Annotated in this window: 63 protein-coding genes and 1 tRNA gene; 24 read left to right on the top strand and 40 right to left on the bottom strand. The window is 61.1% G+C overall.

Going from position 1 to position 54,979, the window contains the following annotated elements; translation table 11 throughout:
- Nucleotides 1-284: 284 nt before the first annotated feature.
- From Q1A85_RS21210 to Q1A85_RS21225, 4 genes are all read right to left on the bottom strand, one after another.
- Nucleotides 285-361: transfer RNA gene (locus tag Q1A85_RS21210), tRNA-Arg, on the bottom strand.
- Between the two features lie 59 nt (nt 362-420).
- The gene (locus tag Q1A85_RS21215) at nt 421-1,803 is read right to left on the bottom strand and encodes a HAMP domain-containing sensor histidine kinase (RefSeq protein WP_299694514.1); all 1,383 of its coding nucleotides are present in this window, start codon (nt 1,801-1,803) and stop codon (nt 421-423) included.
- A 12-nt stretch (nt 1,804-1,815) separates the two neighbouring features.
- Nucleotides 1,816-3,234 carry an FAD-dependent oxidoreductase gene (locus tag Q1A85_RS21220; RefSeq protein ID WP_299694517.1) on the bottom strand — a complete coding sequence of 473 codons (1,419 nt, stop codon included), beginning with the start codon at nt 3,232-3,234 and terminating at the stop codon, nt 1,816-1,818.
- Nucleotides 3,235-3,238: 4 nt separating this feature from the next.
- Complete coding sequence (locus Q1A85_RS21225) at nt 3,239-3,970, bottom strand: TVP38/TMEM64 family protein (RefSeq protein WP_299694519.1); 732 nt, start codon at nt 3,968-3,970, stop codon at nt 3,239-3,241.
- Between the two features lie 315 nt (nt 3,971-4,285).
- Between Q1A85_RS21225 and rpmH the strand changes: the two genes are divergently transcribed.
- From rpmH to Q1A85_RS21285, 12 genes are all read left to right on the top strand, one after another.
- Nucleotides 4,286-4,420 carry a 50S ribosomal protein L34 gene (gene rpmH / locus Q1A85_RS21230; RefSeq protein ID WP_072775959.1) on the top strand — a complete coding sequence of 45 codons (135 nt, stop codon included), beginning with the start codon at nt 4,286-4,288 and terminating at the stop codon, nt 4,418-4,420.
- A 27-nt stretch (nt 4,421-4,447) separates the two neighbouring features.
- Entirely contained in the window at nt 4,448-4,837 is a 390-nt protein-coding gene (rnpA, locus tag Q1A85_RS21235; RefSeq protein WP_299694524.1) for a ribonuclease P protein component, read from the top strand.
- The gene (gene yidD, locus Q1A85_RS21240) at nt 4,834-5,070 is read left to right on the top strand and encodes a membrane protein insertion efficiency factor YidD (protein WP_299694527.1); all 237 of its coding nucleotides are present in this window, start codon (nt 4,834-4,836) and stop codon (nt 5,068-5,070) included. The genes rnpA and yidD overlap by 4 nt, the downstream gene beginning before the upstream one ends.
- Before the next feature lie 237 nt (nt 5,071-5,307).
- Nucleotides 5,308-6,201 carry a tRNA 2-thiocytidine(32) synthetase TtcA gene (ttcA, locus tag Q1A85_RS21245; protein ID WP_299694744.1) on the top strand — a complete coding sequence of 298 codons (894 nt, stop codon included), beginning with the start codon at nt 5,308-5,310 and terminating at the stop codon, nt 6,199-6,201.
- A gap of 84 nt (nt 6,202-6,285) precedes the next feature.
- Nucleotides 6,286-7,830, top strand: a complete 1,545-nt coding sequence (locus Q1A85_RS21250; RefSeq protein WP_299694530.1) for a bifunctional diguanylate cyclase/phosphodiesterase — start codon at nt 6,286-6,288, stop codon at nt 7,828-7,830.
- A gap of 201 nt (nt 7,831-8,031) precedes the next feature.
- Nucleotides 8,032-9,867, top strand: coding sequence for a membrane protein insertase YidC (yidC, locus tag Q1A85_RS21255; protein WP_299694533.1), 1,836 nt, complete (start codon nt 8,032-8,034; stop codon nt 9,865-9,867).
- The gene (locus tag Q1A85_RS21260; protein WP_299694536.1) at nt 9,864-10,595 is read left to right on the top strand and encodes an MOSC domain-containing protein; all 732 of its coding nucleotides are present in this window, start codon (nt 9,864-9,866) and stop codon (nt 10,593-10,595) included. Before yidC ends, Q1A85_RS21260 begins: the two co-directional genes overlap by 4 nt.
- Entirely contained in the window at nt 10,592-11,245 is a 654-nt protein-coding gene (gene yihA, locus Q1A85_RS21265) for a ribosome biogenesis GTP-binding protein YihA/YsxC (protein ID WP_299694539.1), read from the top strand. The genes Q1A85_RS21260 and yihA overlap by 4 nt, the downstream gene beginning before the upstream one ends.
- 119 nt (nt 11,246-11,364) lie before the next feature.
- Nucleotides 11,365-12,228, top strand: coding sequence for an acetylglutamate kinase (gene argB, locus Q1A85_RS21270; RefSeq protein ID WP_299694542.1), 864 nt, complete (start codon nt 11,365-11,367; stop codon nt 12,226-12,228).
- A 57-nt stretch (nt 12,229-12,285) separates the two neighbouring features.
- Nucleotides 12,286-13,080: a sterol desaturase family protein gene (locus Q1A85_RS21275; RefSeq protein ID WP_299694545.1), complete on the top strand. Its 795-nt coding sequence runs from the start codon at nt 12,286-12,288 to the stop codon at nt 13,078-13,080.
- Complete coding sequence (locus tag Q1A85_RS21280) at nt 13,077-13,691, top strand: ferredoxin (RefSeq protein ID WP_299694548.1); 615 nt, start codon at nt 13,077-13,079, stop codon at nt 13,689-13,691. Before Q1A85_RS21275 ends, Q1A85_RS21280 begins: the two co-directional genes overlap by 4 nt.
- Nucleotides 13,688-14,188 (top strand): histidine phosphatase family protein, encoded by a 501-nt coding sequence (locus Q1A85_RS21285; protein WP_299694551.1) that lies wholly within the window; start codon nt 13,688-13,690, stop codon nt 14,186-14,188. The genes Q1A85_RS21280 and Q1A85_RS21285 overlap by 4 nt, the downstream gene beginning before the upstream one ends.
- 197 nt (nt 14,189-14,385) lie before the next feature.
- Here the strand turns inward: Q1A85_RS21285 and Q1A85_RS21290 are convergent, their stop codons facing one another.
- From Q1A85_RS21290 to rplO, 17 genes are all read right to left on the bottom strand, one after another.
- Nucleotides 14,386-15,153, bottom strand: coding sequence for an amino acid ABC transporter ATP-binding protein (locus Q1A85_RS21290; RefSeq protein ID WP_299694554.1), 768 nt, complete (start codon nt 15,151-15,153; stop codon nt 14,386-14,388).
- A 48-nt stretch (nt 15,154-15,201) separates the two neighbouring features.
- Nucleotides 15,202-16,500 (bottom strand): amino acid ABC transporter permease, encoded by a 1,299-nt coding sequence (locus Q1A85_RS21295; RefSeq protein ID WP_299694557.1) that lies wholly within the window; start codon nt 16,498-16,500, stop codon nt 15,202-15,204.
- Between the two features lies 1 nt (nt 16,501).
- Nucleotides 16,502-17,716 (bottom strand): ABC transporter permease subunit, encoded by a 1,215-nt coding sequence (locus Q1A85_RS21300; RefSeq protein WP_299694560.1) that lies wholly within the window; start codon nt 17,714-17,716, stop codon nt 16,502-16,504.
- A 168-nt stretch (nt 17,717-17,884) separates the two neighbouring features.
- Nucleotides 17,885-18,901: an amino acid ABC transporter substrate-binding protein gene (locus tag Q1A85_RS21305; protein ID WP_299694564.1), complete on the bottom strand. Its 1,017-nt coding sequence runs from the start codon at nt 18,899-18,901 to the stop codon at nt 17,885-17,887.
- Between the two features lie 198 nt (nt 18,902-19,099).
- Entirely contained in the window at nt 19,100-19,819 is a 720-nt protein-coding gene (locus Q1A85_RS21310) for an ATP12 family protein (protein WP_299694567.1), read from the bottom strand.
- Nucleotides 19,816-20,472, bottom strand: coding sequence for an HAD-IA family hydrolase (locus Q1A85_RS21315; protein ID WP_299694570.1), 657 nt, complete (start codon nt 20,470-20,472; stop codon nt 19,816-19,818). The genes Q1A85_RS21310 and Q1A85_RS21315 overlap by 4 nt, the downstream gene beginning before the upstream one ends.
- On the bottom strand, nt 20,469-21,509 hold the full coding sequence (locus Q1A85_RS21320; RefSeq protein ID WP_299694573.1) for an RluA family pseudouridine synthase: 1,041 nt from the start codon (nt 21,507-21,509) through the stop codon (nt 20,469-20,471). The genes Q1A85_RS21315 and Q1A85_RS21320 overlap by 4 nt, the downstream gene beginning before the upstream one ends.
- The gene (gene crcB / locus Q1A85_RS21325) at nt 21,506-21,886 is read right to left on the bottom strand and encodes a fluoride efflux transporter CrcB (RefSeq protein WP_299694576.1); all 381 of its coding nucleotides are present in this window, start codon (nt 21,884-21,886) and stop codon (nt 21,506-21,508) included. Before crcB ends, Q1A85_RS21320 begins: the two co-directional genes overlap by 4 nt.
- A 31-nt stretch (nt 21,887-21,917) precedes the next feature.
- Nucleotides 21,918-23,225, bottom strand: coding sequence for a replication-associated recombination protein A (locus Q1A85_RS21330; protein ID WP_299694579.1), 1,308 nt, complete (start codon nt 23,223-23,225; stop codon nt 21,918-21,920).
- Between the two features lie 2 nt (nt 23,226-23,227).
- Nucleotides 23,228-24,604, bottom strand: coding sequence for a trypsin-like peptidase domain-containing protein (locus Q1A85_RS21335; RefSeq protein ID WP_299694582.1), 1,377 nt, complete (start codon nt 24,602-24,604; stop codon nt 23,228-23,230).
- Between the two features lie 103 nt (nt 24,605-24,707).
- Nucleotides 24,708-25,127: a 50S ribosomal protein L17 gene (gene rplQ / locus Q1A85_RS21340; protein WP_299694585.1), complete on the bottom strand. Its 420-nt coding sequence runs from the start codon at nt 25,125-25,127 to the stop codon at nt 24,708-24,710.
- A gap of 161 nt (nt 25,128-25,288) precedes the next feature.
- Entirely contained in the window at nt 25,289-26,305 is a 1,017-nt protein-coding gene (locus Q1A85_RS21345; RefSeq protein WP_299694588.1) for a DNA-directed RNA polymerase subunit alpha, read from the bottom strand.
- 113 nt (nt 26,306-26,418) lie between these two features.
- The gene (rpsK, locus tag Q1A85_RS21350) at nt 26,419-26,808 is read right to left on the bottom strand and encodes a 30S ribosomal protein S11 (protein ID WP_299694591.1); all 390 of its coding nucleotides are present in this window, start codon (nt 26,806-26,808) and stop codon (nt 26,419-26,421) included.
- Between the two features lie 15 nt (nt 26,809-26,823).
- Nucleotides 26,824-27,192, bottom strand: coding sequence for a 30S ribosomal protein S13 (rpsM, locus tag Q1A85_RS21355; RefSeq protein ID WP_299694594.1), 369 nt, complete (start codon nt 27,190-27,192; stop codon nt 26,824-26,826).
- Between the two features lie 511 nt (nt 27,193-27,703).
- Entirely contained in the window at nt 27,704-28,354 is a 651-nt protein-coding gene (locus Q1A85_RS21360; RefSeq protein ID WP_299694597.1) for an adenylate kinase, read from the bottom strand.
- A gap of 8 nt (nt 28,355-28,362) precedes the next feature.
- Entirely contained in the window at nt 28,363-29,730 is a 1,368-nt protein-coding gene (gene secY / locus Q1A85_RS21365) for a preprotein translocase subunit SecY (RefSeq protein WP_299694600.1), read from the bottom strand.
- A 117-nt stretch (nt 29,731-29,847) separates the two neighbouring features.
- Complete coding sequence (gene rplO / locus Q1A85_RS21370; protein ID WP_299694603.1) at nt 29,848-30,318, bottom strand: 50S ribosomal protein L15; 471 nt, start codon at nt 30,316-30,318, stop codon at nt 29,848-29,850.
- A gap of 319 nt (nt 30,319-30,637) precedes the next feature.
- On the opposite strand from rplO, the gene Q1A85_RS21375 reads away from it, so the two are divergent.
- Nucleotides 30,638-31,276 (top strand): hypothetical protein, encoded by a 639-nt coding sequence (locus tag Q1A85_RS21375; protein WP_299694606.1) that lies wholly within the window; start codon nt 30,638-30,640, stop codon nt 31,274-31,276.
- A gap of 84 nt (nt 31,277-31,360) precedes the next feature.
- Here Q1A85_RS21375 and rpmD read toward each other — a convergent pair whose 3' ends face one another.
- The 11 genes from rpmD to rpmC all read right to left on the bottom strand — a co-directional run bounded on the left by rpmD (nt 31,361) and on the right by rpmC (nt 35,636).
- A complete protein-coding gene (rpmD, locus tag Q1A85_RS21380) occupies nt 31,361-31,549 on the bottom strand; it encodes a 50S ribosomal protein L30 (protein WP_299694609.1) in 189 nt (62 codons plus the stop codon).
- A 5-nt stretch (nt 31,550-31,554) separates the two neighbouring features.
- A complete protein-coding gene (gene rpsE / locus Q1A85_RS21385) occupies nt 31,555-32,133 on the bottom strand; it encodes a 30S ribosomal protein S5 (RefSeq protein ID WP_299694611.1) in 579 nt (192 codons plus the stop codon).
- A 102-nt stretch (nt 32,134-32,235) separates the two neighbouring features.
- Entirely contained in the window at nt 32,236-32,595 is a 360-nt protein-coding gene (gene rplR, locus Q1A85_RS21390; protein WP_299694614.1) for a 50S ribosomal protein L18, read from the bottom strand.
- Nucleotides 32,596-32,606: 11 nt separating this feature from the next.
- Complete coding sequence (gene rplF, locus Q1A85_RS21395) at nt 32,607-33,140, bottom strand: 50S ribosomal protein L6 (RefSeq protein ID WP_299694617.1); 534 nt, start codon at nt 33,138-33,140, stop codon at nt 32,607-32,609.
- 12 nt (nt 33,141-33,152) lie between these two features.
- A complete protein-coding gene (gene rpsH / locus Q1A85_RS21400; protein ID WP_299694620.1) occupies nt 33,153-33,545 on the bottom strand; it encodes a 30S ribosomal protein S8 in 393 nt (130 codons plus the stop codon).
- Between the two features lie 13 nt (nt 33,546-33,558).
- Nucleotides 33,559-33,864 carry a 30S ribosomal protein S14 gene (gene rpsN, locus Q1A85_RS21405; protein ID WP_299694623.1) on the bottom strand — a complete coding sequence of 102 codons (306 nt, stop codon included), beginning with the start codon at nt 33,862-33,864 and terminating at the stop codon, nt 33,559-33,561.
- A gap of 15 nt (nt 33,865-33,879) precedes the next feature.
- Nucleotides 33,880-34,440 (bottom strand): 50S ribosomal protein L5, encoded by a 561-nt coding sequence (gene rplE, locus Q1A85_RS21410; protein ID WP_299694626.1) that lies wholly within the window; start codon nt 34,438-34,440, stop codon nt 33,880-33,882.
- Nucleotides 34,440-34,745: a 50S ribosomal protein L24 gene (rplX, locus tag Q1A85_RS21415; protein WP_299694629.1), complete on the bottom strand. Its 306-nt coding sequence runs from the start codon at nt 34,743-34,745 to the stop codon at nt 34,440-34,442. The genes rplE and rplX overlap by 1 nt, the downstream gene beginning before the upstream one ends.
- A gap of 1 nt (nt 34,746) precedes the next feature.
- Nucleotides 34,747-35,115, bottom strand: a complete 369-nt coding sequence (gene rplN, locus Q1A85_RS21420) for a 50S ribosomal protein L14 (protein WP_106609251.1) — start codon at nt 35,113-35,115, stop codon at nt 34,747-34,749.
- A gap of 77 nt (nt 35,116-35,192) precedes the next feature.
- Nucleotides 35,193-35,423 carry a 30S ribosomal protein S17 gene (gene rpsQ / locus Q1A85_RS21425; protein ID WP_249706690.1) on the bottom strand — a complete coding sequence of 77 codons (231 nt, stop codon included), beginning with the start codon at nt 35,421-35,423 and terminating at the stop codon, nt 35,193-35,195.
- A gap of 12 nt (nt 35,424-35,435) precedes the next feature.
- Complete coding sequence (gene rpmC / locus Q1A85_RS21430; protein WP_299694645.1) at nt 35,436-35,636, bottom strand: 50S ribosomal protein L29; 201 nt, start codon at nt 35,634-35,636, stop codon at nt 35,436-35,438.
- A 327-nt stretch (nt 35,637-35,963) separates the two neighbouring features.
- Here rpmC and Q1A85_RS21435 point away from each other — a divergent pair, with 327 nt between their 5' ends.
- Together Q1A85_RS21435 and Q1A85_RS21440 are read left to right on the top strand one after the other, a co-directional pair.
- The gene (locus Q1A85_RS21435; protein ID WP_299694648.1) at nt 35,964-36,308 is read left to right on the top strand and encodes a hypothetical protein; all 345 of its coding nucleotides are present in this window, start codon (nt 35,964-35,966) and stop codon (nt 36,306-36,308) included.
- A 254-nt stretch (nt 36,309-36,562) separates the two neighbouring features.
- Nucleotides 36,563-37,180 carry a TIGR02466 family protein gene (locus Q1A85_RS21440; RefSeq protein ID WP_299694651.1) on the top strand — a complete coding sequence of 206 codons (618 nt, stop codon included), beginning with the start codon at nt 36,563-36,565 and terminating at the stop codon, nt 37,178-37,180.
- On the opposite strand, the gene Q1A85_RS21445 is transcribed toward Q1A85_RS21440, so the two are convergent.
- The 6 genes from Q1A85_RS21445 to Q1A85_RS21470 form a co-directional block, all read right to left on the bottom strand.
- Complete coding sequence (locus Q1A85_RS21445) at nt 37,177-37,374, bottom strand: hypothetical protein (RefSeq protein ID WP_299694654.1); 198 nt, start codon at nt 37,372-37,374, stop codon at nt 37,177-37,179. The genes Q1A85_RS21440 and Q1A85_RS21445 overlap by 4 nt on opposite strands.
- A 129-nt stretch (nt 37,375-37,503) precedes the next feature.
- Entirely contained in the window at nt 37,504-38,184 is a 681-nt protein-coding gene (locus Q1A85_RS21450) for a DUF1045 domain-containing protein (protein ID WP_299694656.1), read from the bottom strand.
- Nucleotides 38,185-38,382: 198 nt separating this feature from the next.
- Nucleotides 38,383-39,480, bottom strand: a complete 1,098-nt coding sequence (locus Q1A85_RS21455) for a 4-oxalomesaconate tautomerase (protein WP_299694659.1) — start codon at nt 39,478-39,480, stop codon at nt 38,383-38,385.
- A complete protein-coding gene (locus tag Q1A85_RS21460) occupies nt 39,477-40,538 on the bottom strand; it encodes an isocitrate/isopropylmalate dehydrogenase family protein (RefSeq protein ID WP_299694662.1) in 1,062 nt (353 codons plus the stop codon). Before Q1A85_RS21460 ends, Q1A85_RS21455 begins: the two co-directional genes overlap by 4 nt.
- Entirely contained in the window at nt 40,523-42,589 is a 2,067-nt protein-coding gene (locus Q1A85_RS21465) for a tripartite tricarboxylate transporter permease (RefSeq protein WP_299694665.1), read from the bottom strand. Before Q1A85_RS21465 ends, Q1A85_RS21460 begins: the two co-directional genes overlap by 16 nt.
- Before the next feature lie 97 nt (nt 42,590-42,686).
- Nucleotides 42,687-43,799, bottom strand: a complete 1,113-nt coding sequence (locus Q1A85_RS21470) for a tricarboxylate transporter (protein WP_299694668.1) — start codon at nt 43,797-43,799, stop codon at nt 42,687-42,689.
- A 128-nt stretch (nt 43,800-43,927) separates the two neighbouring features.
- Between Q1A85_RS21470 and Q1A85_RS21475 the strand changes: the two genes are divergently transcribed.
- Entirely contained in the window at nt 43,928-44,593 is a 666-nt protein-coding gene (locus Q1A85_RS21475; RefSeq protein ID WP_299694671.1) for a response regulator transcription factor, read from the top strand.
- Nucleotides 44,593-45,972 carry a sensor histidine kinase gene (locus tag Q1A85_RS21480; RefSeq protein WP_299694674.1) on the top strand — a complete coding sequence of 460 codons (1,380 nt, stop codon included), beginning with the start codon at nt 44,593-44,595 and terminating at the stop codon, nt 45,970-45,972. Before Q1A85_RS21475 ends, Q1A85_RS21480 begins: the two co-directional genes overlap by 1 nt.
- A 75-nt stretch (nt 45,973-46,047) precedes the next feature.
- On the opposite strand, the gene Q1A85_RS21485 is transcribed toward Q1A85_RS21480, so the two are convergent.
- Entirely contained in the window at nt 46,048-46,464 is a 417-nt protein-coding gene (locus Q1A85_RS21485) for a fasciclin domain-containing protein (RefSeq protein ID WP_299694748.1), read from the bottom strand.
- Between the two features lie 219 nt (nt 46,465-46,683).
- Between Q1A85_RS21485 and Q1A85_RS21490 the strand changes: the two genes are divergently transcribed.
- Nucleotides 46,684-47,535, top strand: a complete 852-nt coding sequence (locus tag Q1A85_RS21490) for a DUF6502 family protein (protein WP_299694676.1) — start codon at nt 46,684-46,686, stop codon at nt 47,533-47,535.
- Nucleotides 47,532-48,503, top strand: a complete 972-nt coding sequence (locus Q1A85_RS21495) for a hypothetical protein (RefSeq protein ID WP_299694679.1) — start codon at nt 47,532-47,534, stop codon at nt 48,501-48,503. Before Q1A85_RS21490 ends, Q1A85_RS21495 begins: the two co-directional genes overlap by 4 nt.
- Here Q1A85_RS21495 and Q1A85_RS21500 read toward each other — a convergent pair whose 3' ends face one another.
- A complete protein-coding gene (locus Q1A85_RS21500; protein ID WP_299694681.1) occupies nt 48,504-49,106 on the bottom strand; it encodes a TetR/AcrR family transcriptional regulator in 603 nt (200 codons plus the stop codon). It abuts the gene before it with no gap.
- Nucleotides 49,107-49,234: 128 nt separating this feature from the next.
- Here Q1A85_RS21500 and Q1A85_RS21505 point away from each other — a divergent pair, with 128 nt between their 5' ends.
- The 5 genes from Q1A85_RS21505 (at nt 49,235) to Q1A85_RS21525 (ending at nt 54,871) form a co-directional block, all read left to right on the top strand.
- Nucleotides 49,235-49,699: a (2Fe-2S)-binding protein gene (locus tag Q1A85_RS21505; protein ID WP_299694684.1), complete on the top strand. Its 465-nt coding sequence runs from the start codon at nt 49,235-49,237 to the stop codon at nt 49,697-49,699.
- A gap of 3 nt (nt 49,700-49,702) precedes the next feature.
- Nucleotides 49,703-51,865: a molybdopterin cofactor-binding domain-containing protein gene (locus tag Q1A85_RS21510; RefSeq protein ID WP_299694687.1), complete on the top strand. Its 2,163-nt coding sequence runs from the start codon at nt 49,703-49,705 to the stop codon at nt 51,863-51,865.
- A gap of 99 nt (nt 51,866-51,964) precedes the next feature.
- Nucleotides 51,965-53,008: a pyridoxal-phosphate dependent enzyme gene (locus Q1A85_RS21515; RefSeq protein WP_299694690.1), complete on the top strand. Its 1,044-nt coding sequence runs from the start codon at nt 51,965-51,967 to the stop codon at nt 53,006-53,008.
- Entirely contained in the window at nt 53,001-54,161 is a 1,161-nt protein-coding gene (locus tag Q1A85_RS21520; protein ID WP_299694693.1) for a Xaa-Pro peptidase family protein, read from the top strand. Before Q1A85_RS21515 ends, Q1A85_RS21520 begins: the two co-directional genes overlap by 8 nt.
- Nucleotides 54,158-54,871: an aspartate/glutamate racemase family protein gene (locus tag Q1A85_RS21525; protein ID WP_299694696.1), complete on the top strand. Its 714-nt coding sequence runs from the start codon at nt 54,158-54,160 to the stop codon at nt 54,869-54,871. The genes Q1A85_RS21520 and Q1A85_RS21525 overlap by 4 nt, the downstream gene beginning before the upstream one ends.
- Nucleotides 54,872-54,979 lie beyond the last annotated feature (108 nt).

Below are 54,979 nucleotides of genomic sequence, written 5' to 3' on the forward strand. Positions count from 1 at the left end.
GTGCAAACCCGGTTCCATCCTGTCGCGCAACGGCCGGGTGATCAGAAACCGTAAGATTTGTCTCAGACAGGGAAAGAGAATGTTCGATCATGACAGCGCCCTCTCACCGCGACTATGCTGCACACAGGGCTCAGACGCATCAGGTTATCCGTGGCCGAAAGCCCGGACAACTGGAGCTGGACTGGCTAGCGGCTATCAGAAGCGCAAAAAACGACGCTTCGAGAAACAAATCAGACCTATGTGTCACAAAACACAAAACTATCTGTCATCTCACACAGTTGCAGTGGCGGACCGAGGAGGATTCGAACCCCCGACCCCTTGATTCGTAGTCAAGTACTCTATCCAGCTGAGCTATCGGTCCACTGGCGGGCGGTTTAGTCCCGTGCCGGAGGCAATGCAAGGGCCAAATCGTTCCTTTCCCTAAATCCCGTCACCCTTTGGCAGACGGATGGAAAACACTGTCCCCGCTGGCCCTGTTCGATCAAGCTCCAACGCGCCGCCGTGGCCGCGGATCAGTTCGGACGCGATGGCGAGGCCGAGACCGGTGCCGCCCTTGCTGACGCCGCCCTGAAACGGTGTGAACAGGTGCTCTTGGGCTTTGGGGGGCAGGCCCGGCCCGGTATCGGCAACCTCCACCCACCAATTGTCGGCATCTTCGTAGGCCGACACGGTGATTTCTGCGGGCGCGCCACTGGCTACAATGGCCTGTCGCGCATTGCGCACAAGGTTCGAGATGACGCGGAACAGCTGTTCGGGGTCGGCACGCAGGGAAAACAGCGGCGGGATGTTCTCCGACAGCACCAACTGGTCTGGGTCGACGGCCAGTCTCTCGCTGTCCAGCACATCGGCCACAACGTCGTCCAGCGTGACCATCATCAGCGTCGGGCTTGGCTCTTCGGCCTTGCCAAAGGCCAACGTGCTTTCACATAGATGCACGGCGCGGGTGATGGAATTCACCAGTTTGGGCGCCATGCGCCGTACGAGCGGATCTTCGGATGCCTCAATCCGATCTGTGAACAGTTGGGCCGAGGTGAGGATGTTGCGCAAGTCGTGGCTGATCTTGGATACCGCGCTGCCGAGTTGGGCCAGGCGGTCCTTTTGGCGCAAGGCTGCGATTAGTTCGGTTTGCAGGCTGCGCAGCGCCTCTTCGGCCTCGCGCAACTCGGTTACGCCCGCATTGGGCGTGATGATCCGGCGGGCGTCCTCGGGTGCGGCGGCGTAGCGCTGCATGTGACCAACCACGCCGCGGATGGGTTTGACGAGGATCGCGCGCACGGCGAGGAACAGAAGGAACGCGGTAAAGATGGAGATCACAGCGGACAGGACCAGAATGCGCACGCCATAGTCCAGCATCGCGTCGCGCAACGGCGCCGTTTCCATCGTGACTTCGATCAACAGGCCCGCCTCGCGCGTGGGCGCACCGATCACGCGGATGATCTTGTTGTCCGGCTCCACGAGCCGCATCATCGCGTCGCGGATCAGCACCGGCGGAGTGCCGTCGCGCAGATCGAATGTCGCGTCGATCGGATGCGGCATGGGCGTGGCAAGCACCAGCTGGCGCACCTCATCGCGGCGCAGCACGACGTTGAACACCTCTGCATTGGTCAGCAGCTCTTCTTCCAGCTCACCCGTGATCATATCGTCCGCCAGCAGGGCAAGCGATGCGATCTGCGCCCGCTCCAGCCGGTTTTGCAGGTACTCTTCGCGGAACCGGGCAATGGACGGCACGAAAATCAGGATTTCCGCAAGCATCACAAAGATGGTCGTCAGGATAAGAAATCGGCCAGAGAGTGAGTTCAACATGGGCACATCTGGTCAGGGAAGGACGCGCTGCACAAGGCCCACGATCCGCTTAACCATATCACTTTCAAAGAGTTTCGGCCCAAAATAGGCCCCCGCCGCCCGTTTGTTAACCTCACCTATGGTTGGGTAGGGCGACACCATGCCCGCGACCTGGCTCATTTTCATCTTGTTGGCCAGAACCAGCGCCCACAGGTTGATCAATTCGCCCGCCTGATACCCGGCGATAGAGGCCCCCACAGGCCGCCCTTTGACCACCATGACCTTGATCAGACCTTCGGTCTTGCGTTCGGCGATGGCGCGGTCGTTGTGGCTGTAATGGAAGCGCACCACATCAAGTTTGTCCGCGTGTGCCTCGCGGGCCTGCGCCTCGGTGAGACCAACCTGAGCCAATTCGGGATCGGTGAATGTCACCCAAGGAATGTGGTGGGTTTTGGCCTTGGATGGCAGGCCAAACAGCATGGACCGGATGATGACCCCGGCGTGATACCCCGCAACATGGGTGAATTGCAGCCCCCCTGCGGCATCACCAATGGCGTACACCTTGCGATTGGAGGTGCGCATTGATGCATCGACCTTGACGCCTGAACGCGTTGTTTCAATACCTGCTGCTTCGAGGTTCAGCGTGTCATGGTTGCTCTTGCGCCCCACGGCGACCAGCAGGTGCGAGCCGGTGTAGCTTGCTCCATCTTTGGTGTGAACAGTGACGCTGCCATCGTCGCCTTCGATACGGGCGGCCATCGCATCTTCGAGAATGCTGATGCCCTCGGCGCGCAGGTTGTCCAGCACGACGGCGGCCATTTCCGGGTCGTCCTTGCCAAGCGCCTTGGCCCCTTCGATCACTGTGACCTCGCTGCCCAAACGGCGGTGTGCCTGCGCCATTTCCATGCCAATCGGGCCACCGCCGATGATCAACAAATGATCAGGCTGTTCCCGCAACTCCCAAAGCGTCTCGTTCGTCAGGTACGGCACGCTGTCCAATCCGTCGATGGGCGGCACCAACGGGCCAGACCCTGTGGCGATCACGATGCGGCGCGCAGTGATCACGTGGTCGCCCGCCTGCACTTCGGTGGGTGAAATGAAGCGGCCAAAGTCTCGGATCACATGGACGCCGAACCCTTCGAACCGTTCCTGACTGTCAACCGGTGCAATCTGGGCAATGACGTCGTTTACGTGGTCTTTGGCGGTGGCATAATCCACCTGAGGTGCGGCATCCGCCACACCGTAGACCGCGCTGTGACTTTGGGCGTAGGCCAGCTTGCCGCTGGCGATCAGTGCTTTGGACGGGACGCAGCCGTAATTCAGGCAATCGCCGCCCATCTTGTGTCCTTCGAGCAGGACAACCCTTGCCCCCATCTGACTGGCCCCCGCCGCAACGGACAGCCCGCCTGACCCGGCGCCGATCACCAGGATATCGGTCTTGATACGTTCCATGGGTTCAGATGCCTTTCTTGCCCGTCACCGCCTTGACCACCACGGGCAAGAGCGAAAGTGCGGCGAGGCCAAGGATCGGCAGCAGCACATGCGGTTCAAAGATAATGCCAAAGTTGGGGGTTTCACCCCGGGCGAACACTTCGCCCAGCCCTGCGCCCACCGACGTGTAGACGATAGAGCCCGGCATGATGCCGAAAAAGGTCGAAATGACATAGCGGTGCAACGGCACCTGCATAAAGGCGGGGATCAGGTTTGCGACAAAAAACGGAACCGCGGGCACAAGGCGGATGACAAACAGCATCGACCACTGGTTTTCGTCGATCCCGTCCTTGATCTTTTTGATCGTGCCCTTCGATGCTTCCATCTTGGCCCCCAGTGTCTCACCAAATCCGTGGCGGGCAGCAAGAAAGATCACCGTGGCCCCGATGGTCGCCGAAAGGACGCTGAACATGGCGCCAATGACAGGGCCAAACAGAAAGCCGCTGGTCAGGGTCGCAATGCTCGCACCCGGGAGCGAGAAGGCGACGACCATCACGTAGAGGCCGATAAAGACAAGCGCCGTCAGCAGATAATTGTTGTCGCGAAAGGCGATCAACGCATCGCGGTTGTCGGACAGCGTCTGGAAACTGAGGTAATCCCGCAATGTGAAAAAGCCGATAATGGCGACCAGCAAAATGCCGATCAGCGGCAGATTACGCATCAGGGCGGGTTTGCGCGGTTGGCTGATATCGGACATCCTGTTTTCCTCTCGGACCATATGTGCGGCCCTTGGGCCAGTGTCTTGACCTGAAAATGCGCACCACGCACCCCCGAAAACAGCGACATCACGGGCGCTTGAAGCCATGCAGAGCATTTTGTGATATGACGGCGCGTCGGATCGTCCGGTTGAAACATTCGGGCGGTTGCTGTGCCAAAATGTTGCAATCGAGGCGAATTTGCCGGGGCAAAGGGGCTGGACTTGGCCCGCGCACCGCTTTAGAGGACGGGCTTCGAACATTGCCTGTGCCCGAATCCGCGGTGCACTGGCCAAAACAGTCCGGAGCCAACTGCGATGAAACGCACTTTTCAACCGTCCAACCTCGTGCGCAAACGGCGCCACGGTTTCCGCTCGCGCATGGCCACCAAGGCCGGTCGCAAGATCCTGAACGCGCGCCGCGCCCGTGGCCGCAAGTCGCTGAGCGCCTAAGCACAGCCACGCCACAAGGTTTATTCGATGACCTCGCACCCTGTGCCCCCAACACGCGATACCGCGGTTGAGGCGGGCACCGGATCGGGGTCATTGCCGTTGGAGCGTCTGTTGAAACGCGCCGACTTTTTGCGCGCCGCACGCGGCAGACGCGTCGTGACGCCCGGCTTCATTCTTCAGATCCGTCCTCGCCCCGTGGCGGGCGACGTAATGCGCGTGGGCTTCACATGTTCCAAGAAGGTTGGCAATGCCGTGGCGCGCAACCGCGCCAAGCGTCGCTTGCGCGAGGTGGCCCGGCTGGTGCTGCCCCAGCATGGACAATCCGGCACCGATTACGTGTTGGTGGGGCGTGCGCAAGCCACGGCAACGCGCCCCTTTGCGCTGATGCTGTCGGATTTGCAGGCCGCGCTTCGGTGACGCCTCTGGCCCACATTGTTGCCCTGCCCGTACGCGCCTATCGCCTGATCTTTTCGCCGTGGGTCGGCTTCAACTGCCGGTATCAGCCCACGTGTTCCGCCTACGCGCTTGAGGCGCTGGAAAGGTATGGCGCGGTCAAAGGTGCATGGCTGGCGGCAAAACGGATCGGGCGGTGCCACCCTTGGGGCGGCGATGGCTATGATCCTATCCCGCCCAAGGACCCGCCAAAATAGGGAGCGACCGCTCCTGCGGTCCGTGGGGTGAATGGGGGAAAGTGCAGGAGCGGTCGGTGCCCGCAGTCGGGTGAGGCTACGGGGGCGCAGGCTGGGGCCACGAGCTGCTGTGTTACAACATGCGCACGTTCAGCGTATACCACCTATACTAGAAATCAAGCATTAGTTAACCACCCCTTCCTGAATGAGCGGCGGGTGGCTATACCCGTCCAAACTCTAACAATGGCGGACGCCCCGATGCTCGACGACAGCGACGACATTCACCCGCTCTTTTCCGGGGCGCCCCGGACCACCGAATTCAAGAAGCTGCGCAAGCGGATCATCCGCTATGCCCGTGAGGCGATTGAACAATACGGGATGATTGAGGCTGATGCCCATGACCCCGGTGCGCCGCGCCCCCGCTGGCTTGTGTGCCTGTCGGGCGGCAAGGACAGTTACACGTTGCTGGCCGCGCTTTATGAGTTGAAATGGCGTGGATTGCTGCCTGTCGATCTGCTGGCGTGCAATCTGGATCAGGGCCAGCCCGGCTTTCCCGCGACGGTTTTGCCTGCCTTTCTCGAACGGATGGGGGTGCCGCACCGGATCGAATATCAGGACACCTATTCCATCGTGGTGGACAAGGTGCCAGAGGGTCGGACGTTTTGCGCGCTGTGTTCGCGTTTGCGGCGTGGCAACCTGTACCGCATTGCCCGCGAAGAAGGCTGTTCGGCGGTTGTGTTGGGACATCACCGGGACGACATCCTCGAGACGTTCTTTATGAACTTGTTTCATGGCGGACGGCTGGCGACCATGCCACCGAAACTTCTCAACGAAGAGGGCGATTTGTTTGTCTTTCGCCCCCTCGCCCATGTGGCGGAGGCGGATTGCGCCAAATTTGCCGCCGCGATGGATTATCCGATTATTCCATGTGACCTGTGCGGCAGTCAGGACGGGCTGCAACGCCAGCAGGTCAAGCAAATCCTTGACGGCTGGGAGGCCAACAGCCCCGGTCGCAGGCAGGTGATGTTCCGCGCGCTGATGAATGCACGGCCTTCGCATTTGCTGGATCCAAAACTCTTCGATTTTCAGGCGCTGGCCCGCCAAACTGAGCCGGTTGCGGAAAATTCGAATGAAATTTCGAATTTGCGTTAAGGTCCCGGTCACGCTGACAGCCTAAAGCATTTCCCCAAACCGGCACGCATCTGCGGGTCGGTATCGGACCAAAGGGGGTAGAGCATGGCGTGGCGCGCACCGACATGGGTGAACAACAGTCTGGACCGGATCAAGCCGTTCCTGAACGGACCGCATATGCTCGTTTTTGTTCCTGCGATCACGCTGGCGGCGTTTTGGGCAGGGGGCGAAATGGCGTTGCTGGCCACTGCTGTGCTGATCCCCTTGGTGTGGATCGCCGCAGGCGGCACCTTGCCCGGCCTGAATTTCAAGGCGAACCTGCTCAGCAAGGGTCCCGTGACGCCGGACCTGTTCCGCAAAACCACGGACGAGGTGCGACAGGCCGGCGTTGCATCGGGCAAATCCAGCGCGGTGCTGGTTGTGGAACTTGACGAATTCAGCGCGCTGCGTGACCGGTTCGAGCCTGAGGCGACCGACCGGGTTTTGAATGCGGTGAGCGACCGCATTGCCACTGTTTTGCGCGACAGCGATACCGTCAGCCGCATTGGCGATTGCCGCTATGGCGTGTGCCTGCAACCGGTCATCCATATGGATCTTGAAAGCTGCATCCAGTTGTCCAGTCGCATACAGGAAAGCATCGAAGAGCCGCTCGCGATGGACGGCACGGCGATTTACACAACCGCCAGCATCGGCTTCTGCCTTTTGGGGCGTGCTCCGGGCAACACCGGCCAGGATTGGACGAACGCATCCATTGCCGCGCTGAACGAAGCGCAAAAACGCGGGCACGGCTCCGTGCGTGCCTATTCCGCTGAACTACAAACCCGGATGAAAAAACGTGCGGACCTACGTGACGAGGTCACCGGCGCGCTGGAAGGGGGCCATGTCCAACCGTGGTTCCAACCGCAAATTTCCACAGACACAGGCAAAGTGACGGGGTTTGAAGCGCTGGCCCGATGGATTCACCCGCAACGCGGCGCAATCTCTCCCGCCGAATTCCTGCCTGCAATCGAAGAGGCGGGCCTTCTGGAACGCTTGGCGGAAATCATGACCTACCATACTTTGACGGCGATCAAGGCGTGGGATTCCGCTGGCGTGCGCGTGCCGCAGGTCGGCGTGAATTTCAGTGGTCTTGAGCTTGCCAATCCTCGGCTGGTGGACAAGGTCAGCTGGGAACTGGACCGATTTGATCTGACACCCGACCGCCTGACGGTTGAAATCCTTGAAACCGTGGTCACAGACATGGCGGACGACACAGTGGTGCGCAACGTCAAAGCCTTGTCAGATTTGGGCTGTCGCATCGATTTGGATGACTTTGGAACGGGCCACGCTTCGATCGCAGCGCTGCGTCGGTTTGGCGTGAACCGGATCAAGATTGATCGTTCCTTTGTCATGAAGGCGGATCGCGATCCAGAGCAGCAACGGATGATTTCTGCCATTCTGACAATGGCAGAACGGCTCGGCCTTGAGACGCTTGCAGAGGGTGTCGAAACAGTTGGCGAACACGCTTTGCTGGCACAACTGGGCTGCAACCACGTGCAGGGTTACGGCATTGCACGACCTATGCCATTTGAAAAAACGCTCGACTGGGTGCGAACCCACGAGGCCAAGCTGCAAGAAGCCCCGCCCCTGCCCGGTCGCCGCTATTCCTGAATCGGGACGCCGGGGTCGACCGCACGTACAACACCACCGCGTCACAACCCGTCGCTTGGGGAAATCAACCACACCCATACGTGTGGAGACACATCAAATGCCCAACGCACACAGTGCATATATGGGCGGAATCCGCTTGACCTTTGTGCCTGCACTCTGTTGAACCCGACAAACGCAGCAGACAGCAGGTAGTGGTCCAAGATGGACGATCAGAACAAGAACCTTATTCTTGCAACGGCGCTCAGCTTTGTCGTCATTCTCATCTGGTTTGTCCTGTTCCCGCCGCCCGAACCTGAAGCCCCGCTGACCACCGACAGCACCGAAGCGCAAGCGCCGGTCCCGTCGGGCGGTATCGCAACGGAAGGTGGGGTGCCATTGGGCTCTGACCTTGCGACAGCAGACGCCACGGCTCCAACCGAAACGCAATCCACACAAGCCGATGCACCACGCGTGGCAATCGAAACGCCACGTCTCGCGGGATCGCTGTCCATGTTGGGCGGGCGGATCGATGACCTGTCGCTAAAGGACTACAACACCACCAACGACGCGGACGCGGACATCGTGCGGATGCTCGCACCTGTTGGCGAAAGCGATGCCTACTACGCCGTCTACGGTTGGGTGCCGGGCGGCGGCCTCGACGCGGCGGCTGTGCCGGGCCCCGACACGCTCTGGACTGTGACCCAAGGCGACACGCTATCCGCAAACAGCCCGGTCACTCTGCAATGGGACAATGGCGCCGGTCTCCTCTTTGAGCGGCAGATCGCGGTCGACGAGCAGTTCATGTTCACCGTCACGCAATCGGTCACTAACACCGGCGACACCGACGTACGCGCGGCCCCTTACGGCATGATTGCGCACCACGGCATCCCCGATGACATCAAGAATTTCTTCATCCTGCACGAAGGCGCGGTGGCTCAGGCCGGCGACGAATTGCTGGAGATCAATTGGGACGACATCGCCGAAGCGGACGTGAACGCCGCCTGGGGACGTCCGGCGATTGTCCAGGATGATGTGCAAAACGGTTGGGTCGGGTTCACCGAACATTACTGGCAGGCGATCCTGATCCCCGGTCAGGGCACCGGGTTTGATCAGGCCCTGACATACGCCCCGCGCGCAGACGTGTACCGTGCGATCACCCGTTTGCCGACACAAGACATCGCGGCGGGCGCAACGGTTTCCGTCGAAACCCAGTTCTTTGCCGGAGCAAAGGAATGGGAGGTCTTGCGCAGCTACGAATCCGCCGGTGTCGAGAACTTCATCGACAGCATCGACTGGGGCTGGTTCTTCTTCCTGACCAAGCCGATCTTCTGGCTGTTGCACGAACTTAACCTGCTGATCGGTAACATGGGCTGGGCCATCATCGGCCTGACGCTGATCATCAAGGCCGTGCTCGTCCCGCTGGCGTACAAGTCATACGTCTCCATGGCCAAGATGAAAGAGCTTCAACCGCAAATGGAAGCGCTCAAGGAAAAGGCGGGCGAGGATCGGCAAAAGCTGCAACAGGGCATGATGGAGCTTTACAAGAAGGAAAAGGTGAACCCGGCCGCGGGTTGCCTGCCCATCCTTCTGCAAATCCCGATCTTCTTTTCGCTCTACAAGGTGATCTTTGTCACCATCGAGTTGCGACATGCACCGTTCTTTGGGCCGTTTCAGGACCTCAGCGCACCTGACCCGACATCCATCATCAACCTTTGGGGCCTCCTGCCCTTTGCCGGGCCCGAACCGGGGTCGATCATGGCGCTTATCTTTATTGGCATCCTGCCACTGCTTCTGGGTATTTCCATGTGGTTGCAGCAAAAGCTGAACCCGGCGCCCACCGATCCCACGCAACAGATGATCTTTGCCTGGATGCCATGGATCTTTATGTTCATGCTTGGCAGTTTTGCCAGCGGCCTTGTGGTGTACTGGATCGCCAACAACGTGATCACCTTTACCCAGCAATACCTGATTATGCGCAGTCAAGGCTACAAACCTGACCTGTTGGGCAACATCACCTCGGGCTTGAAAAAGAAGGTGGCCGAGGACCCGAAAAAGTGACGGCCACGCTGGCCCATATCTGGCGCCATCCCATCAAGGGGATCGGCAGTGAAGCCTGCGCATCTGTCGACATGACGCCGGACAACGCCGTGGTGGGCGACCGTGCATGGGCCCTATTGAACGCGCAAGCGCCGGACATTGATGACTGGCAACCACGCCGAAACTTTCTGCAAGTGGCCTCGGGGCCCGCGCTGTCTGCCATTGGCGCTGTAAGCACTGGCACCGGCGTTCTGCTCACCCATCCCGACCGGGACCCACTGGCGTTTGACCCTGACACGGCCCCTGATGCCCTTGGCACATGGATCGGTGATCTCTGGCCCGCGAACCGCCCCGGCCCTGCACGACTGGTCAAAGCACCCAAGCAGGGCATGACGGACGTGCCCTTTGCCTCCGTCTCCATTGGCAATCTCGCGTCGCTGCGCGCGCTCAGCCAAAAGGCGGGGTTCGAGATCGACATGCGCCGCTTTCGCATCAACCTGTGGCTTGACGGCCTCGCCCCGTGGGAAGAGATCGACTTGCTGCGCGGCGACATCACGCTGGGCAGCGCCACGTTGGAACCTGTGGATCCCATCGAACGGTGCCGCGCGCCCGACGCAAACCCCGCCAACGGCACCCGCGATATCGGAATGCTTAGCCTGTTGGAACAAGGCTGGAACACACGCGATTTCGGCGTCTATTTCAAAGTGAAAACCGCAGGCACCGTGGCGGTTGGTGATACGTTGACATGACGACCCTGCCCTTCCCCATTGCCGAGGAACCGGATGCGTCAGCCCGTGAGCAAGGCCGCCTTCTCTTTGCCGGCGAAACAGAGTTCGTAAAGGGTGTCGTCGCGATGTCCGGCCTGCCGCCCGCCGACCGCATGGAGGTGTGCTTTGCCGGGCGATCCAATGTCGGAAAGTCTTCTCTGATCAATGCGCTGACCGGGCGCAAAGGCCTCGCCCGCGCCTCCAACACGCCGGGCCGCACGCAGGAAATCAACTATTTCACCGCCGGTGAAAACCACTACCTCGTCGATCTGCCCGGTTATGGCTACGCAAATGCGCCTCTGCCCGTCGTCGAAAAATGGCAGCGTCTGCTCAAGCAATACCTGTCCGGCCGCCAGACCCTGCGCCGCGCCTTTGTGCTGATTGATTGCCGCCACGGCATCAAAAAGGTCGACGAAGAAATCCTCAGCCTGCTCGACAGCGCTGCGGTGACCTTCCAATGCGTGTTGACCAAATCGGACAAGGTCAAAGCCAAGGATCGTGACACCGTATTGGCACAAACCCGGACCGCACTGTCCAAACACCCCGCCGCGTTCCCTGAAATCGTCCTGACATCCAGCGAAAAGGGCGACGGCATCGAAACTCTCCGCGCCATCATCGCCACGCTCGTCTAAAGAACAACCGTGCCACTTTGGTCCCCTCCCCCAAGGGGAGGGCCAGGGTGGGGGTCATGACATGTCTTGCGCGTCAGCGCACAATTCTGGATAAGCGCTCGACACGACGAGCAGATCAGATGAAGACCCAAGACATGAACCGCGATTGGATCGCCACCGCCCGCACCCTCAGTCAGGCCCTGCCCTACATGCAGCGCTACACTGGTGCCACAGTCGTGATCAAACTTGGCGGCCACGCCATGGGATCGGACGACGCAATGGAGAGCTTCGCCCGCGACATTGTTCTGATGCGGCAGGTTGGTGTGAACCCGGTGATCGTCCACGGCGGTGGCCCGATGATTAACGACATGCTCAAACGGCTCGACATCAAATCCGATTTTGTCGGTGGCAAGCGGGTCACGGACGCCGCGACCATGGATGTGGTCGAAATGGTGCTGTCCGGCATCGTCAACAAGCGTATCGTACAGGCGATCAACCGCGCGGGCGGCAAGGCAGTGGGACTGTCGGGCAAGGATGCAAACCTGATCACATGTGATCAGACCGACCCGGCCCTTGGCCTTGTCGGCACACCGGCACAGATCGACCCCAGCATCATGCACACGCTTTTTGACACCGCAATGATCCCAGTCATTGCCCCGCTGGGTGCAGGTCAAGAGGGTGAGACGTTCAACATCAACGGCGACACAGCCGCCGGTGCCATTGCGGGCGCGCTCAAGGCGGATCGCCTTCTCTTGCTCACGGATGTCGAGGGCGTGAAGAACGGCGCAGGCGAGGTCCTCACCGAGATCACCGCCGACCAGATCCGCAGCCTGACCGAAGACGGCACAATTGCGGGTGGCATGATCCCCAAGACGGAGACCGCGCTTGACGCCATTGCCAGCGGAGTGCGCGCGGTTGTGATCCTTGACGGGCGGGCCCCGAATGCATGTCTGCTGGAATTGTTCACCGATCACGGTGCCGGTTCGATCATCCGCCCGCGCTAACGCAAACGTGTCCCTGCGCCGCATTGCTCTGGTGGGTGGCGGCGATAAGTTCGCCACATGGAAAATGAAACCCTGATCCGCTTTGGCGTCTTTATCGGCCTGTTTGTGCTGTTTGCGATGACAGAAGCAATGCTGCCGCGCCGCCAGCGCACGCAGCCGCGCAGCACGCGGTGGGTCACCAATTGGGGTATCACCATCGCCAACACGGTGCTGCTGCGGCTGATGTCCTTTGGTCTGCCGCTGCTGGCGGTGGGTGCAGCGGCACATGCGACGGCGCAAGGTTGGGGGCTGTTCAATGCGCTCACCCTGCCCTTTTGGATCGAGGTGATCGCCGCCATTCTGATCCTGGACTTCATCATCTGGGCGCAACATCTGATCACGCACAAGGTGCCGCTGCTCTGGCGTTTGCACCGGGTGCATCATGCCGATATGGACATGGATGTGACAACCGCCATCCGGTTTCACCCGGTCGAGATTGCGTTGTCCATGCTGATCAAGATCGGGGCGGTGTACCTTTTGGGGCCAGCCGCGTTGGCCGTTATCCTGTTCGAGATCATTCTGAATGGCACCGCCATGTTCAACCACGCAAATATCCGATTGCCCCTCGGGCTGGATGCTGTTGTCAGGCGCGTGATGGTTACACCGGACATGCACCGTGTGCACCACTCGGTGCATCGGCACGAGCATGACAGCAACTACGGGTTTGCCCTGTCGATCTGGGACCGCATGTTCGGCACCTATATTCCGCAACCCGCGGCCGGGCACGACGATATGGAGGTCGGGCTGGAATGGCAGGATGACCGTCCATCCAAGCTGGGCTGGTCACTGGCCCTGCCTTTTGCCCGAAAATGACCCTCGCCGCGCTGGAGGCGGCTGTTGCGCCGCACGGGCTGTTCGTGATGGGGGTCGATGGACGGCGCGCGCTGCTTGGCACCGATGCGGTATGGTGGTCCGTATTTTGCCACACGGCTGAGGCACGGGACGGTGCGCCCGATCCTGTCGATCGCTGGTCCAAGCGGGTGATTGGCAAGGTGGCGGAGGTTTTTGGCGCGCAGGAAAGCTATCCATCTGACGGGCCACCCTACGCGCCGTTCATTGCATGGGCATTGGCCACGGGGCGGTTCTGGCAAAGCCCAACGGGCATGATGGTCCATGACACCGCAGGGCTGATGATTTCCATCCGGGGCGCGCTGGAGTTCGCGGCACCCTTTGAGGTGCACCGACCCAGGGCGTCACCGTGCGACACCTGTGCGGACCGTCCCTGCATCAACGCCTGCCCCGTTGGTGCGCTTGGTGCCGCACAGCCCTACGACGTGCCGATCTGCAAGGCATATCTGAAACAGGACGAAGGGCAGGACTGCATGGACCGCGGTTGCGCTGTGCGCCGTGCCTGTCCGGTGTCACAGACCTTTGACAGGAACATCGCCCAGTCAGCCTTTCACATGAAGGCGTTTTTAGGGTGAGCCGGACGCTGATCCTGATGCGGCACGCAAAGTCCAGTTGGGACGCGCCTGACCTCGTGGATCACGACAGACCGCTGAACAATCGCGGCCGCGCCTCGGCGCGGGCTATGGGGGACTGGATGCGGGCACATACATACCGACCGGACGTTGCCGTCAGTTCAACTGCCACGCGAACCGGGCAAACCTTTGTAGGCCTCGGACTGACCTGTCCAGTGTCCTACACACGCGCGTTGTATCACGCGGGACCCGAGGCGATGGCTTCAGTCCTGAACGCGCAGACCGCATCCGCAGTTCTAATGCTGGGACATAATCCGGGCATCGCAGAATTTGCCGCACGGCTTGTCAAACAGGCACCGCGCCACGCCCGCTTTGCCGACTACCCGACAGGTGCGACAACGGTGATCCGCTGGGATGTGGAAGACTGGAAATCTGTCAGATGGGGTGCGGGCGTTGTCATGGACTTTGCGATCCCGCGTGAGATCTTGGGGCAGACCTGACCCTTTTGCATCCGGCCCGTGACCAAAAGGACGCCTGACGGCGACGCGATTCATCTGCTGAATGGGGGCTCTGCCCCCAAACCCCCGTGGTATTTTTGGTCAGAAGAAACGCGGCAGATGGCAAAAGGGACGCAACGGTGTTTCGGCGCGTCCCCCATGTGGTGCCGTAGGGTGGGCAATGATTGCCCCCCCCTGGATCAATGTCCGAGGATTTGGCTGAGGAACAGCTGGGTCCGGGGGGATTGCGGATTGTTGAAGAACTCTTCGGGTTCGTTCTGTTCGACGATCTGGCCTTCATCCATGAAAATCACGCGGTTGGCCACCTGACGGGCAAAGCCCATCTCATGTGTGACGCAGAGCATGGTCATGCCCTCTTCGGCCAGTTCGACCATGGTGTCGAGCACCTCTTTGATCATTTCGGGATCGAGCGCGGATGTGGGTTCGTCAAAGAGCATGATGCGCGGGCGCATACACAGCGAGCGGGCGATCGCCACACGCTGTTGTTGCCCACCGGAAAGCTGCCCGGGGTATTTGTCGGCCTGATCCGGAATCTTCACCTTTTCCAAAAAGTGCATCGCGATCTCTTCGGCTTCTTTCTTGGGCGTCTTGCGCACCCAGATCGGGGCCAGCGTGCAGTTTTCGAGGATCGACAGGTGGGGAAAGAGGTTGAAGTGCTGAAAGCACATGCCAACCTCGGACCGGATCTTGTCGATGTTTTTGACGTCCGACGACAGCAAGGTGCCATCCACGGTGATCTTGCCCTGCTGGTGTTCTTCCAGCGCGTTGATGCAGCGGATCAGCGTGGATTTTCCGGACCCGGACGGGCCCGCAATCACGATCCGCTCGCCCTGATAGACCGTCAGATCGATATCCCGCAGCACATGGAATGTGCCGTACCACTTGTTCATGTTCTCTATCGAGATTGCGACCTCGTTCGAGACTTGCATTTGAGCTTGTTCAGTCATTGTACTTTTCCTTTACCCTACCGCTGTGCGACCTGTCGGTCGTCGTCCTTAGCGGTGATCGGTCGCAAGCTGGCGTTCGAGCCACTGCGAGTATTGCGAGATGCCGTAGCAGACGACGAAGAAGAGCAGTGCGGCGAAGCCCAAAAGCTCCCAGTACACGCCGTTCCATTCCGTCGAAGCAAGGATAGGTCCGCGGATCATGCCAAGAAGGTCAAACATCGAGATGACCGAGACAAGCGTGGTGTCCTTGAAGAGACCCACAGCGACGTTCACGATGCCGGGGATCGAGATCTTGAGCGCTTGCGGCAAGATGATCAGGCGCATGGCCTGAGCGTAGTCCAGCCCAAGGCTGTCTGCCGCCTCATATTGCCCGCGTGGCAGGGCGGCGAGGCCGCCCCGGATCACTTCGGCGATATAGGCCGACGAGAACATGGTGATCATGATCACGACCCGCAGAAACAAGTCAGTCGTTGTGTTGGGCGGGAAGAAATACGCCAGCATCACCGATGCCACGAACAGCAGGGTGATCAGCGGCACGCCGCGAATGAATTCGATGAAGATCACGCAGATCCACTTGATCAGCGGCATGTCCGACTGGCGCCCAAGCGCCAGCGCAATACCCAATGGCACGGACAGCGACACACACGCCACGCCAAGCATCATGTTGAGCATGAAGCCCCCCAAATCGCGCGAAGGCACAGCGCTCAGGAGCGCGTTTTCGTTTGCGCTGTCGGGGATCAGCATCCCGCCGATGATCCAGACCACAAAGGCCGCGGCGATCCCGCCAAAGAACCCTGCTGCAAAGCTGCCGGCGACGAAGCGCTGGTAGACCATGTAACCTGCGGCAAAGCCCACCATGGCGAGGATCGGCGTCAGGATCGTGCCGCCCCAGATCAGATAATAGGCGAGAAACGGGAACACCGCCGTAAAGAGCAGCAGCTGTCGCGGCAAGCGGAAGAACAACACCGGGGCTGCCGCTGCAAAGAACAGCACGAATGTCAGTCCGGGCCGCCAATACTGATCCGGCGGGTATTTGAACCCAAAGAGCAGTTGATTCCAGCGTTCCGTCAGCACGGAGAAGCAGCCACCCGACACACCATCGAGCACTTCGCGGCATTCGGCGAGGCTGGATGTGCCCCACACTCCGTTGAATATCCATGGCAGGGTGTTTCCAAGGATCAGGTAGATCACATAGACCGCTGCGATGGTCAGCACCGTGTAGAACGGGGTTGAAAACAGGTTGTCGCGCGACCATTTGATCGGGCCGGACGTGGTGAAGGGCGGTGGCGAGGGTGGCACCTGTTCGGTGCGGACAAACGCGACTGAGTGGGCGTGTGTATCAGACATCTCAGCGCTCCTTCAGCTTAACGGAATTGTTGTAGACGTTCATGATGGCCGAAATGGACAGCGAGATCGTCAGATAGAACAACATCAGCAGCAAAACGCATTCGATGGCGCGGCCCGTCTGGTTCAGCGTAATGCCCCCCAGCGTGGCCGTGACATCGGCATAACCAACCGCAATGGCGAGTGACGAGTTCTTGGTGATGTTGAGATACTGCGAAATCAGCGGTGGGATAATGACCCGCAGCGCCTGTGGCAGAACCACGAGGTTCATGATCCGGCCCGAACGCAGACCCAGAGCACCAGCCGCTTCGGTCTGGCCTTTAGAAATGGCCTGAATGCCAGCGCGGACGTTTTCAGCGATGAAGGCGCCGGTGTAGATCGACAGCGCAAACCACAGCGCGATGAGCGGCCCGCCGACCTTGATCCCGCCGGAAAAGTTAAAGCCCTTGAGTTCGGGGTATTCCAGCCCAATCGGCATCCCGAGGGCGAAATAGACCAACAGCGTCGGCACGAACAGAATGGCGAGGCTGGGCCAGCCCATCGGCAAGAGGCGGCCAGTGTCATAAAGCAGCTTTGTCGCGTAACGGCGGTAGGCGAACACACCCACGATCGACAAAAGAAACGCGCCAACGACCACCAGCGAACCGGGTCCCCAGACGGGTGCGGGGATATAGACGCCGCGATTGGTAAAGGCGATGGCATCGAACACCATGCTCGCCGCCGGGTCATCCCCGCGGAACGCCCGCGGTCCGGGCAGCACCGCGATCATGATCGTGAAGATGATGATGATCCAGATCAGCACAGGGATGTTGCGGAAAATTTCCACATAAAAGGACATCAGCTTGGACACGAGCCAGTTGTTGGACAGGCGCAGCACCCCGGCGATGACACCGAAAACGGTCGCGGTCACGCAGGCCAGAAAGGCCACGAGCAACGTGTTCAGGATGCCCACAAGAGCGGCGCGCGCGTTGGTGGACTGGCTGGTGTATTCCACGAGGGTCTGGTTGATATCATAGCCCGCAGGCGACCGTAAGAATTCGTACGAGATATTGAGCCCGGCCGCCGAAAGGTTGGCGAACAGGTTGCTCATCAGGAACGCGGCCGACGCGATCAAAACGATCAGCGCGATAAACTGGAACGTATAGGACCGGTATCGCGTGTCGTTGATCAGCATCGACAGGCGGAACGCACCCTGCGGCGGGTCGGTTATCGTAGTCATATCAGAGGATCCCCGTGCTGCCGGTTTGTTTTTTGTGGCGCTTTGTGCGCACGGCCCGGCGTTTTCAAATTGGCTGCAGCTTGGGCAATCATGCCGCTGTTTTCAGCGATCCGTGCCCCAGATGCGCAAGGGGCGCAGGTTTGATCCTGCGCCCCTTGGCTTGGTATCTTAGCGGAAGGGCGGTGCGTAGAGCAGGCCGCCGTCTGTCCACTGTGCGTTCAGGCCGCGTGCCAGACCGATGGACGTTGCCTCACCGATATTGGCTTCGAAGACTTCGCCATAGTTGCCGCTGACGGACAGGGCATTCTTGGCCCAGTCGGCGTCCAGACCCAGCATCTCGCCCAGGGTACCTTCGGTGCCCAGCAGACGGTTGATTTCCGGGTTGTTGGTGCCGGCTGCCATCTCAGCCATGTTGACCGATGTGACGCCCAGCTCTTCGGCTGCGATCAGTGCGTTCAGCGTCCAGCGCACGACGTCACCCCATTCGTGGTCGCCATGGCGCACAAGCGGGCCAAGCGGCTCTTTGGAGATGATTTCGGGCAGAACAACGTGGTCACCGGGTGCTTCGAATGTGGCACGTGTGGCGGCCAGACCCGATGCGTCGGTGGTGTACACGTCACAGGCACCGGCAAGGTACTGCTGCTGCGCTTCGGCGTTGGTTTCGATCGGAACCGGCTCGTAGCTGATGTTGTTCGAGCGGAAGAAGTCCGCCAGGTTCAGCTCGGTGGTGGTGCCGGTCTGGATGCAGACGGTTGCGCCGTCCAGTTCCTTGGCCGACGACACGCCCAGCTCTTTGGGCACCATAAAGCCTTGGCCGTCATAGTAGTTGATGCCGACAAATTCGAACTTGAGGTCGACGTCACGGCTGAAGGTCCATGTGGTGTTCCGGGCCAGCATGTCGATTTCGCCGGACGCCAGAGCGGTGAAGCGTGTTTTGCCGGTTGTGGGCACGAATTCTACCGCGCTGCCATCGCCAAGCACTGCCGCTGCAACGGCGCGGCACACGGCCACGTCGAAACCTTCCCATTCGCCATTGGCGTCGGGGGCCGCGAAACCAACCAGACCGGTTGTCACGCCGCAGTTCAGCTTGCCGCGCGCTTTCACGTCATCCAGCGTGCCAGCAGCCGCTACACCGGCAGCCATGCCGGTAAAGGCGAGCGCGCCAAAGAATACGGATTTTTTCATTTTTACCTCTTCCTGATTTCCCACCGCGTTGGGTGGAGGTCCCGGCCATGCCTGTTCATCAAGCGCAGCCGGAGGTGATCCCGGACATCTGTTTCTCCGAGTGTGCGGCAGTCTGTCCAGAATCGCCCTGTAAGGTCAAGGGTAGGTCGGGTGAAATTGATGCATTTCTAAGCACTCGCCCGTTACGTGCACGGCGGTTTACGCTACGTCGCCTTCAGCAGCGTTCCAGAACGATTTTGCATGGAAAAACGCTGTTTCACGGAGTTTTGCGAGCTCCAGCGCCTCCTCATCGTCACCCCACTGCTCGGCCTGCCATATCTCATCCAAGCGGGAAGCAGCCCAAATCTCGGGCAGGGTGGTCATGTCTTTGGCAGCGGCAAAACCCAGAACCCATGATCCTGACAAGCTGACAAGATCGTGAAAGGCCGCAAGCGCGAATGGAGACATGGCGTGGGTTGTCTCGCTCAGGATGGTAAGGGCCGCAGGATCCTGTGATTCGTGCATCAAACCGGTACGCGGCGCCAACCGCGCACCGAGGTTTTCGGCAGCCCAATTCAGATACGCGTCCCAGACCGCCGCTTGCCTGTCGACCAATTCCTTGGGTTGATCGGCCCGGTAACACAACAAGTCCGCGTCGCCATAAGCGGCCAGCATATCCGCCACTTCGGCCTTCTGGATCGCCACCTTGTCGATGGCCGCGTTCGCGCTGCGGGTGAACGGCATCGACAGCGGGTCCACCACGTCCTCTTGCGCGGCCCACTCGGCTGCAATGGCCTGTGCCAGACTTTGCGTCGGCAGGTGCAATGCGGCCTTGGCCGGTGTCTTGACCCGGCGGCCATCCAGTTCGATCGTCCAACCGCTGCCATCCGCGACAGCCTCGGCATTGGTCCAGAACCGTTTTTGCTTCCATTCGCTCATGCCGTCTCTCTCCAAACATGCGCCAACGCGGGGCGGAGCGCCCCGAAATCGTGGATGACCCGATCCCCAAGCGTTGCTGCATCGTGATAGCCCCAAGTCACGCCGACAAAGGACACGCCCGCAGACTGCGCCATGTCGCGGTCATAAGTCGTGTCCCCCACCATCACCGCATCCGCCGCGTCCACCCCGGTGTCCGCCAGCGCAGTCAGGATCATCGACGGGTGCGGTTTGGACGGATGAGTGTCCGCCACCTGTGTGCTCACGAAATAAGAGGTCATGTCATGCTCTGCCAACAGCGCGTCCAATCCCCGGCGTGATTTGCCCGTCGCCACGGCCAGCAGGATGTCCGGTTCGCCGTGCAGGCTCGCAACGGCCTGAAGTGCACCGGGATACAGGACAGACCTGTGCGTTTTGGCCAACCGCTGGGCCGCAAATGCCGCCTTGTAATCCTGCACCAGCCGCGATTGATCCGCTTGCGGCGCGAGCCGGTACATGGCCTGTGGCAAAGACAGCCCGACAATCCCCAGAACCGCCCCGCGCGGCGGCGTGGCGAGACCCTGCGCCGCAAAAGCCTGGGCCATGCAGGACAGGATATCGGCCTGACTGTCGACCAATGTTCCATCCATATCAAAGATCACAAGTCTGAGGGTCACTCGAGCACCTCGAACGGATCCTCCGCCGCGAGGTCTTCGGTCCAGCCCAGTGTGTCCCAGCTTTCGGCCATATGGGGTGGCAACGGCGCGGTGACCGTGATCGGTTTGCGTGTCACCGGATGTTCAAACCGCATCATACGCGCGTGCAGGTGCAGCTTTTTCGAGATGTCACCGCCGATTTGCGCGCCCCAGCCGTCGCCCATATTCTCTTGCCTGGAGCCGCCGTATTTGCCGTCGCCGGCAATCGGATGCCCGATCTCTGCCATGTGCGCGCGCAACTGATGGGTGCGGCCCGTGATCGGCTCCATCGCGACCCAAGCCGCGCGGCTGGCCACACGGTAGAGCGTGGCATAAAGCGTGTGCGCCCGTTTGGCCCCTTCGGTGTCGTCCATGTCGCGCGGGTGCACGGCGATCATCTTTTCCCCTTCGCCACCGCGGCCCCGACCGGGCGCTTTGACGAGGCCATACTTGATCTCACCCAGATAGGGCGTGGGCACGCCAGCCACGAGCGCCCAATAAATCTTGCGCGTCTCGCGGTGCCGCATGGATGCCGTCAGCGCCTTGGCTGCCATGCGCGTGCGCGCCAGCAGCAGGACGCCGGACGTATCCTTGTCGAGACGGTGCACTAGCCGTGGCTTGTCGTCGTAATCGTATTGGAGCGCCTCGGCGAGGCCATCGACGTGGCGTGTCTGGCCCGACCCGCCTTGGGTCGGCAGGCCCGACGGTTTGTTCAGCGCAATCACGTGATCGTCCTGATAGATCACGCAGTCTCGGATCATCTGCGCATCTTTTTCGGACACGGCACTGCGTTCCCGCTTAGGCGCGGGTCGGTCCGGCAACGGGGGCACCCGCACTGCCTGCCCTTCTTCGACGCGGGTCGATGATTTGACCCGGCCACCGTCCACGCGGCATTCGCCCTTGCGACACATCTTTTCCACCATGCCTTGGCTCAGTTGTGGAAAGCGTCGCTTGAGGAATCGGTCAAGTCGTTGGTCGCCTTCATCCGCACCCACGGTGATGGTTTGCACGCCACTCATGTCACGATCCCCCGTGCCAGCATCAGGCCAAGGGCCAGCCCGCCGATGGAAAGCGCCACAGACAGCGCAATGTAAAGCGCCGCCTGACCCGTGGCTCCGCGCTCAATCAATGTCATCGCTTCGAGACTGAAGGCAGAAAACGTCGTGAACCCGCCCAGCAGCCCGGTCATCACAAACGGGCTAAGATGGGTCAGCCCCTTGTGTGCCGCGACAACCACAAACACCCCCATCAGGAACGACCCCAGCACATTGGCCGACAGGATCGCCACGGGAAAGTCTGCCGGACCCGTCGCGCGCAGAATCGCGACGCCCATAAGCCAGCGCAGGGATGCGCCGATTGCCCCACCAAGGGCCACAAGAGACAGCGTTGTAAACATGCGCGGTCTGTCACCGCTTGGCCCGCCAGAGTCAACCGTTCCGCTTGACCCGCAGCTTGGCAAAATACTCAACGCGTTTCAGTAGGTCGCGCTCAAAGCCCCGTTCGACCGGTTGATAAAGGTCCTTGCGGCCCATTCCTTCGGGAAAGTAGTCCTGCCCCGAAAACCCGTCCTCGGCATCATGATCATAGGCATAGCCCGCGCCGTATCCCTGATCCTTCATCATCGAAGTGGGCGCATTGAGGATATGTTTGGGTGGCAGATGCGAGCCGGTTTCCTTGGCCGCCTTGCGTGCACCCTTGTAGGCCACATAGGTGGCGTTTGATTTGGGCGCGAGGGCAAGGTAGATCAGCGCCTGCGCCAGCGCCAGCTCGCCCTCGGGGCTGCCCAGACGTTCGTAGGTTTCCCAGCTTTGCAGACAGATCGCCTGCGCTTGCGGATCGGCAAGGCCAATATCCTCAACCGCCATGCGCGTAATCCGACGGGCCAGAAACCGCGGGTCTTCGCCCCCCTCAAGCATTCGGGCGAACCAGTAAAGAGCCGCGTCCGGGTCCGACCCGCGCACCGATTTGTGCAGCGCCGAGATGAGGTTGTAATGCGCGTCGCCGGATTTGTCGTATTGCGCCGCACGGCGCATCAGGCGTTTGCCCAATTGGTCGCGGTCCAGCGCACCGTCGACGTCCCACGCCATCACCTGCTCAATCAGGTTAAGCAGCGCGCGCCCGTCGCCATCGGCCATCTCAAGCAGCGCCTCACGCGCGTGACCATCCAGCGGCAGGCCCTTGCCAAGCTCCTGTTCGGCCCGCTGCGCCAACAATTCGAGGTCCTTGAGGTCCAGCCGTTCCAACACCAGCACCTGCGCACGGCTAAGCACAGCGGCGTTCAACTCAAAGCTCGGGTTCTCTGTTGTGGCACCGACCAGCAGGATCGTCCCGTCCTCCATATGCGGCAGAAACCCGTCTTGCTGGGCCTTGTTGAACCGGTGAATTTCGTCCACGAACAGCAGCGTGCCCTGCCCGTTCTGGCGTCGGATTTTCGCCGCCTCAAACACTTTCTTAAGATCCGGCACACCGGTGAAGATGGCGCTGATCTGGACGAAATGCAGATCGGTTTCGTGTGCAAGCAGGCGGGCAATCGTGGTCTTGCCCACGCCCGGCGGCCCCCAGAACACCAGCGACGACAATGCGCCGGAGGACAGCATCACCGTCAGCGGCGCCTCGGGTCCCAGCACCTGATCCTGCCCGATCACCTCGCTGATCTTCGTGGGTCGCAGGCGGTCAGCCAAAGGACGGGGTCCCGTGTCGGGCCGTGGTTCATCAGAGGCAAAAAGGTCAGCCACGCCTAAAACCGCAACATGACGCGGCTGTTGCCCCGCAGCGCCCGGACCGACGTACCCCGGGTGGCATTTGCCAGAATGCTGGCGGCGTCTTCGGGGGTGTCCACATCGCGGCGGTTGATCCGTTGCAGAATATCACCCCGACGCAATCCAACCCGGCGCCCGATGGGGCCGCCGTCCAGCACAACCACGCCTTCGGCTGCGATAGGCAGGTTCAACTCGGCGATGACCGACGGATTGACACGCGCAACGGTCAGGCCCGGCAAGCTGGTGCCTTCTGGCAAGGTTATTGCGTTGCGTGGGGGACTGTCTGGCGGCGGGATCAGGGACACAGTGAGGGTATCCGCATCACCGTCGCGCAGGCGCACCATAGCGGCGGTGTCGCGGACGCTGGCGACGCTCATGCGGTAAAGCATCTCGCCCGGGCTGTTCACCGGCGCCCCGTCCACATGGGTCACGACATCGCCCACGTCAAACCCGGCTTCGGCCAAGGGGCTGGCCGGGTGCAGGCCAGCAAGGATGATGCCGCCGGGACGCTCTTGTCCCAGCATTTCGGCCAGATCGGCGTCGACGGCTTGTCCTGTCGCCCCGGCCCATGGCCGCACAAAACGGTCATTGCCATCCCGTGCCTGCCGCAGCACTGCGGCCACAAGGTCAGCCGGGATCGCAAAGCCAATGCCGTTTGACCCGCCCGATCGGCTGAGGATGCGTGTGTTCACCCCAATGAGCCGCCCCGCCACGTCAATCAGTGCACCGCCGGAATTGCCCGGATTGATGGGCGCATCCGTCTGCACGAAATACCCGGCCCCTCGGCCATTCGATCCGCCGGAACGGGCCAGCGCGGACACAATGCCGGACGTGACTGTCTGGCCAACGCCAAAAGGGTTGCCAATGGCCAGAACCAACTCGCCCACTTCGACGGTTTCGCTGTCCCGCAGGGGGAGAAAGGGCAGGTTTTCGGCGTTGTCGATTTTGAGAATTGCGAGGTCGCTGGCCTGATCGCCCAGCAGAACATGCGCAGCATATTCGCGCCCGTCATTCAGCACGACCGAGATATCGGTCGCCTGCCCGACCACGTGATAGTTGGACACGACAATGCCGTCGTCCGACAGGATCACGCCCGAGCCCAGCGAATTCTGCACGCGCGGTGTGGGTTGCCCAAAACCTTCAAAGAAGCGTTCAAAAAACGGGTCGTCCATGAACAGCGTTCGGCGGCGAGTTTCGGTGACGAAACGGACGTAGATGTTGACAACGGCTGGCGCTGTTTCGCGGACCAAGGGCGCAAAGCTCAGGGAAATTTCGGCCTGATTTGCAGGCACGCGCGTCTCCGCCATCACAGGCGCAGGCAACAGACAGAGCAGCAGGAAAATCAGGCGTTTCATGGTTTGGCGAATATGCAAACCCCGCCCCGGCAATACAAGCGCTGCAACGAAAAACCCCCGCCACATTGGACGGGGGTTTCCAAAAATCTCTGGCGCGCGCGACTTACTCTTCGCCCGCCTCTTCGGCGGCAACGCGTGCCTTGTCTGCGGCGCCTTTGGCGTCACGGTCGCGGTCGACAAATTCGATGATCGCCATGGGCGCCATGTCGCCATAGCGGAAGCCCGCCTTGAGGACACGCACATAGCCGCCCTGACGCTCAGCATAGCGGGGTCCAAGGACGTCGAACAGCTTTTCAACGTATTGCGCTTCCTTCAGCTTGGACGCAGCCTGACGGCGAGCGTGCTGATCGCCGCGCTTGGCGAGCGTGATCAGCTTTTCCACGATCGGGCGCAGTTCCTTGGCTTTGGGCAAGGTTGTTTTGATTTGCTCATGTTCGATGAGCGAGCCTGCCATGTTCGAGAACAGCGCTTTGCGGTGTTCGTGTGTCCGGTTCAGGCGGCGGTAGCCACGTGCGTGACGCATATTTCTATCTCCATTTGGTGCCCTCTACGGGCGTTTTTGCTTTGTCTGGCCCGCGATGCGTGTCTTGGGCTCTCCTTGGGGCACAAAGCCCGGGTGCGCGTGCCGGGCTGAAGCCCGGCCTACGACAGTTTCGGTATGGCGCGCATCAGCCCACCACGGCCTTAGAAGTTGTCTTCGAACTTCTTGGCGAGGTCTTCGATGTTGTCCGGCGGCCAGTCCTCGACATCCATGCCAAGGTGCAGACCCATGCCCGACAAGACTTCCTTGATCTCGTTCAGCGACTTGCGGCCAAAGTTCGGCGTGCGCAGCATCTCGGCTTCGGTCTTCTGAATGAGGTCCCCAATATAAACGATGTTATCGTTTTTGAGGCAGTTCGCCGAACGCACCGACAGTTCCAGTTCGTCCACTTTCTTGAGCAGAAGCGGGTTGAACTCGAGACCGTCGTCGTCGTCCTGACGCGATGCACTTTCCGGCTCGTCGAAGTTGACGAAGATGCCAAGCTGGTCCTGCAGAATACGCGCGGCAAAGGCCACGGCGTCATCCGGCGTGATGGAGCCATCGGTTTCGACCTTCATGGTCAGCTTGTCATAGTCCAGCACCTGTCCCTCGCGGGTGGGTTGGACATCGTAGCTGACTTTCTTGACGGGCGAATAGATCGCGTCGATCGGGATCAGGCCGATGGGCGCGTCTTCGGGCTTGTTCTTGTCCGCAGACACATAGCCTTTGCCGGTGTTCACCGTCAGCTCCATGTAGACATCCGCACCGTCGTCGAGGTGGCAGATCACGTGGTCGCGATTGAGGATTTCGATGCCCGCGCTTTCCGAGATGTCACCGGCGGTGACAACGCCCGGACCCTTGGCGGAGATCGACAGGCGCTTGGGCCCTTCGACTTCCATGCGGATCGAGACCTGCTTGAGGTTCAGGATGATGTCGGTCACGTCCTCGCGGACACCGGCAACAGACGAGAACTCGTGCAGCACGTTGTCGATTTGCACAGATGTGATCGCGGCACCTTGCAGCGACGACAAAAGCACGCGGCGCAGCGCGTTGCCCATCGTCAAACCAAAGCCGCGTTCCAGCGGTTCGGCGGTGACGGTCGCCTGTCGCGCGGGCTCGTTGCCCGGCTTGACGTCAAGCTGTTGTGGCTTGATCAGTTCGGCCCAGTTTTTGTGGATCATGCGTCCCTCCATTCTTGCCAACGTGCCATGTCCGAGCACGTGGGCTCCCGAGGTTTCAAAATGCGGATCGGGGCCGCACATGATGCACGGCCCCAAAGTATAATCGTTGTCGCTTAGACGCGGCGGCGTTTCGGCGGGCGGCAACCATTGTGGGCAATCGGTGTCACGTCGCGGATGGACGTGATGTTGAACCCAACGGCAGCCAGCGCGCGCAACGCACTCTCGCGGCCAGACCCGGGACCCTGCACTTCAACCTCAAGCGTTTTCACGCCGTGTTCCTGTGCCTTGCGGCCCGCATCCTCGGCAGCCATCTGGGCTGCGTAAGGTGTGGATTTCCGCGAGCCCTTGAAGCCCATTGTACCGGCAGACGACCACGAAATGGCGTTGCCCTGTACGTCCGAGATCAGGATCTTGGTGTTGTTGAACGACGAATTCACGTGGGCAACGCCCGCCGCGATATTCTTGGAGACCTTGCGCTTAGTGCGCCGTGTATCACGTGCCATGAGTGCAGCCCTCCCTTATTTCTTCTTACCGGCAATGGCCTTTGCGGGGCCTTTGCGGGTGCGAGCGTTTGTGTGGGTGCGCTGACCGCGGACGGGCAGGTTGCGGCGATGACGCAGGCCACGGTAGCAGCCAAGGTCCATGAGACGTTTGATGTTCATGGTCGTCTCGCGGCGCAGGTCGCCTTCGACGGTAAAGTGCTCGTCGATATGCTCGCGGATTTTCAGAACTTCTGCATCGCTCAGTTCGTTCACGCGACGGGTCATGTCGATCCCGACGGCTTCACAAATTTTCTGGGCGGAGGTGTTGCCGATGCCTGTGATGTAGGTCAGGGCGATCGGAACACGCTTGGCGGTGGGGATGTTGACCCCTGCAATACGTGCCACGTTTGGCTATCCTTTTCGTTGCGAGCCCGTCATTCCAGGCCCTTTTTTCACAACATAAGGCCCGTGGATTTTGCCCCCGGGCCTGCCGCTGATCAGGTGATCCGACGGGACGCGTTCCCGCCTTTGATTCTCGTTAGAGATGGCGTGGAATAGGCTTAGAAATAGGGGGCGTCAACCCCCACGCTACAGTTCCAAAATGTCCACCGGCAATCCGGGGTCATGACACAACCGACGCCCTCAGTCCTTAAACTTCGTCTCAATCGATTTGAACTGTTTGACCATGCGACGCATCGGAGCATCCAGCACAACTGAGCGCAACCAGATGAGAGGCAATACAGTTAACAATAGCGGCGCTGAAAATGCAGGCACAACCGCGCTTATCGCGATCGCCACTTTCGCTATTGCCAGGCGCGGGAGGTGTAGCCTCAAAGTGGCACCATGCAGTGCCTTTCGCTCCTCAGCGATAAGATCGGCTTAGGCTTCCAATTCAGTTTGAAGCTCTGGATGGCAATCAACTGTTGTCGATGACACCAGCAATCGCCGCCTTCACTTGCCCGATCTCGCCTAGTCCGTCGATCTTGGACAGCTGGCCCTTGGCGTAATAGTAACCGATCAGCGGCGAGGTCTTCTTGTAGTATTCCATCAGCCGGGTCTTGAGGCTTTCCTCATTGTCGTCTGCCCGACGTTTGAAATTGTCTTCGGCCCCGCAATTGGTGCATTTGCCGTCCGCTGGAATGGGCTTGGTGTTGTCGTTGTAGACCTCACCGCACATGCCGCAGGTCGAGCGGGCCACGATGCGGGCGACGAGCGCTTCGTCGTCCACTTCCATCTCGATCACAGCATCGAGGCGTTCACCCTTCTCGGCCAGCAGCTCAGCCAGAGCGTCCGCTTGTGCCAACGTCCGGGGGAAGCCGTCAAAGATAAAGCCGTTGGCCTTGACCGTTTCCAGCTGTTCGCGGATCAGGCCAATGACAATCTCGTCCGTGACCAGCGCACCGCGCGCCATCACGTCAGCCACGATCTGGCCCATTTCTGTCCCGCTGTCCTTGGCGGCGCGCAGCATGTCGCCCGTGCTCAGCTGCACCATGCCGCGCTCTTCCACGAGGAAACGCGCTTGCGTGCCCTTACCCGCGCCCGGCGGGCCCAGCAAAATAATATTCATTGTCGTCCCTATCTCCGGATCGGGCTGCGCTTGCGGCGGCCTTTGCCACCACTCTTACCACGCAATTGCGATCTCTCAATAAGGCCTTCGTATTGATGGGCGAGCAGGTGGCTCTGGACTTGCTGGATCGTATCCATGGTCACGGACACGACAATCAGCACGGACGTGCCGCCAAAGTAGAACGGAATGGCGAATTCACCGCGCAACACTTCGGGCAACAAACACACAAGCGCCAAGTAACCAGAGCCCAGAACGAGGATGCGGTTGACCACATATTCCAGGTACTCTTCGGTCTTTTTGCCGGGGCGGATGCCGGGGACAAAGCCGTTCTGGTTCTTGAGGTTCTCTGCCACGTCTTCGGGTTTGAAGCTGACGTTGAACGTGTAGAAATAGGCAAAGAACACGATCATTGCCGCAAAGAACAACAGGTACAGCGGTTGGCCGGGGCCAAAATTCGCCAGCAACCACGACATGACCGGGCTGGTCGAATTGCCCGAGAAAGTGCTGATCGTGACCGGCAACAGCAACAGCGACGAGGCAAAGATCGCGGGGATCACACCGGCTGGGTTTACCTTGACCGGCAGGTGGGACGAGCCGCCATCATAGACCTTCATGCCAACCTGACGACGGGGGTATTGGATATGGATCTTGCGCAGGGCGCGTTCCATGAACACCACAAAGGTGATGGTCGCAATGACCATGACGATAACGCCCACTATGATTGCCGGGCTCAGCGCGCCGCTGCGACCGCTCGCAAAGAACTGGGCCAAAGCGGCGGGCACTTCGGCGATGATGCCGACAAAGATGATCAGTGAAATACCGTTGCCGATGCCACGTGCGGTGATCTGCTCGCCCAGCCACATCAGGAACATGGTGCCACCCACCAGCGTGATCAGGCAGGCCACACGGAAATAGAGACCCGGATCGGTGACCAGATCGCCCCCCTCAAGGCTGACAGCAAGGCCCCAAGCCTGCAATGTCGCCAGCGCCACGGTGCCATAGCGCGTGTACTGGTTGAGCTTTTTGCGGCCCTGTTCGCCCTCTTTCTTCAGCTGCTTCAGCGGTTCCCACATGGAACCCAAAAGCTGCACGATAATCGAGGCCGAGATGTAGGGCATGATGCCGAGCGCAAAGATGCCCATGCGCCCGAGTGCGCCGCCGGTGAACATGCTGACCATGCCGCCGATGCCCTGCCCCGCACTTTCCATGAACTCCCGCAGGGCCGCGCCATCAATGCCCGGCACCGGGATAAATGTGCCCAAGCGGTAAACGATCAGCAGACCAAGGGTAAACAGGATGCGATTGCGCAGGTCGGTGGCCTTGCCCAGAGCGCTCCAGCTCGTGTTGGCGGCCATGTTCTCGACGGCAGATACCATGCGGGCATGTTCCTTTATGGCAAAACGCCGTCCTGCACGGTTCTCCGGCGGACGGCGTCGGGAAAAACTAGGGACTATGTAAGCCGCGCGGGCGCGGCTCACAAGCCATGGCTCAGCTTACTCGGCGGCCGCTGCGGCAACGGCGAGGCTGCCACCGGCTTTTTCCACGGCTTCAACAGCCGATTTGGATGCGCCAGTCACGGAGATGTCAACTTTGGACGTGATGTCGCCTTTGGCCAGAATACGCACACCGTCACGCTTGCGACGCACGAGACCGGACGCGATCAGCGCATCTTCGTCGATCGCCTTTTTCGCGTCGAGTTTGCCTGCGTCGATGAACTTCTGGATCAGACCAAGGTTCACAACGGCGAATTCTTTGCGGTTGGGCTTGTTAAAGCCCCGCTTGGGCAGACGTTGGTAGAGGGGCATTTGACCGCCTTCGTAGCCATTGATGGCCACGCCGGAACGGGATTTCTGACCTTTGATACCCCGGCCACCCATCTTACCCATGCCCGAACCGGGACCACGGCCGACGCGCTTTTTGCGCTTGGTTGCACCAGGATTGTCCTGCAGCTCATGCAGTTTCATATCGCTTCTCCTTTGCCGGATGTGACCCACGAAGCGATGACGGGCCAACCACGGCGTTTCTTGGTTGATTCTGAACGTGGCACTGGGCCACCGGGGGCGTATAACGTCGTGTCGTGATCCGTGCAAGCGGCAGTGTTGTGGGGCAATTTCGTGTTTTCGTCAGAAAATTTCGGATTGCGGCCCCCAAATTTCGGAAAGGTGGGGTTTTCCTCCATATCGCCTCAGCGCACACTGGCTTACATATTCATCAGGTACTCTTTTTAGACCTCTCAATTTTGAAACGCCCGGCTATTTTGCCGAACTTTTGGGGCACTTTTGAATGCAAGCGTTCTTTTATCTCGACGCAGATGCTCAGCGTATGGTGGGGATGTTATCCGCCGCGCTGAGCATAGTCGCCTACCTGCCGTATATACGTGACATTCTGCGCGGCAAAACCCACCCGCAACGCGCCTCTTGGCTGATCTGGACACTGCTGAGTTCTCTGGCGCTGGCCGCACAATATGCCGAGGGTGCCACAACCACATTGTGGTTTGCAGGGGCACAGGTCGCAGGCACAGTGACGGTGTTCCTGATGTCGATCACCCACGGCAAAGGCGTATTCCTCACCCGCCCAGACGAACGGGTCGTCTGGCTGGCGATCATCGGCCTCGTGGTATGGTACTTTACCGAAAACGCGGCCTATACGCTGGCGCTGACCATCACGATCAGCCTGCTGGGCGGGTCATTGACGGTGATCAAAGCCTTTTGCCGCCCCACCAGCGAAACGCTGGTCAAATGGGGCATTTCCATCATCGCATCCAGCCTGGCCATTCTGTCGGTCGGGCAGGTGGACTGGCTGCTGCTGGCCTATCCGCTGTACTTGTTCACGCTGAACACGATGATTGTCAGCGCGATCCTGAGCGGTCGTGTCGCGGCAGCGCGTAGCAGCGCCCTGCCCTACAGCCGCCATCTGGCCTGACGCACACTGTCCTCCCAGTGCGTCAGGCATAGAAAAAGCCGCCCCCGATCGGAGGGCGGCTTTTGCATGTTGTCGGCGTGTAGTTCAGCCGCGTTCTTCGATGATCTCGACCAGATGCGGGATCTTGCGAACCATGCCGCGGACCGAAGGTGTGTCTTCGAGTTCGCGGGTCTTGTGCATTTTGTTCAGCCCGAGACCGATCAGGGTCGCGCGCTGTTCTGCGGGGCGACGGATGGGCGAACCGATTTGCTTGACGACGATTGTCTTTGCCATCTGACTTAGGCCTCCTCAGCCACTTGAGCCGACGCATCGGGTGCTTCGTCCCGCTTGGGCAGGATATCACCGACCTTCTTGCCACGACGCTGGGCGACCGCGCGCGGCGATTGCTCTTTCTTCAGGCCGTCGATGGTGGCGCGGATCATGTTGTATGGGTTTTGCGAGCCGATGGACTTGGACACAACGTCCTTAATGCCCAGCATTTCGAACACGGCACGCATCGGACCACCGGCGATGATACCGGTACCCTCTGGGGCGGTGCGCATCACAACTTTGCCGGCGCCGTGGCGCCCTTCCATGTCGTGGTGCAGGGTGCGGCCTTCGCGCAGTTGCACGCGGATCATCTGGCGCTTGGCCTGCTCGGTCGCCTTGCGGATCGCCTCGGGCACCTCTTTGGCTTTGCCTTTGCCAAAGCCAACGCGGCCTTTTTGGTCGCCAACAACGACAAGTGCGGCAAAGCCAAAGCGCTTACCACCCTTCACGGTTTTCGACACACGGTTGATCGCGACCAGACGGTCTGCGAATTCAGGGGTTTCGTCACGGTCGCGACGGTTGCCCCGGCGGTTATCACGTTCTGCCATTTGACAGTCCTTATGATGGGTGGCTTGCGCCAGTTCTACTCAATCCTGGTGGGCGGGATGCCCCCGGATCATCGGGGTGGCGCGGACGCCACCCACAGGGTCTTAGATCTTGAGCCCGCCTTCACGCGCAGCGTCGGCCAGAGCCTTCACCTTGCCATGAAAGAGGAAGCCGCCGCGATCGAAATAGGCTTCTTCGACGCCCGCTTTCTTTGCGCGTTCGGCAATCGCTGCACCCACCTTGGCGGCTGCTTCGACGTTGTTCTTGCCCGCCAGCCCGAGGTCTTTTTCGAGGGTGGAGGCCGCGGCCAGGGTTACGCCGTTCTCATCGTCGATCAGCTGAACGCTGATGTTCTTGTTTGAACGGTGCACGGTCAGGCGAGGACGCCCGGCGTTGACCTTGCGCAGTTTGTTCCGGACGCGCAGGCGGCGCTTGAGGAACAGGGTCCGTTTGCTGTTTGCCATCTGTCTGGTCCTTACTTCTTCTTGCCTTCCTTACGGAAGATAAACTCGCCTTTGTAGCGGATGCCTTTGCCCTTGTAGGGCTCGGGCTTGCGCCACTCGCGGATTTTCGCGGCCACTTCGCCGACCTGTTGCTGGTCGATGCCCTCGACCACGATCTCGGTCTGCTTGGGCGCGGTCACTGTAACACCTTCAGGCGCCACAAAGTCCACATCGTGGCTGAGGCCGAGGTTCAGTTTCAGGGTGTTGCCCTGCATCTGAGCCCGGTAACCAACCCCTTGGATTTCAAGCTCTTTCTTGAAACCTTCGGTCACACCCGTCACGCAGTTCTGCACCTGCGTGCGGGACATGCCCCACTGCTGGCGCGCGCGCTTGGACAGGCCGCGGGGTTCGATGGTCACGACGTTGTCTTCGACCTTCAGGGTCACGTCATCTGTGGCGGTGAAGCTGCGGGTGCCCTTGGGCCCTTTCACTTCGATCGTCTGACCGGAGACGGATGCGGAAACACCCGAGGGCAGATCGACCGGTTTCTTACCAATACGAGACATCTGCTGCGCTCCTTAGAAGATCGTGCAAAGCACTTCGCCGCCAACATTGGCCGCTCGTGCATTTGCATCCGACATCACACCTTTGGAGGTGGAGACAATCGACACGCCCAGGCCCTGACGGACCGACGGGATGTCATCTTTGCCCATGTACACGCGACGGCCGGGCTTGGACACGCGCTTGAGTTCGCGGATCACAGGCTCGCCTTCGTAATACTTGAGGCTGATTTCAATAGCGGGGTGGCCGTCCGCACCGGAGGTTTTTTCAAACCCGCGGATATAGCCTTCGTCCGCCAGCACTTCGAGCACGCGCTCGCGCAGTTTGGACGCAGGTGTTTCGACCACGGATTTACCGCGCATCTGGCTGTTGCGGATACGGGTGAGCATATCGCCGATAGGATCATTCATATCTGTCTCTCCCTTACCAGCTGGATTTCACGAGGCCGGGGATCTGGCCCATGGAGCCAAGTTCCCGCAACGCGATACGGCTGATTTTCAGCTTGCGGTAATACGCGTGCGGCCGTCCCGTCAGCTGGCAGCGGTTGTGCAAACGTGTGGCAGAGCTGTTGCGGGGCAGTTTTGCCAGCTTCAGCGACGCGCGAAAGCGCTCTTCCATCGGTTTGCTTTCGTCGGAAATGATTTCCTTGAGCTCAGCGCGCTTGGCAGCATATTTCTCCACCAGCTTTTGACGCTTCACTTCGCGGGCGATCATGGATTTCTTAGCCATTCTCTCTAATCCCTCTTACGCGTTGAAGGGCATGTTGAAGGCTTTCAACAGGCTCTTTGCTTCCGCGTCTGTGTTCGCGGTGGTGGTGATGATGATGTCCATGCCCCAGACCTCGTCGACCTTGTCGAAGTCGATCTCGGGGAACACGATGTGCTCTTTCATGCCCATGGCAAAGTTGCCGCGACCATCAAAGCTGGGCTTCACGCCGCGAAAGTCGCGGACGCGGGGCAGCGCGATGGTGATCAGGCGATCAAGGAATTCGTACATCCGGTCGCCGCGCAGGGTCACCTTGGCGCCCAGAGGCATCTCTTCACGCACCCGGAAACCCGCGATGGATTTCTTGGCGAGCGTTGCCATGGCTTTCTGACCGGCGATTGCGGTCAGGTCCTCGACCGCGGCTTTGGCTTTTTTGCTGTCACGGACAGCCTCGGCGCCACAGCCAATGTTCAGCACGATCTTGTCCAGACGCGGGATCTGCATGTCGTTGCCGTAGCCGAACTCTTCTTTCATCGCGGCACGGATCGTCGACTTGTACTGATCCTTGAGGCGGGGTGTGTAGTTTGCAGTGTCGAGCATCAGATCACGTCCCCTGTTGTCTTGGCAAAGCGCACTTTCTTGTCGCCGTCCATCTTGAAGCCCACGCGCGTGGGTTTGCCGTTGGCATCCAGCAGCGCGAGGTTGCTCAGGTCGACCGGCATCGCCTTGGGAATGCGACCGCCCTGCGATTGCTGTGTTTGACGGGTGGCGCGGATGGCGATGTTGATGCCGTCAACGACGGCTTTGTTCGCCTTGGGGTCAACGGAAGAAATCGTGCCTTCCTTGCCCTTGTCCTTGCCTGTCAGCACGACGACCTTGTCGCCGGATTTCAGTTTCGCAGCCATGTTACAGCACCTCCGGAGCAAGCGAGATGATCTTCATGAAGTTCTTCGCGCGCAGCTCGCGCACGACGGGTCCAAAGATCCGGGTGCCGACGGGCTCGTTGTTGTTGTTCAGGATGACAGCAGCGTTGCGGTCAAAACGGATGGCGGTGCCGTCTTCGCGACGGACCTCTTTGGCGGTGCGCACGACGACGGCCTTGCGGACGTCACCCTTTTTCACGCGACCGCGCGGGATGGCTTCCTTGACCGAAACGACGATGACGTCGCCAACGGATGCGTATTTACGCTTGGAACCACCCAGAACCTTGATGCACTGAACACGGCGTGCGCCGCTGTTGTCAGCAACATCCAGGTTGGTTTGCATCTGGATCATTTGGTTTCTCCCGACCTTTGGGGGGCGATGCGTGCCTGATCCCCAGGGTTTCGATTAATGTGGGCTATGCCGTTGGCTTACGCCTCCAGCACCTCCCAGCGTTTTGTTTTCGACTTGGGCGCGCATTCGATGATGCGGACGCTGTCGCCGACCTTGAACGTGTTTTTCTCGTCGTGCGCCCGGTACTTCTTGGACTTACGAATGGTCTTTTTCAGAACCGGGTGCGTAAAGCGGCGCTCGACGCTCACGGTCACTGTTTGGGCGTTGGCATCGGATGTCACGGTGCCGGTCAGAATACGCTTGGGCATATCGTGTCTTCCTTATTCCGCAGCCGCTCGGGCTTTTTCGTTGAGGATCGTATTGACCCGCGCCACGTCGCGGCGCACCTGGCGCATCCGCGCGGGGTTCTCAAGCGCGCCGGTGGCGGCTTGGAAACGCAGGTTGAAGGCTTCTTTTTTCAAGTTGACCAGTTCATCACGAAGCTGGTCCGGGGTCTTATCCCGAAGTTCCTGGGCGTTCATGCGCCTTTTCCTTTCAACATCACGAGGGAGCCGCCAAAGGCGTGACACCGATTCCCGTGGAGTGGGTGATTAGACGGGCCGTATATGGGGGCACCGGGGGTATGGCAAGTGTGTTTCTTGATTCCATTTCAACACGCCATGCCTGACATGCGCCCTGAATGCGACACTCTCCCGCGTCACCCTCTACCCTATCGAAACACTTAATGAGGCAAAGCAGTTGATGCCTTTGCATTGTAAGCGTTGTTTGGGGTAGCGCCCGCCGCTTTCTGTGACAACAATGATGATGCGGCGACCAACTCCGAAGACACCGCAGTCGACGGTGTCGAATTGGACATCACCGAGATGTGGATCATTCACCGGCACAGATGGAAACAGCATCGTCAGCGTAACGGACCGATCAACGCCTCCGCTGGCGAGGGACAAGACACTTTGATTGTCCGCGCGCATGACGCAGTTATTGAGGCGCCTGATTTCTTTGACGTCAACGGACGTCTGGATGGTATGTCCCGAGGTGGCGTCCCCGCCTTTGCCTTCTTCGAAATCATTGAGTTCGAACCTGGCGTGGACGCGCTTTCAATTGAGGCGGACGCGATCACCGCTGACGGCCGCGCGGCTATAGTAGTGGTTGGATTATCGCGGTACCCCACCCACGGAATTGGTCCTCATCTCTGAATGCACAGCCCAGCAACCTGTTTTGGTCCTCGTGACGTTGAACAGACCCACTGGCGTAAAATGGGACGATATCGAATATGCAAGTGAACCCTGACGCCGGTCGTATCGCTGGCGCTAAAAACGCACAGGTGCCCGTGCGACGGCAGCAAGGCGCAGCAGCGCTGTGACCATCAGCGGGTGCTCAGTCGCAAATGTCGATGCAAAACTCCCGCTCCGCACTGGCCCGGTGTCGCGTTCCACGATATTGAACCGACATGAACATCAAATCCCTCTTCGCCACCCGTCTCTACCACGCCGCACTCTCCGAATTCGCGCCCAAGGTCGCCCCGGACGAGCTGGAACAACACTGCTATGCCATCGCCGAGGATGACGAGGCCGGGCAGGATTGGTGCGAGCGGGAGGGGTATCCGGGCTATACGTCTTATGCCTCGCTTGACGATCTGCCCTGGCGGTTTCCGATCTTTGCCGATCTGGTCAAAGCGCTGGACGCGCATGTTGCGGCATTTGCCAAGGAATTGGCGTTTGATCTGGGCGACAAGGCCCTCAAGCTCGACAGCATCTGGATCAACATCCTGCCTGAGGGCGGCATTCACACCAGCCACATCCACCCGCATTCGGTGATTTCCGGCACGACATATGTTGCGATGCCCGAAGGGACCTCAGCGTTAAAACTCGAAGACCCGCGCCTGCCTATGATGATGGCCTCCCCAAGCCGGACAAAGGATGCGCCCGAGGACCTGCGCCAGTTCCACTATGCCAAACCAAATGTCGGCGACGTGCTGCTGTGGGAAAGCTGGCTGCGGCACGAGGTGCCGATGAACATGGCCGAGGACGAGCGTGTGTCCGTCAGCTTTAACTACAGCTGGGACTAGCTGCCCGTTTTTGGCTTTTCCGCGGCTTTGCGGGCGGCCTTTTCCTCTTTGGTCAGCTTGTTGCCCCATTGGTTGTTGCTGAGGCCAAGCCCTTCGGGCATCGGTTTGGTTTTGCCCTTTTTGACCTCCCCTCCTTTGTCGAGGAACGCCTGTATCAGATCGTCGTCGGTGGTTGGTTTAGGCACCTGTTTCATCTGAAGACCTTTTTATGAGGCGACACTGCGATCAGCGTAACAGAGATTGCTGTATCTGGCTGCAAATGTTTGCCGGAACCTGTCAGACCCAAGGTGATCCGCCCTGCGGGGAACGGCTGGTGCTCGGCGTCACGCGGTCAGGCGATGGCGCGAGATTTGGTGAAAACTCCCGGTCTCGTCCTCGCCCAGAAGGGTCAGGCCATTGATCGTGTAAGGGCTCAATGACAGCTTGGCCAGTTGCGGGGCCAACACCGCTTCGGCGCGGGTCGCGGTGTCCGGGTCGAGCCGTCCGGTCAGGGTCAGATGGAACCGAAATGCATCAAGGACATATGGATAGCCCCACAGCACCAGCAGCGCATCCTGTTCTGGAGTGAGCCGTGCCGCACGGCGTTTTGCCAGTTCAGCGTCCGTCAGCGGCGCGCGAAAGCCGTCCAGTTCCTGCACCGCGCGCGCCGCAAGGCAGGCAAGCGCGGCCATGTCGCCCTCCGGCACAAGCGCAAGGAACCGGCCAAGGCGCGCAAGGTGCAATCCGTCCAGTGTGACAGGGGCCGCGTCCGCGCAAAGCGCCGCCAGTGCCTGCGCAAGCGCGTCGGGCCTGTGTCCGTCCGCCAGCCGGAACGGCGGTTTGATCGTGCCGTGGAACCCGTATTTGCGTGGCGTATCGGTGATCGCGGCCCTGTCGACCCCATCCGCCGCCGGGTCTGACACCGGCGCGCCTGTGGCGCTGTCCCAGCCCAGCCAGCTTGCGCCGAATACAGCAAGCGCGCTGCCCGGTTCGGGCGTATAGTAGATTGCGTAGCGTCGAAACATGTCCCGCCATTTCAGCTGCCGATGTGACAGGGTCATGACACAGGACGTACGGCGCGCCAATGCCTACCGCTGGTATAGGCGGAGTGGTGATGTCGGGCCACCTGAGACAATCGGAACATGGGGTGGCGTCCGGCCCGCGCAACGCTGCTGGCTCCAAGGGGCGCGCGGGTTGCAAGCGTATTGGCTGCCCGTGCACGATCAGATCGCGTGACCCGCCCATATGCCGGATGGCACCATCACCTCCCCCCGCGCCAGAAGGCGGGCCGTGCGTGTCACCCCGGCGGATATGAACTGAAACCCGTCCGCGCCATATTCGAACTGCACCAACACATCCATCGTGCCCATCGGGTGTTCGAGGGTGAAGGTTGCGGGGCTTTCTGTCGGGCGGCGCGCCAGATCATAGGCCACGGTGCCCGGCGCCAGCGCGCAGGCGGTCAGGCATTGCGATCCGGTGACGGCCAGCGTCGGGTGCGTGGTCCACGGCATAAAGTAACGCGCGGCCATATGGCCTGCATGGGCCGGTTCGGCCACCAGACCCACCTTGGGCACAACGGATTTGGTGACATCGCCCAATCCCATGCGCTGGCCCGATTCGAGGCGCAGCGCCTCGATCCGCTTAAATAGGCCCGCGTTGTCATCCAAGTCCTGTTGGCTTTCGTGGCCCGTGATCCCAAGGTCTGCGGCGCGCGCGATCATCATTGGCATCGCAACATCAATGCAGGTGACCGCGACCCCGTTGATCGTTTCGCAGGCGGCCCCGGTGGGAAAAAGCGCGCCTGTGCGCGACCCCACGACTTCCATGAAGTTCAGCGCCACCGGCGCCGCGGTCCCCGGCACGCCGTCAATGGCGACCTCTCCGTCATAGCGCACCGAACCGCCGGGGGTCTGGACCACGGCCTCGACCAAAGCGCCGGTGTTGACCGCGCGGATGCGCAGAGACGTCGTGTCGCCTGCGACGGGCACCAACCCCATTTCAATCGCGGCAGGTCCGACACCGACGAGGATGTTTCCACAGGTCGGGGCAAAATCCACCAGACGGTCTTCGACGGCCACTTGGGCAAAGAAGTAGTCTATGTCTGCCTCGGGGTCGTCGGATGCGGACAGCATGGCAACTTTGGTTGTGACCGCGTTGCCGCCGCCCAGACCGTCAATATTGCGCGGGTTGCCGGCACCCATGACCGTTGCAAGAACCTGCGCCAATGTCTCCCGGTCTTCGGGCAGATCGGCCCGGTTGAAATACGGGCCACGCGAGGTGCCCCCGCGCAGGAAAAGGTAGGGGATGGCGGTTTGTGTCATGTCGTTTCCATATGCTGGGCAACGGCTGCGGCAAAGGCCTGCGTGCCCAGCGTACCACCCAGATCAGCCGTGCGCAGGTCGGGGTCCGACAGGCAGGTCGCGATGGCATTTGTGATCCGGTCCGCCGCATCCGCTTCGTCCAGATGGCGCAAGAGCATTCCCAGAGAAAGGATCAGCGACGTCGGATTGGCAAGGTCCATACCGGCAATGGCAGGGGCTGATCCATGCTGCGCTTGCGCCGCCACCGCCTCCGGTCCGCGGTTCAGCGACCCGGCAAGGCCAAGGCCCCCGGCAAGTTCCGATGCCAGATCGCTGAGGATATCACCAAACATGTTGGTGGTCACGATCACATCGAAACGGGCCGCGTCACGCACCAAAAGGGCCGCGGACGCGTCTACAAGCTCTTCGTCATAACTCACTTCGGGATAGAGCCGTGCCACATCCCGCACGGTGTCAAGGAACAGCCCATCCGACAGGCGCATGACGTTGGCCTTGTGCACCGCCGTCACCTTGCGCGCGGGGCGCTGCATGGCAATCTCGAACGCCGCTTCGGCAATCCGGCGAGAGCCCGCCTCGGTGATTTTGCGGGTGGCCAACGCAACGCCCGGTACCGGCATCACCTCGCCCGCGCCCACATGCATGTTGCGGTCGGCGTAGAACCCTTCGAGGTTCTCGCGCACGACCACAAGATCAATGGGCGTCTGCGACGGACAGGGCAGCCCATCCCACGCCCGCGCGGGCCGGATGTTTGCGAAAAGATCAAGCGCACCACGCAACACGCCAGACGGGTTCAGCCCGCCCATGTCACGCTCCGGATAGGCGTTGTGTGACACTGGCCCCAGCAGCACACCGTCTACCGCGCGGGCTTGGGAGATGACGTCGTCGGTGATGGTGGTGCCGTAGAGTTCGTGGGCGGCAAAGCCTATTTCTGCCGTTTCGACCCGAATACCGCGCACGATAAACGGGCGCGCCGCGTCGAGCACAGTCATCGTCGCGGCCATGATCTCGGGGCCGATCCCGTCGCCGTCGAGGCGTAGGAAAGTCAGGTCAGCGGCCATGGCAAGTCAACATAGCTTTGCAGGAGCCCCGGAGGAAAGTCACGGTTGAGCAGCGCCGCCATTCCACACATAAAGGCGATCCCGGCGACCGTGTACGCGGCAGCAAACCCGGCGCTGCGGCCTGCGCGCACCTTGATGAAGGCAAAGAGGAAGAGGCCCAGAGCGAGAATGAACCCAAGCATCGCCGTCAGCGCCAAGAGACCCGCGAACCATGCAAGCGTGGACCATAAACCGTGGCTGTTGACCTCCGCATCCGTAACCTCCCTATCGGCAAAAAGCGGATGTGCCTCCTCGCGGATCATCATCTGCACGACAAGGACCAGCGCGCCGACCACCGCGATGCCCGCCACGAACATCGGGAACACCCGGTCGCGCCACGCATAGTCGGGGATGGTCCAAGCGTTGGCGAATGCGGTCACGAGAAAGGCCAGCACCACCAGCAGGAAGATAAACGGCGCGCGCTTGGTGCCCGCCTGCACTTCGCCTTCAGCCATGATTTGTTTGGCCTGTCGCAAGCCGACGACGACAGAGATCACGGTGATGATCAACAGCACGATCACGATGGGGGAAAAGATATACTCCATCCCCTCGCCCATGCTTTTGCGGAACCGCGACTGCGCGATCTGCACGGCTTGGTTGGCATAGTTCTCCGCCGGGTTCGACAGCACGAAACCGATCAGAAAGGCCGGGCGCGACCAGTCAAAGCGGCGCATCATTATACCGAGCAGCCCGATACCCAGCAGGGCCACGAGGTCCATCAGGTTTTGGCCCGACTGGAACGCGGCAAAGCTGATGATCATGAACAGGAACGGCGCCAAAAGGCCAAAGGGGATGGTTGTCAGGCGCGCGATGCCACCCGAGGCCGCGATACAAATCAGTGTGCCCACCACATTGGCCAGCGCCAGCAGCCACACGATGGCATAGGTAATGTCGAGGTTGTTTTGCAGCATCGAGGGACCGACCTCGATATTGCCCGAACCCAACAGGGCAATCGCCCCGATAAAGATCGCCATGGAGCCGGAGCCGGGAATACCGAACAGCAACGTGGGCACCAGCCCGCCGCCTTCCTTGGCATTGTTCGAGCTTTCCGGCCCGATCACGCCGCGGATCTCACCGCTGCCGAACTTGGACTTGTCCTTGGTTGTCTGTACCGCGTGGCCGTAGGCGATCCAGTCCACGACCGACCCGCCCAAGCCGGGGATCACACCAACGACGACACCGATGATCGAGCACCGCACTGACAGCCAGATATTGGCAAACCAGTCGCGCACGCCGCTGAGCCAGCCGCCACCCAGCGGCGAGCGATCCGAGATGGATCGGTCCTGCCGCAGCAGCGCCACGATCTCGGGAATGGCAAAAATGCCAAGGCCCACGATAACCAGTTTCAGCCCGTCGCCCATATATTGATAGACGGTGAAGGCCGCCGTGCCACTGTCCGCATAGACCCAGTCTGACGGGATCATGCGCAATTCACCTTCAAACGCGCCCTCGCCAATGACACCGACAAGCATACCCAGCGCTGCGGCCACAAGACCCTTGAGCGCGACCCGCCCGGCGAGGATACCCACCATCGACAGGCCAAAGATGGTGATCATCAAGAGTTCCGGCGTGCGGAATTCCAGCACGATGGGACGGGCCACGAGGATGAACAGCGTTAGAAACGCCGCGCCCACAAGGCCACCGAACAGCGATGAGGCAAAGGCGGCGGACAAGGCCCGCGCCGCCTCCCCTTTCTTGGCCATGGGAAAGCCATCCAGCACAGTCGCCTGAGACGCCGATGACCCCGGTATCCCCATCAGAACGGACGCAAACGTATCCGACGTCGGCACCACTGCGACCATGCCAATCATCAGCGCCAGACCCAGAACCGGGTCCATGCCGAACATGAACGGCAACAGCAACGACAGGCCCGCAATGCCCCCCAATCCAGGGAAGACGCCCACACACAGGCCCATGACCACGCCCATCACCAGATAGCCCAGCACAACGGGTTGCAGGATCAGCCCTGCGGCATCTCCGAGAGCGGGCAAAGCAAGGGTGAAAAAGTCCATGGGGGGGCTCCTTGGCGGAGGGCAGGCCGCGCGCAACGTGCAACCGGAACGTAGGGCGGGCTTAAGCCCGCCCTACCGCTTAAATCCAGCGCGGAAATCAGCCGTCAAGCGACACGCCGTAGCGGTCCTTAAGCCAATCCACGACGAACGTCTTGGCGGCGTCCGGCACGTTGGTGGCGCTGTTAAGCGCACCGGCGGCTTCGTCGCCTGTCATCTGCGGGTACTTGCCCAGACGTGCGCCCGAGATTTCAGCAAAATCGCCGCGCGCCTTGATTGCCTCGAACGCAGCCGTATAGGTCACGATCGCATCGTTGGAGGCACCGGCTGGCAGAAACACCATCTTTTGCGCAGGAAACCCGGCGATAAAGAAGGCTTTCCACGCATCCCACTTTTCGCCGCTGGTCTCGCAGGCGGGTGTGGCGTCGCAGACCTCTTTGAATGTCGGCATGTCGGGGAACGTCGGATCGCGTACAATGTTACCATCCGCATCCAGCGCGCCCCAGGACATCATTGGCACGGCTGTGCCCGCCTCGACCAAAGGCGTCACCCCTTTGAGGTAGGACGACGACGTCTGGTAATCGATATTCGCCTCGCCACGTTCGAACATAAGACGACCGTCGCCACGGCCCTTGATGCCAAACACCGGTTCGACGTTCAGACCCAGCATTTCCCACGCCAGAAGCGGCACGAGGTCGAGGCGCGTCGCACCTTGAGACCCATAGATGAAATCCTCGCCCTGCAGCGCGGTTGCGTCCATTCCGTCCATCTTGGCAGACATGGCAGGCGGCAAATAAGCGACACCGCCCGTGCCCGAGGCCAGAACCACATTCCAGTCGTTGTACTCGTACCGCACGCGCGGATCGCCCAGCAGATAGGGAAACTGCGTGGAACCGGACGAGCCAAAGATCAGCGTGCCTTCGCTGTCGTCATAGGACTGCTCCTGAAACCAGTTGGCCCCCTTGGTCGACCCTGCGCCGGGCATGAACTTGACGACGACGGTCGGCTGACCGGGCAGCGCCTCGCTCAGCAGTGGCGCGTAAAAGTTGGCCCATTTGGCTGACCCGCCTGTTTCCGAGAACGGGATCACCCATTCGACCGTCTTGCCGGTCAGGTCGATCCCGTGACCACCGGCCACGGTCTGTGTTGCAAAACTCGCTGCCACAACAGCAGCACCCAATGCGGCCCCACGGGCCGTTTTATTCAGTGTCATAGACTTCCTCCCAATGTGCACAGGACGTTGCATGGCCCTGCGACACGATTCGGCGGGATTGCCCCGCCTGACCGCATCAGCTTAACTGCTGAAACTTGCACGAAACTAACACCGGGCCAAAAAACCGTATGCGCATCGCGATTGTCGAAGACAACGAAAGCGTGGCCAAGGGCATCGCCTACCGGTTGGAGGATCGGGGTCACGCCACCGATCTGATCCATGACGGTGCGGATGCGGATACGTTTCTGCAAAGCGACGCCAACGACCTTGTGGTGCTCGACATCAATCTGCCGCATCTCGACGGTCTGAGCGTTCTGCGTAACCTGCGGGCGCGCGGAGACGCGCGGCCTGTGCTGCTCCTGACTGCGCAGGGCGATGTGGAGGCACGGGTGATTGGCCTTGACGCGGGCGCCGATGACTACCTCACCAAACCGTTCGACATGGACGAACTCGAGGCGCGCATCCGCGCGCTGCTGCGCCGGCGCGCGCAGGATATCGAAACGACGCTGACCTTTGGCCCGCTGCGTCTGGACATTCAATCGCGCAGCGTAAACAGCGGGGATGGCCCACTGGACCTGCCCCGGCGCGAATTGTCAGTGATTGAGGCATTGATGCGCACCGACGGGCGGGTCGTGGCCAAAGCTGACCTGATTGAACAGGTCTACGGCACCGGTGCGGATGTGGAGGACAGCGCGATCGAGGTCCACGTCTCGCGCTTGCGCAAGCGTTTGCGCGCCCACGGTGTCGACATCCGGGCGCAGCGGGGCCTTGGCTACCGGCTTGAGGTGCTATGATGGGCAGTTCGCTGCGCCTGCGGCTGTTCGCGATCATCCTGATCCCGCTTGTCCTGATCTCGGTTGGCGTGGGACTTTGGCGGCTGGGCGAGGCGCGGGAGACGGGCAAGGATCTTTATGACAATGCACTGCTGTTCACAGCGCTGGCGGTTTCCCGTGACGTGGCGCTGGCCGATGGCGACCTGATTTCGCCAGAAACCGAGGCGTTGCTGGCCGACACGGCCGGTGGCCCCGTCCGTTATCACGTCTATGCGCCCGACGGCGTTTTTGTCACTGGTTTTGCTGTGCCCCCTGTCCCGATTGACAATGGCCCGGAACTCGGGGGGCCCTACGCATTCTTCGACGCGACCTACAAGGGGCGGCCTGTGCGCGTGCTGCGTCTGAAATACGTGACCGAGATCAGCGGGTTTTCCGGCACGTTTACCGTCACCGTATGGCAGGATATCGCGGTGCGCACCGCCTTTGTGACCAGCCTCGCGCTCAAGGCTCTGGCGGTCATCTCTGTCCTCATTGTCAGCACCGCGCTTGTGGTGTGGTTTGGTGTGAATTTCGGGCTCAAACCCCTGACCGATCTCGAAGACGCGATTTCCAGCCGGTCCTCCGAAGACCTCAGCCCCATCCAGCGTCGTGTTCCGGTCGAGACGCGCGGACTGGTCAACCGCCTGAACGTGCTGTTTGGGCAGGTGAACCGGGCGATGCAGGCGCAGGCGGCGTTCATCTCGGACGCGTCCCACCAGTTGCGCAACCCTATCGCAGGGGTGCGCGCGCTGGGCGAATCCATCCTCACGGCAGGCTCGCTTGACGCCGCAAAAGCACGGGCCAGTGATTTGGTCACAGCCGCCGAACGGGCGGGAGACCTGGCCGAGAACCTGATGACACTGGAACGCGCCCGCGCGGGATTGGGCGACGCGCTCAATGTCAGCGATCTGGCACAGGTGTTGCGGCGCACTGTGGCGGATTTCGAAGGGCTCGCGGCCCGGAAGGGCGTGCAACTGCGCCTGACGGGCGCGGATGCCCGCGCCATGGTGCCGATGGATGCCACGATGGTCGAAGAAGCCGTGCGCAACCTGATCGACAACGCCCTGCTGCATGGTGGACCCAGCCTTGGCAGTATCACGGTCGATTTGCGGGGCGACCAGGATTGGCGGATCAGTGTTGCCGATGACGGTCAAGGCGTGCCCGAAGGCGACTTTCCCAAGATCCTCGCCCGCTTCGGTCAGGCACAGCCCAGTTCCGGGTCTGGCCTTGGCCTCTCCATCGCCGAGGCGGTCGCGCGCCGTCATGGGGGCGCGCTGACCATTGATCCGGTTGGGACAGGTTTCGCGGTATCGCTCCGCCTGCCCCGCGCGCAAGAAGGGGGCGGGCCCTTGCCGCGCTAGGGTCTGCCCTGACCTGCCGTCCCAAGGGACGTTTGGGGTTCACAGGGCCCGGGCAAACCTGTTTCGTTCAGAGGATCAGGGGATCAGAACTTTGTCGATGACGTGGATCACGCCGTTTGACGCCAGAATGTCGGCCTGGATCACATTCGACTGCTCGACCCGCACGCCGTTGCGACCATCGATATGCACGTTGGCACCGTTGACTGTGGGCACACTCAGACGCTGACCGGCAAGGTCGGCGGCAAGGGTCTGACCCGGCAGAACGTGGTAGGTCAGGATCGCAACCAACTGGTCCTTGTTCTCGGGCTTCAGCAGGTTTTCGACCGTACCGGCAGGAAGCGCCGCAAAGGCGTCATCTGTGGGTGCAAACACGGTGAAGGGGCCGGGGCTCTTCAGTGTGTCGACGAGGTCGGCGGCCTGAACGGCGGCAACCAGCGTGTTGAACGAACCTGCTGCAACGGCGGTATCAACGATGTCGGGCGTTCCGCCCATTTCGGCGCACGCGCCCAAGGCTGCAAGCGCTGCGCCTGCCACAGTCATTTTCACAAAAGAACGGCGTTTCATGGTGTCTTCTCCTTCTTCGGGTGTGCCGGGCGGCCCCCACAATCACATTGAAGTGGGATTATTTCCCACGAGTGGCGAACTGTCGCATCTGTGGCGGAAATCAAGGATTGATGTGGAAAAAATTTCCACGCCCTGTAGGTTTGAGTGATGGATTCAGGCAATCAAACAGGCGGATCAGGCGCATTTTTGCGTGTTCTCAGGGGCTTACTGCGCCCGCTGGTCCGTACGATGATTGCGCGCGGACTGACGGCGCCCGTGGTTTATAGCTTGCTCAAGCGGGTCTATGTCGAAGTGGCGGAGACGCATTTCGCCCTCGATGACAAGCCGCTGACAGACAGCCGTATCGCCATGTTGACCGGTGTACACCGCAAGGACATCCGCACGATCCGCTCCGAGACGGATGATGGCGCGGGCGAGGCGCGACGCAAAAGTGCCCTGCTCGCCACCGTCATCGGGCAGTGGATGACCAACCCTGATTTTCTTGATGCGACCGGCGCGCCGCGCGCCCTGCCCCGATCCGAGGACGGCTTTGACGCATTGGTGCGCACGGTCAGCAAAGACGTGCGCCCGCGGACGGTGCTGGATGAACTGACCCGCGCGGGCCTTGTGTCCGACACTGCCAACGGGACGCTGGAATTGCGGGCCGAAGCCGTGGTGGGCACAGGCAACACCGCCGACCGCGAGGCATTTTTTGCCGCGAATGTCGGGGACCATCTGGCGGCTGCATCCGAAAACCTGTTGGCTGACGCGCCGCCCTTTTTCGAACGTGCCGTCTTTTACAACCAGATGACCGCTGCCTCGGTCGACCAGATCGAAGCCACCGCACGGCGCGAGAGCCAGGCGCTTCTCGAAGCGCTCAGCCAGCAATCCAGCGACCTGCGGCGGGAACAGGACAGCAGTGACGGGCCACGCCAACGCTACCGGATGGGTGTATATTTTTACCGCGAGGCCGCCGATACACCGCCCCATTCAGATGACGAAGGATCTGACACCCCGTGACCACATACGACCGACGCCAAGCCCTTGCCCTTTTGGGCGCTGCGACGATGGCAGGCTGTGCGCCTGCCATACAGACCGGCGCGTTGGCAGAGGACCCGTTTGAGGGGGGCATTGGCGGAACAGGCATCGTGGGCATCATGGTCGGGGCAGGCAGCGTTCTGATCAACGGATTGCGGGTCGAGGTGCCGGATACGGTACGGATTGTTGACAATGGCGGCATTGGCGGGACAGGCGCCCTGATCCCGGGACGCGCCATGACCATTGTCGCGCGCGCACGGCGCGACCGCTTGGAAGCCCTGCGCATTGAGGTCGAGGACCCGTTGATCGGCGTCTTGCGCAGATCGCGCGGCGCGCTGTCTTTGAACGGCACGCCGGTGGTCATGGAACCGGGTGCAGTGGGCGGCACGCTCATCGGGCGCCGCGTCGCCGCCAGCGGCGTGTGGCAGGCGGGTGGCACCCTGCGCACGAGCCTGATCCGACCTGCACCAGAGCAACCCGACAGCGTATCGGGCACCGTAACCGGCAGTCCCACCACCGGCTGGCGCATCGGCGAAACACTTGTGCAACCACCACAGGGCGGCGTGCTGATTGCCGGGCAATATGCGTCGCTCTCCGGGTCTTACAATGGCACCAGCCTGATTGGACGCACCCTGCAAATGGGCCGGTTCCGGCCCGGCACATCGCTGAACCAACTTTCCGTCGAAGGGTATCTTGAGCCCATCGACACCGCGCCCGGCTACCGGATCGCTGGCCTTGGCCACAGCTTTGCCCGGCAACTGGACCTCGCCCCGCTGGCGCAGACGCGGGCGGTGTTCTTTGGCCGCTATGACGGGCTTTTCGCTGCGCGGCGCGCTGTGGCATTGCCCGAAGCCGTCAGCGGGCGCCGCACCCTGTTGCGCCCTGCCGACGGTGGGTCTTATGCGACCGCACTGAGCGGCGACAGTGCGCAACGGATTGGCATCCGCTGATCAAGTGCCATAGCGACGCATGATCATCTCGACGCTGCTTTCCACGATCTCGGTCATCTCGTCCGGGCTGACCACCGGCGCGCCAAAGATCACCGGCCAAAAGGCCTTACCCTTGATCAGTGCGATAAACTCTTCTGCCGCTTGCTGCGGGTTCTCGACACGCAATTGCCCATCCGCATCTGCGTCTTGGATCATCCGCGCGAGGGCGGCCTGAAAATCCGTCTTTTCCTGATTTTCCTCGACCAGTTCGGGGCTGCGCAACAGTTCGCTCATCACCAGCCGCGTGGTCGCCATAACCTCGGGCGATGTCAAAAGCGCGCCTTCGGCCCGCCCCACTGCTGTCAGTTGATCCCGGATGTCTCGGTCCGGCTGATAGGTTACGTCCAGTGTCGCCGCAAAACGTGCCCAGTGACGGCGTATCAGTTCCTGGAACAGTTTTTCCTTGCTTTCAAAATACTTGTAGACCGTCCGCTTGGACGCTCCGGCGCGGGCCGATATGCAGTCCATCCGCGCCTCACGGAACCCGCGCTCCTGAAATTCGGCCACCGCTGCGGCGTAAATCTGTTCCCGCTTTTCCTGATTGGCGGCTGCGCGCTCTTCCATAAATCCGTACCGGCCCTAGGTTCCGGCACGAGGGGTAAACGCAAGGGTTTACTCTTGTCAAATCTCTGCGTAGCGTAAACTCACGAGTTTACCCATTTCCCAAGCCCGATTCCCGCAGGAGTTTAGCCATGAGCCTTAAACTGAAGTTGAACGGCGTCGATCACGACGTGGATGCAGAACCGGGGACGCCCCTTCTTTGGGTGATCCGCGACGAATTAAAGATGACAGGCACCAAATTTGGTTGCGGTGTCGCGTCTTGCGGGGCCTGTACGGTCCACGTGGACGGCTTTCCCACCCGCTCCTGCCAGACCTATATCGAAGATGTCGAAGGCGCAGAAATCACTACGATCGAAGCCATCGGCGCGACCCGCGAGGGTGCCGCGATCCAGCAGGCGTGGGAAGAGTTGGATGTGGTGCAATGCGGCTATTGCCAGTCCGGGCAGGTCATGTCCGCCGTGGGGCTGCTGACGGAAAACCCCAAGCCATCCGTCGAGGACATCCATGACTACATGGACGGCAATGCCTGCCGCTGTGCCACCTATCAACGTATCCGTGCGGGCATCCAGCGCGCATCTGAAATTCTGGAGGGCTGAGCCATGACCGTGAACACATCCCGTCGTGGATTCCTCAAAGGTGCCGCCGCAGCCGGTGCCGTGTTGGTGGTGGGTCTGAACCCGCAGGGTGCAGTGGCCGCAGGCGGCGATGCCGCCCAGATCAATCCGTTTGTCAAAGTCGGGGCAGACGGTCGCGTGATCGCGATCATCAAACACTTTGAAAAGGGTCAGGGGCCTGCAACGGGTCTCTCCACGCTCATCGCCGAAGAAATCGGCGTGACAATGGACCAGATCGACTACGAATTCGCGCCCTCCAATCCCGAGCTTTATGCCAACCTCGCTTTTGGCCAGATCCAAGGCACAGGCGGGTCGACCGCCATGGCCAATTCGTTCATGCAGTACCGCACGGCAGGTGCCACGGCGCGGGCGATGATCCTTGAGGCCGCCGCCAGCGCAACGGGCGCGAAAGCCACCGACCTCGACATCGTGGACGGCATGGTCACTGGCGCGGGCGATCCTGTCCCGCTTGGTCAGTTCGTGGCCGCAGCCGCAACGCTGGAAGCGCCGGTCGAACCCATCTTGAAAACGCCCGACCAATGGCGGCTGATCGGCAATCCCGACATCCGCCGTCTCGACAGCCGGATCAAGGGCAACGGAGAGGCGATGTACGCCATGGACGTGCATTTGCCCAACCAGATGATCGCCATGCTGGCCCGTCCACCGCAGACCGGCGGTCTGGTGTCCAGCTTTGACGACACGGACGCCAAGACGATCAAAGGGTTCATCCGCGCGGCCACCCTGCCGGGCAATGGCGCGGTCGCGGTATATGCCGAAAACACGTGGGCCGCGATACAGGCCCGCGAAGCGCTGACCGTCGAATGGGACATGTCCAACGCCGAATCCCGTGACAGCAGCCAGATCAAAGAAGAGATCATGGCCGCGCTCAACGGAGAGGCCGAGTTCAATGTTCTGAAAAACGAACCCGGCCCGATAGATCAGGCGGCGCAAGTGGTGGAAAAGACGTTTTACTTTCCCCTCCTCGCCCACGCCGCAATGGAGCCGCTGAACTGCACCATCGAGGCCAATGACGATGGGGGCATCACGCTGCATGACGGCGCTCAGATGCCCACCGGGCCGCATATGGCGCTGTCGCAGATCTTTGAACTGCCGATGGACAAGGTACGCATCAACACGATGCTCGCCGGTGGATCCTTTGGCCGCCGCGCGACCCCCACAGCGGACTATCAGGTCGAGGCCGGGCTGGCCTTTGTCATCACCGACCGCACGCGGCCCGTCAAACTGGTCTGGAGCCGCGAGGACGATATGCGCGGCGGCTACTACCGCCCGGCCTTTGGTCACAAGGTGCGCGTGGGTCTGTCCGATGCTGGCGAGATTGTCGCGTGGGATCACCGCATTGCGGGTCAGTCGATTATGAAAGGGACCGCATTCGAAAGCTTCGCGGTGCACGACGGTGTAGATCATTCCTCCGTCGAAGGTGTCGCCGACACGCCCTACACCATCCCCGGCTTTCACGTCGGTCTGACAGACACCAAGAAAGCGACCAGTACGCTTTGGTGGCGGTCTGTTGGACACACACATACGGCCTACGCGATGGAGGTCATGATGGACATGGCCGCTCGGGCAGCGGGGCGCGATCCGGTCGAATTCCGCCTTGCCCATCTGGGCGACAGCGCGGATGCACGCCGCAAGGCCGCCGTTCTTGAACTGGCGGCTGAAAAGGGCAACTGGGGCAACGCACCTACGGGGCGCGTGCAGGGCATTGCCGTGCACAAGAGCTTTGGCAGCTACGTGGCCGAGGTGGTCGAAATCTCGGGCAATGCAAATGACGGTGTACAGATCGAAAAAGTCACCTGCGCGGTTGATTGCGGCATTGCCGTAAACCCGGACGTGATCAAGGCCCAGATCGAAGGCGGCGTCGGCTATGGCATCGGCCACGTGATGCGGGACGAAATCACGCTGACCGGTGGGGTTGTGGACCAATACAACTTCCCCGACTACGAACCGTTGCGAATGCGCGATATCGGCGCGATTGAGACGCATATCGTTCCCTCTGCCGAACCGCCCACCGGCATCGGAGAGCCCGGCACACCGCCTTCGGCCCCCGCGCTGGCCAACGCCATTGCGCAAACGGGCACCGTTGTGGGCGTACTGCCGATGATCAATGACGGCGTCGCCTTTGCGTGACGTTCCTGATGCCACCGGCGGTCGCGTCGGTGGCATCTTGCGCGGGTGATGCCATCTGCGCTTAATGCTCCGGATTGATCTGGCAAACGGAGCAGGCACGTGCCACAGACTTTGGACAACTTCTGGCGCGGCACCGGCCTGTTGCCCGATGCGACACAACCCATTGCCGACGCCTCTGGTGTTGCACGCCTTTTGGCGCTCTGCCCGGCACATGCGCAGACACCGCTGACCGACGCGCCGGACATCGCAGAACTATGCGGCGTGGCCACCCTGCACATCAAGGACGAACGCACCCGTATGGGTCTGGGCAGCTTCAAAGCGCTTGGGGCCGCCCACGTCATCGCCCGAGAGGCCGAAGCGGTGGGCAGCGGCGATTGGGACAGCCGACTGGTGGGGCGCACTTACGTGACCGCCAGCGCAGGCAATCACGGCCTGTCGGTCGCAGCCGGTGCGCGCCTTTTTGGTGCAGGGGCCGTCATTTACATCGCGGACACCGTGCCACAGGCTTTTGCCCTGCGCCTCGCCGGTTTCGGCGCGCAGGTGGTGCGCGAGGGCGACGCCTACGAGGCCAGCATGGAGGCCGCGCAACGCGCCGCTGCCGACAACGGCTGGAGCCTGCTGTCAGACAGTTCATGGGACGGCTACACCGAACCCGCCCTGCGCGTCATGGAGGGCTATACGCAAATGGCCGCCGAAGCGGCCAGCGAGATTCCCGCGACGCCCACGCATATCCTGCTCCAAGCTGGTGTTGGCGGCCTTGCGGCTGCGGTTGCAGCCCATGCGCGCCATGTCTGGGGCGACGCGCCCCAGATCATTGTGGTCGAGCCGGACGCAGCCCCTGCGTTGATCGAAAGCATCCGCGTCGGCGCCATGACCACAACAGACGGACCCGTATCTTCCATGGGTCGTCTCGATTGCAAGACACCGTCGCTGATTGCACTTGCGGGCCTGTCCCGTGACGCCGACCGGTTCGTCACAATTACCGAGGATGAAGCAGCCGCAGGCGTGGCGACATTGGCGGCGCATGGTTTGGCGACCACACCGTCAGGCGGTGCGGGCCTTGCCGCGCTGATCGCCGGACTGAACCTGCCGTCTGATGCGCGCGTGCTTACCTTTCTCAGCGAAGGGCCGGAGGATGGCTGAGCGGTCGCTGATCTTTCCGGCGGAGGAATTCAGATCGCGCACCCAGCGTCTACAGGATCAGATGCGAGCCCAAAGCCTGGGCGCGCTGCTGCTGACGACACCGCAGGACGTGTTCTATGTCACCGGGTTCCTCACACGGTTCTGGGAAAGCCCGGCCCGGCCTTGGTTCGTGATCGTTCCCGCCAGCGGCGCACCGGTTGCGGTCATCCCGTCCATCGGTGCACCGCTGATGGGGCGCACATGGGTCAGCGATATCCGCACGTGGGACGCCCCTCATCCTGTGGATGATGGGATCAGTCTGCTGACCGAAACCTTGCAAGCCCTGCTGCCGCAAGACGCTGACATCGGCGTGCCCATGGCATTGGAAACGCATCTGAGGATGCCGCTCGCTGACTATCACAGGCTGAGCGCCGCGCTGGCGCCGCGCAGGATCGTGGACGGCACCGCCGCCGTCCACCGCATCCGCGAGATCAAAACCCCAGCCGAGATTGCCAAGATCCGCCACACCTGCGCTATTGCTGCGCGCGCCTTTGACCGGGTGCCTGAAATTGCCAGCGCTGGCACCCCGCTCGACACCGTGTTCCGCCGCTTTCAGTCACTGCTGCTCGAAGAGGGTGCAGATTGGGTCAGCTATGTTGCAGGAGCCGCAGGACAGATGGGGTATGCGGATGTCATCTCTCCGGCTGCGCCGACGCCGCTGCGCAGCGGGGATGTGCTGATGCTGGACACGGGTGCGGTATGTGATGGGTATTTCTGCGACTATGACCGCAATTACTTTGTGGGCCAGCCATCGGCGGCGCTGCAACGGACACAAGACGCGCTTTGGCAGGCAACCGAACACGCGCTGGACCGGTTGCGGCCCGGGATGCAAGCCCGCGACGCTCACCGCATCCTCGTCGAAGGGCTGGAGCGGCATGGCGCTGCGGCGGGTGCCGGGCGGCTGGGTCACGGGCTGGGCACGTCCCTCACCGAATGGCCATCCTTCACCCCGCACGACACGACGGAATTGCGCGCAGGTATGGTGCTGACGCTGGAACCCGGCGCGCACGTCACCGATGACCACATCCTTGTCCACGAGGAAAACATCGTGCTGCGTGATACTGGTGCCGAATTGCTGTCCCCCCGTGCACCACAGGGCGGAATGATGCTGTGACGACACCGCCCTTCATCACCCAGACGCCCACCACACCCGCCCTTGGCCTGATCGTGCTGCGGGTCGATGAAACGATCGAGCAGGATTTTCGGACCCTGATCCCCGCGGGCACCGCGCGCCTGCATGTATCGCGTGTCCAGTCCGGCGATGACCTGAACCCCGGCACGATCCATGACATGGGCACGCGGCTGACTGCAGCGGCAGAACTGCTGCCGAAAGCAGCGGGGTTCGACGTCGTTGGCTACGCCTGCACCTCAGCCACCGCGCAACTGGGTTCGGATGCCGTTCGTGCGCAGATCAAGGCGGGTATTCCGACGCGCCACGTCACTGACCCGCTGACCGCTGCGCTGGCACAAATTGCGTCGCTGGGCCTGACGCGGGTCGGCGTGATCTCACCTTACACGTCGGACGTGGCCGCCCCGATCAACAATGCCTTCCGTGCGGCAGGGATCGAGGTGCCGGACATGGCGTCGTTCGACGAAAGCACCGAGGCGCGGGTGGCCCGGATTGCTCCGTCCTCGACCTACGCCGCAGCGATAGAACTGGCGGCACGCACACCGCTGGACGGTGTGTTCCTGTCCTGCACCAATCTGCAAACGTTGCCGATCCTGCAACCCCTGCAAGATGCGCTTGGCCTTCCTGTTCTCAGTTCCAACGCGGCGCTGGCATGGCACATGTCGCGGCTGGCCGATCTCACAACCCCCGGCTGATCCGCGTAACGTGCGGTTGCACGACCGCGGCAGGAACGTCACGACAGATCACAGTGGGCGTGTTTTGGGGCCCTGACACATTGCGAGACTGCGCAATCACGCCTAAAT

It is taken from the genome of uncultured Tateyamaria sp. (assembly GCF_947503385.1).
In the GTDB taxonomy this organism is placed as follows: domain Bacteria; phylum Pseudomonadota; class Alphaproteobacteria; order Rhodobacterales; family Rhodobacteraceae; genus Tateyamaria.

What these genes read in the sequence shown, in the direction of transcription:
- Q1A85_RS21215 (WP_299694514.1), bottom strand. Translation starts at nt 1,803, where the DNA reads ATGTTGAACTCACTCTCTGGCCGATTTCTTATCCTGACGACCATCTTT.
- Q1A85_RS21220 (WP_299694517.1), bottom strand. Translation starts at nt 3,234, where the DNA reads ATGGAACGTATCAAGACCGATATCCTGGTGATCGGCGCCGGGTCAGGC.
- Q1A85_RS21225 (WP_299694519.1), bottom strand. Translation starts at nt 3,970, where the DNA reads ATGTCCGATATCAGCCAACCGCGCAAACCCGCCCTGATGCGTAATCTG.
- rpmH (WP_072775959.1), top strand. Translation starts at nt 4,286, where the DNA reads ATGAAACGCACTTTTCAACCGTCCAACCTCGTGCGCAAACGGCGCCAC.
- rnpA (WP_299694524.1), top strand. Translation starts at nt 4,448, where the DNA reads ATGACCTCGCACCCTGTGCCCCCAACACGCGATACCGCGGTTGAGGCG.
- ttcA (WP_299694744.1), top strand. Translation starts at nt 5,308, where the DNA reads ATGCTCGACGACAGCGACGACATTCACCCGCTCTTTTCCGGGGCGCCC.
- Q1A85_RS21250 (WP_299694530.1), top strand. Translation starts at nt 6,286, where the DNA reads ATGGCGTGGCGCGCACCGACATGGGTGAACAACAGTCTGGACCGGATC.
- yidC (WP_299694533.1), top strand. Translation starts at nt 8,032, where the DNA reads ATGGACGATCAGAACAAGAACCTTATTCTTGCAACGGCGCTCAGCTTT.
- yihA (WP_299694539.1), top strand. Translation starts at nt 10,592, where the DNA reads ATGACGACCCTGCCCTTCCCCATTGCCGAGGAACCGGATGCGTCAGCC.
- argB (WP_299694542.1), top strand. Translation starts at nt 11,365, where the DNA reads ATGAAGACCCAAGACATGAACCGCGATTGGATCGCCACCGCCCGCACC.
- Q1A85_RS21275 (WP_299694545.1), top strand. Translation starts at nt 12,286, where the DNA reads ATGGAAAATGAAACCCTGATCCGCTTTGGCGTCTTTATCGGCCTGTTT.
- Q1A85_RS21280 (WP_299694548.1), top strand. Translation starts at nt 13,077, where the DNA reads ATGACCCTCGCCGCGCTGGAGGCGGCTGTTGCGCCGCACGGGCTGTTC.
- Q1A85_RS21290 (WP_299694554.1), bottom strand. Translation starts at nt 15,153, where the DNA reads ATGACTGAACAAGCTCAAATGCAAGTCTCGAACGAGGTCGCAATCTCG.
- Q1A85_RS21295 (WP_299694557.1), bottom strand. Translation starts at nt 16,500, where the DNA reads ATGTCTGATACACACGCCCACTCAGTCGCGTTTGTCCGCACCGAACAG.
- Q1A85_RS21300 (WP_299694560.1), bottom strand. Translation starts at nt 17,716, where the DNA reads ATGACTACGATAACCGACCCGCCGCAGGGTGCGTTCCGCCTGTCGATG.
- Q1A85_RS21305 (WP_299694564.1), bottom strand. Translation starts at nt 18,901, where the DNA reads ATGAAAAAATCCGTATTCTTTGGCGCGCTCGCCTTTACCGGCATGGCT.
- Q1A85_RS21310 (WP_299694567.1), bottom strand. Translation starts at nt 19,819, where the DNA reads ATGAGCGAATGGAAGCAAAAACGGTTCTGGACCAATGCCGAGGCTGTC.
- Q1A85_RS21320 (WP_299694573.1), bottom strand. Translation starts at nt 21,509, where the DNA reads ATGAGTGGCGTGCAAACCATCACCGTGGGTGCGGATGAAGGCGACCAA.
- crcB (WP_299694576.1), bottom strand. Translation starts at nt 21,886, where the DNA reads ATGTTTACAACGCTGTCTCTTGTGGCCCTTGGTGGGGCAATCGGCGCA.
- Q1A85_RS21335 (WP_299694582.1), bottom strand. Translation starts at nt 24,604, where the DNA reads ATGAAACGCCTGATTTTCCTGCTGCTCTGTCTGTTGCCTGCGCCTGTG.
- rplQ (WP_299694585.1), bottom strand. Translation starts at nt 25,127, where the DNA reads ATGCGTCACGCACGTGGCTACCGCCGCCTGAACCGGACACACGAACAC.
- Q1A85_RS21345 (WP_299694588.1), bottom strand. Translation starts at nt 26,305, where the DNA reads ATGATCCACAAAAACTGGGCCGAACTGATCAAGCCACAACAGCTTGAC.
- rpsK (WP_299694591.1), bottom strand. Translation starts at nt 26,808, where the DNA reads ATGGCACGTGATACACGGCGCACTAAGCGCAAGGTCTCCAAGAATATC.
- Q1A85_RS21360 (WP_299694597.1), bottom strand. Translation starts at nt 28,354, where the DNA reads ATGAATATTATTTTGCTGGGCCCGCCGGGCGCGGGTAAGGGCACGCAA.
- secY (WP_299694600.1), bottom strand. Translation starts at nt 29,730, where the DNA reads ATGGTATCTGCCGTCGAGAACATGGCCGCCAACACGAGCTGGAGCGCT.
- rplO (WP_299694603.1), bottom strand. Translation starts at nt 30,318, where the DNA reads ATGAAACTGCATGAGCTGCAGGACAATCCTGGTGCAACCAAGCGCAAA.
- Q1A85_RS21375 (WP_299694606.1), top strand. Translation starts at nt 30,638, where the DNA reads ATGCAAGCGTTCTTTTATCTCGACGCAGATGCTCAGCGTATGGTGGGG.
- rpmD (WP_299694609.1), bottom strand. Translation starts at nt 31,549, where the DNA reads ATGGCAAAGACAATCGTCGTCAAGCAAATCGGTTCGCCCATCCGTCGC.
- rpsE (WP_299694611.1), bottom strand. Translation starts at nt 32,133, where the DNA reads ATGGCAGAACGTGATAACCGCCGGGGCAACCGTCGCGACCGTGACGAA.
- rplR (WP_299694614.1), bottom strand. Translation starts at nt 32,595, where the DNA reads ATGGCAAACAGCAAACGGACCCTGTTCCTCAAGCGCCGCCTGCGCGTC.
- rplF (WP_299694617.1), bottom strand. Translation starts at nt 33,140, where the DNA reads ATGTCTCGTATTGGTAAGAAACCGGTCGATCTGCCCTCGGGTGTTTCC.
- rpsH (WP_299694620.1), bottom strand. Translation starts at nt 33,545, where the DNA reads ATGAATGATCCTATCGGCGATATGCTCACCCGTATCCGCAACAGCCAG.
- rpsN (WP_299694623.1), bottom strand. Translation starts at nt 33,864, where the DNA reads ATGGCTAAGAAATCCATGATCGCCCGCGAAGTGAAGCGTCAAAAGCTG.
- rplE (WP_299694626.1), bottom strand. Translation starts at nt 34,440, where the DNA reads ATGCTCGACACTGCAAACTACACACCCCGCCTCAAGGATCAGTACAAG.
- rplX (WP_299694629.1), bottom strand. Translation starts at nt 34,745, where the DNA reads ATGGCTGCGAAACTGAAATCCGGCGACAAGGTCGTCGTGCTGACAGGC.
- rplN (WP_106609251.1), bottom strand. Translation starts at nt 35,115, where the DNA reads ATGATCCAGATGCAAACCAACCTGGATGTTGCTGACAACAGCGGCGCA.
- rpsQ (WP_249706690.1), bottom strand. Translation starts at nt 35,423, where the DNA reads ATGCCCAAGCGTATTCTGACCGGCACCGTGACATCCGATGCCAACGCC.
- rpmC (WP_299694645.1), bottom strand. Translation starts at nt 35,636, where the DNA reads ATGAACGCCCAGGAACTTCGGGATAAGACCCCGGACCAGCTTCGTGAT.
- Q1A85_RS21440 (WP_299694651.1), top strand. Translation starts at nt 36,563, where the DNA reads ATGAACATCAAATCCCTCTTCGCCACCCGTCTCTACCACGCCGCACTC.
- Q1A85_RS21445 (WP_299694654.1), bottom strand. Translation starts at nt 37,374, where the DNA reads ATGAAACAGGTGCCTAAACCAACCACCGACGACGATCTGATACAGGCG.
- Q1A85_RS21450 (WP_299694656.1), bottom strand. Translation starts at nt 38,184, where the DNA reads ATGTTTCGACGCTACGCAATCTACTATACGCCCGAACCGGGCAGCGCG.
- Q1A85_RS21455 (WP_299694659.1), bottom strand. Translation starts at nt 39,480, where the DNA reads ATGACACAAACCGCCATCCCCTACCTTTTCCTGCGCGGGGGCACCTCG.
- Q1A85_RS21460 (WP_299694662.1), bottom strand. Translation starts at nt 40,538, where the DNA reads ATGGCCGCTGACCTGACTTTCCTACGCCTCGACGGCGACGGGATCGGC.
- Q1A85_RS21465 (WP_299694665.1), bottom strand. Translation starts at nt 42,589, where the DNA reads ATGGACTTTTTCACCCTTGCTTTGCCCGCTCTCGGAGATGCCGCAGGG.
- Q1A85_RS21470 (WP_299694668.1), bottom strand. Translation starts at nt 43,799, where the DNA reads ATGACACTGAATAAAACGGCCCGTGGGGCCGCATTGGGTGCTGCTGTT.
- Q1A85_RS21475 (WP_299694671.1), top strand. Translation starts at nt 43,928, where the DNA reads ATGCGCATCGCGATTGTCGAAGACAACGAAAGCGTGGCCAAGGGCATC.
- Q1A85_RS21480 (WP_299694674.1), top strand. Translation starts at nt 44,593, where the DNA reads ATGGGCAGTTCGCTGCGCCTGCGGCTGTTCGCGATCATCCTGATCCCG.
- Q1A85_RS21485 (WP_299694748.1), bottom strand. Translation starts at nt 46,464, where the DNA reads ATGGGCGGAACGCCCGACATCGTTGATACCGCCGTTGCAGCAGGTTCG.
- Q1A85_RS21490 (WP_299694676.1), top strand. Translation starts at nt 46,684, where the DNA reads ATGGATTCAGGCAATCAAACAGGCGGATCAGGCGCATTTTTGCGTGTT.
- Q1A85_RS21500 (WP_299694681.1), bottom strand. Translation starts at nt 49,106, where the DNA reads ATGGAAGAGCGCGCAGCCGCCAATCAGGAAAAGCGGGAACAGATTTAC.
- Q1A85_RS21505 (WP_299694684.1), top strand. Translation starts at nt 49,235, where the DNA reads ATGAGCCTTAAACTGAAGTTGAACGGCGTCGATCACGACGTGGATGCA.
- Q1A85_RS21510 (WP_299694687.1), top strand. Translation starts at nt 49,703, where the DNA reads ATGACCGTGAACACATCCCGTCGTGGATTCCTCAAAGGTGCCGCCGCA.
- Q1A85_RS21520 (WP_299694693.1), top strand. Translation starts at nt 53,001, where the DNA reads ATGGCTGAGCGGTCGCTGATCTTTCCGGCGGAGGAATTCAGATCGCGC.